Source organism: Paraburkholderia saeva (assembly GCF_907164555.1).
Lineage (GTDB): Bacteria > Pseudomonadota > Gammaproteobacteria > Burkholderiales > Burkholderiaceae > Paraburkholderia > Paraburkholderia saeva.
The window spans coordinates 687,623-745,142 of sequence record NZ_CAJQZC010000001.1 but is presented as its reverse complement, the minus strand read 5'-3'; the positions used below and the strand labels follow the sequence as shown (position 1 = coordinate 745,142).

The 57,520-nt window shown below is 64.4% G+C and carries 49 protein-coding genes, 1 other RNA gene and 1 riboswitch (2 of these 51 cut by a window edge); of the genes, 26 read left to right on the top strand and 24 right to left on the bottom strand.

Going from position 1 to position 57,520, the window contains the following annotated elements:
* Positions 1-880, top strand: partial view of a porin gene (locus LPA36_RS03325; RefSeq protein ID WP_228874710.1) — the 3' portion only. 272 nt of this gene lie to the left of the window's left edge; the window shows 880 of its 1,152 coding nt (coding positions 273-1,152); its start codon lies beyond the left edge, outside the window; it ends in the stop codon at positions 878-880.
* A 181-nt stretch (positions 881-1,061) separates the two neighbouring features.
* Here LPA36_RS03325 and glnK read toward each other — a convergent pair whose 3' ends face one another.
* Complete coding sequence (gene glnK / locus LPA36_RS03320; RefSeq protein WP_007587958.1) at positions 1,062-1,400, bottom strand: P-II family nitrogen regulator; 339 nt, start codon at positions 1,398-1,400, stop codon at positions 1,062-1,064.
* Between the two features lie 111 nt (positions 1,401-1,511).
* A complete protein-coding gene (locus LPA36_RS03315; RefSeq protein ID WP_228874709.1) occupies positions 1,512-3,200 on the bottom strand; it encodes an NAD+ synthase in 1,689 nt (562 codons plus the stop codon).
* Positions 3,201-3,408: 208 nt separating this feature from the next.
* Between LPA36_RS03315 and LPA36_RS03310 the strand changes: the two genes are divergently transcribed.
* Together LPA36_RS03310 and LPA36_RS03305 are read left to right on the top strand one after the other, a co-directional pair.
* Positions 3,409-4,578, top strand: coding sequence for a GNAT family N-acetyltransferase (locus LPA36_RS03310; protein ID WP_228874708.1), 1,170 nt, complete (start codon positions 3,409-3,411; stop codon positions 4,576-4,578).
* Positions 4,578-4,916, top strand: coding sequence for a GIY-YIG nuclease family protein (locus tag LPA36_RS03305; RefSeq protein WP_228874707.1), 339 nt, complete (start codon positions 4,578-4,580; stop codon positions 4,914-4,916). Before LPA36_RS03310 ends, LPA36_RS03305 begins: the two co-directional genes overlap by 1 nt.
* A 56-nt stretch (positions 4,917-4,972) precedes the next feature.
* Here LPA36_RS03305 and ppa read toward each other — a convergent pair whose 3' ends face one another.
* Entirely contained in the window at positions 4,973-5,500 is a 528-nt protein-coding gene (gene ppa / locus LPA36_RS03300) for an inorganic diphosphatase (RefSeq protein ID WP_228874706.1), read from the bottom strand.
* A gap of 272 nt (positions 5,501-5,772) precedes the next feature.
* On the opposite strand from ppa, the gene LPA36_RS03295 reads away from it, so the two are divergent.
* The 3 genes from LPA36_RS03295 (at position 5,773) to LPA36_RS03285 (ending at position 9,572) form a co-directional block, all read left to right on the top strand.
* Positions 5,773-7,212 (top strand): aldehyde dehydrogenase family protein, encoded by a 1,440-nt coding sequence (locus LPA36_RS03295; RefSeq protein WP_228874705.1) that lies wholly within the window; start codon positions 5,773-5,775, stop codon positions 7,210-7,212.
* A 37-nt stretch (positions 7,213-7,249) separates the two neighbouring features.
* A complete protein-coding gene (locus LPA36_RS03290; RefSeq protein ID WP_228874704.1) occupies positions 7,250-8,008 on the top strand; it encodes an SDR family oxidoreductase in 759 nt (252 codons plus the stop codon).
* A 244-nt stretch (positions 8,009-8,252) separates the two neighbouring features.
* Entirely contained in the window at positions 8,253-9,572 is a 1,320-nt protein-coding gene (locus tag LPA36_RS03285; RefSeq protein WP_228874703.1) for an MFS transporter, read from the top strand.
* A gap of 106 nt (positions 9,573-9,678) precedes the next feature.
* On the opposite strand, the gene LPA36_RS03280 is transcribed toward LPA36_RS03285, so the two are convergent.
* Genes LPA36_RS03280 through hemC form a run of 3 tightly spaced genes read right to left on the bottom strand, consistent with a single transcriptional unit; the run spans position 9,679 to position 13,879 of the window.
* On the bottom strand, positions 9,679-10,869 hold the full coding sequence (locus tag LPA36_RS03280; protein ID WP_228874702.1) for a heme biosynthesis protein HemY: 1,191 nt from the start codon (positions 10,867-10,869) through the stop codon (positions 9,679-9,681).
* A 2-nt stretch (positions 10,870-10,871) separates the two neighbouring features.
* A complete protein-coding gene (hemDX, locus tag LPA36_RS03275; RefSeq protein ID WP_228874884.1) occupies positions 10,872-12,899 on the bottom strand; it encodes a fused uroporphyrinogen-III synthase HemD/membrane protein HemX in 2,028 nt (675 codons plus the stop codon).
* Positions 12,899-13,879, bottom strand: coding sequence for a hydroxymethylbilane synthase (gene hemC, locus LPA36_RS03270; RefSeq protein ID WP_228874701.1), 981 nt, complete (start codon positions 13,877-13,879; stop codon positions 12,899-12,901). Before hemC ends, hemDX begins: the two co-directional genes overlap by 1 nt.
* A gap of 390 nt (positions 13,880-14,269) precedes the next feature.
* On the opposite strand from hemC, the gene ppc reads away from it, so the two are divergent.
* Positions 14,270-17,440, top strand: coding sequence for a phosphoenolpyruvate carboxylase (gene ppc / locus LPA36_RS03265; protein ID WP_228874700.1), 3,171 nt, complete (start codon positions 14,270-14,272; stop codon positions 17,438-17,440).
* 107 nt (positions 17,441-17,547) lie between these two features.
* On the opposite strand, the gene LPA36_RS03260 is transcribed toward ppc, so the two are convergent.
* Entirely contained in the window at positions 17,548-18,300 is a 753-nt protein-coding gene (locus tag LPA36_RS03260; RefSeq protein WP_228874699.1) for a class I SAM-dependent methyltransferase, read from the bottom strand.
* 181 nt (positions 18,301-18,481) lie between these two features.
* On the opposite strand from LPA36_RS03260, the gene LPA36_RS03255 reads away from it, so the two are divergent.
* From LPA36_RS03255 to LPA36_RS03245, 3 genes are all read left to right on the top strand, one after another.
* The gene (locus LPA36_RS03255; protein ID WP_228874883.1) at positions 18,482-19,297 is read left to right on the top strand and encodes a helix-turn-helix transcriptional regulator; all 816 of its coding nucleotides are present in this window, start codon (positions 18,482-18,484) and stop codon (positions 19,295-19,297) included.
* Positions 19,298-19,447: 150 nt separating this feature from the next.
* Positions 19,448-20,854: an argininosuccinate lyase gene (gene argH, locus LPA36_RS03250; protein ID WP_228874698.1), complete on the top strand. Its 1,407-nt coding sequence runs from the start codon at positions 19,448-19,450 to the stop codon at positions 20,852-20,854.
* 551 nt (positions 20,855-21,405) lie between these two features.
* The gene (locus tag LPA36_RS03245) at positions 21,406-22,329 is read left to right on the top strand and encodes a bestrophin family protein (protein ID WP_228874697.1); all 924 of its coding nucleotides are present in this window, start codon (positions 21,406-21,408) and stop codon (positions 22,327-22,329) included.
* Between the two features lie 45 nt (positions 22,330-22,374).
* On the opposite strand, the gene LPA36_RS03240 is transcribed toward LPA36_RS03245, so the two are convergent.
* From LPA36_RS03240 to apbC, 5 genes are all read right to left on the bottom strand, one after another.
* Positions 22,375-23,028, bottom strand: coding sequence for a lysozyme inhibitor LprI family protein (locus LPA36_RS03240; RefSeq protein WP_228874882.1), 654 nt, complete (start codon positions 23,026-23,028; stop codon positions 22,375-22,377).
* A gap of 62 nt (positions 23,029-23,090) precedes the next feature.
* Positions 23,091-25,379, bottom strand: coding sequence for an arginine/lysine/ornithine decarboxylase (locus LPA36_RS03235; RefSeq protein WP_228874696.1), 2,289 nt, complete (start codon positions 25,377-25,379; stop codon positions 23,091-23,093).
* An 83-nt stretch (positions 25,380-25,462) separates the two neighbouring features.
* On the bottom strand, positions 25,463-26,032 hold the full coding sequence (gene dcd, locus LPA36_RS03230) for a dCTP deaminase (protein ID WP_012432068.1): 570 nt from the start codon (positions 26,030-26,032) through the stop codon (positions 25,463-25,465).
* A 191-nt stretch (positions 26,033-26,223) separates the two neighbouring features.
* Positions 26,224-26,757, bottom strand: a complete 534-nt coding sequence (locus tag LPA36_RS03225; protein ID WP_228874695.1) for a superoxide dismutase family protein — start codon at positions 26,755-26,757, stop codon at positions 26,224-26,226.
* A 161-nt stretch (positions 26,758-26,918) separates the two neighbouring features.
* Complete coding sequence (apbC, locus tag LPA36_RS03220) at positions 26,919-28,007, bottom strand: iron-sulfur cluster carrier protein ApbC (RefSeq protein WP_228874694.1); 1,089 nt, start codon at positions 28,005-28,007, stop codon at positions 26,919-26,921.
* A gap of 276 nt (positions 28,008-28,283) precedes the next feature.
* Here apbC and LPA36_RS03215 point away from each other — a divergent pair, with 276 nt between their 5' ends.
* A complete protein-coding gene (locus LPA36_RS03215; protein WP_228874693.1) occupies positions 28,284-28,943 on the top strand; it encodes an OmpA family protein in 660 nt (219 codons plus the stop codon).
* A gap of 436 nt (positions 28,944-29,379) precedes the next feature.
* Positions 29,380-31,539, top strand: coding sequence for a methionine--tRNA ligase (gene metG / locus LPA36_RS03210; protein ID WP_228874692.1), 2,160 nt, complete (start codon positions 29,380-29,382; stop codon positions 31,537-31,539).
* An 89-nt stretch (positions 31,540-31,628) separates the two neighbouring features.
* On the opposite strand, the gene LPA36_RS03205 is transcribed toward metG, so the two are convergent.
* On the bottom strand, positions 31,629-36,134 hold the full coding sequence (locus tag LPA36_RS03205) for a translocation/assembly module TamB domain-containing protein (RefSeq protein WP_228874691.1): 4,506 nt from the start codon (positions 36,132-36,134) through the stop codon (positions 31,629-31,631).
* Between the two features lie 8 nt (positions 36,135-36,142).
* Complete coding sequence (locus tag LPA36_RS03200) at positions 36,143-37,921, bottom strand: autotransporter assembly complex protein TamA (RefSeq protein WP_456095328.1); 1,779 nt, start codon at positions 37,919-37,921, stop codon at positions 36,143-36,145.
* 384 nt (positions 37,922-38,305) lie between these two features.
* Between LPA36_RS03200 and LPA36_RS03195 the strand changes: the two genes are divergently transcribed.
* The 4 genes from LPA36_RS03195 (at position 38,306) to panD (ending at position 40,840) form a co-directional block, all read left to right on the top strand.
* Positions 38,306-38,491 carry a DUF3460 family protein gene (locus LPA36_RS03195; RefSeq protein WP_228874689.1) on the top strand — a complete coding sequence of 62 codons (186 nt, stop codon included), beginning with the start codon at positions 38,306-38,308 and terminating at the stop codon, positions 38,489-38,491.
* Positions 38,492-38,493: 2 nt separating this feature from the next.
* The gene (locus tag LPA36_RS03190) at positions 38,494-39,366 is read left to right on the top strand and encodes a segregation and condensation protein A (protein ID WP_228874688.1); all 873 of its coding nucleotides are present in this window, start codon (positions 38,494-38,496) and stop codon (positions 39,364-39,366) included.
* 225 nt (positions 39,367-39,591) lie between these two features.
* Positions 39,592-40,425, top strand: a complete 834-nt coding sequence (gene panC / locus LPA36_RS03185) for a pantoate--beta-alanine ligase (RefSeq protein ID WP_228874687.1) — start codon at positions 39,592-39,594, stop codon at positions 40,423-40,425.
* Positions 40,426-40,453: 28 nt separating this feature from the next.
* Positions 40,454-40,840 carry an aspartate 1-decarboxylase gene (gene panD, locus LPA36_RS03180; RefSeq protein WP_228874686.1) on the top strand — a complete coding sequence of 129 codons (387 nt, stop codon included), beginning with the start codon at positions 40,454-40,456 and terminating at the stop codon, positions 40,838-40,840.
* Positions 40,841-40,962: 122 nt separating this feature from the next.
* Here the strand turns inward: panD and LPA36_RS03175 are convergent, their stop codons facing one another.
* Complete coding sequence (locus tag LPA36_RS03175) at positions 40,963-41,382, bottom strand: PaaI family thioesterase (protein ID WP_228874685.1); 420 nt, start codon at positions 41,380-41,382, stop codon at positions 40,963-40,965.
* A 175-nt stretch (positions 41,383-41,557) separates the two neighbouring features.
* Between LPA36_RS03175 and LPA36_RS03170 the strand changes: the two genes are divergently transcribed.
* Positions 41,558-42,187 (top strand): ParA family protein, encoded by a 630-nt coding sequence (locus LPA36_RS03170; protein ID WP_228874881.1) that lies wholly within the window; start codon positions 41,558-41,560, stop codon positions 42,185-42,187.
* A gap of 69 nt (positions 42,188-42,256) precedes the next feature.
* Here the strand turns inward: LPA36_RS03170 and LPA36_RS03165 are convergent, their stop codons facing one another.
* Positions 42,257-42,676, bottom strand: coding sequence for a DoxX family protein (locus tag LPA36_RS03165; RefSeq protein ID WP_228874684.1), 420 nt, complete (start codon positions 42,674-42,676; stop codon positions 42,257-42,259).
* 132 nt (positions 42,677-42,808) lie between these two features.
* Complete coding sequence (locus tag LPA36_RS03160) at positions 42,809-44,284, bottom strand: cobyric acid synthase (RefSeq protein ID WP_228874880.1); 1,476 nt, start codon at positions 44,282-44,284, stop codon at positions 42,809-42,811.
* A 173-nt stretch (positions 44,285-44,457) separates the two neighbouring features.
* Here LPA36_RS03160 and cobU point away from each other — a divergent pair, with 173 nt between their 5' ends.
* From cobU to LPA36_RS03140, 4 genes are read left to right on the top strand one after another with little or no spacing between them, the layout of a single operon-like run.
* Entirely contained in the window at positions 44,458-45,006 is a 549-nt protein-coding gene (gene cobU / locus LPA36_RS03155) for a bifunctional adenosylcobinamide kinase/adenosylcobinamide-phosphate guanylyltransferase (RefSeq protein ID WP_228874683.1), read from the top strand.
* On the top strand, positions 45,003-45,941 hold the full coding sequence (gene cbiB / locus LPA36_RS03150) for an adenosylcobinamide-phosphate synthase CbiB (RefSeq protein WP_228874682.1): 939 nt from the start codon (positions 45,003-45,005) through the stop codon (positions 45,939-45,941). Before cobU ends, cbiB begins: the two co-directional genes overlap by 4 nt.
* Complete coding sequence (gene cobD / locus LPA36_RS03145; RefSeq protein ID WP_228874681.1) at positions 45,934-46,968, top strand: threonine-phosphate decarboxylase CobD; 1,035 nt, start codon at positions 45,934-45,936, stop codon at positions 46,966-46,968. The genes cbiB and cobD overlap by 8 nt, the downstream gene beginning before the upstream one ends.
* Entirely contained in the window at positions 46,965-47,879 is a 915-nt protein-coding gene (locus tag LPA36_RS03140; RefSeq protein WP_228874680.1) for a cobalamin-binding protein, read from the top strand. The genes cobD and LPA36_RS03140 overlap by 4 nt, the downstream gene beginning before the upstream one ends.
* A gap of 32 nt (positions 47,880-47,911) precedes the next feature.
* Here LPA36_RS03140 and cobC read toward each other — a convergent pair whose 3' ends face one another.
* Genes cobC through LPA36_RS03110 form a run of 6 tightly spaced genes read right to left on the bottom strand, consistent with a single transcriptional unit; the run spans position 47,912 to position 54,179 of the window.
* Positions 47,912-48,493 (bottom strand): alpha-ribazole phosphatase, encoded by a 582-nt coding sequence (gene cobC / locus LPA36_RS03135; RefSeq protein ID WP_228874679.1) that lies wholly within the window; start codon positions 48,491-48,493, stop codon positions 47,912-47,914.
* Positions 48,478-49,236: an adenosylcobinamide-GDP ribazoletransferase gene (locus LPA36_RS03130; protein ID WP_228874678.1), complete on the bottom strand. Its 759-nt coding sequence runs from the start codon at positions 49,234-49,236 to the stop codon at positions 48,478-48,480. The genes cobC and LPA36_RS03130 overlap by 16 nt, the downstream gene beginning before the upstream one ends.
* A 25-nt stretch (positions 49,237-49,261) precedes the next feature.
* Positions 49,262-50,317 carry a nicotinate-nucleotide--dimethylbenzimidazole phosphoribosyltransferase gene (gene cobT / locus LPA36_RS03125; RefSeq protein WP_228874677.1) on the bottom strand — a complete coding sequence of 352 codons (1,056 nt, stop codon included), beginning with the start codon at positions 50,315-50,317 and terminating at the stop codon, positions 49,262-49,264.
* Entirely contained in the window at positions 50,314-51,153 is an 840-nt protein-coding gene (locus LPA36_RS03120) for an ABC transporter ATP-binding protein (protein WP_228874676.1), read from the bottom strand. The genes cobT and LPA36_RS03120 overlap by 4 nt, the downstream gene beginning before the upstream one ends.
* Complete coding sequence (locus LPA36_RS03115; protein WP_228874675.1) at positions 51,150-52,223, bottom strand: FecCD family ABC transporter permease; 1,074 nt, start codon at positions 52,221-52,223, stop codon at positions 51,150-51,152. The genes LPA36_RS03120 and LPA36_RS03115 overlap by 4 nt, the downstream gene beginning before the upstream one ends.
* A 36-nt stretch (positions 52,224-52,259) precedes the next feature.
* Positions 52,260-54,179 carry a TonB-dependent receptor plug domain-containing protein gene (locus tag LPA36_RS03110; protein ID WP_228874674.1) on the bottom strand — a complete coding sequence of 640 codons (1,920 nt, stop codon included), beginning with the start codon at positions 54,177-54,179 and terminating at the stop codon, positions 52,260-52,262.
* Positions 54,180-54,285: 106 nt separating this feature from the next.
* Positions 54,286-54,532: riboswitch (cobalamin riboswitch) on the bottom strand.
* Positions 54,533-54,720: 188 nt separating this feature from the next.
* On the opposite strand from LPA36_RS03110, the gene LPA36_RS03105 reads away from it, so the two are divergent.
* From LPA36_RS03105 to LPA36_RS03085, 5 genes are all read left to right on the top strand, one after another.
* A complete protein-coding gene (locus LPA36_RS03105) occupies positions 54,721-55,080 on the top strand; it encodes an ATPase (protein ID WP_228874673.1) in 360 nt (119 codons plus the stop codon).
* Positions 55,077-55,391: a cell division protein ZapA gene (locus LPA36_RS03100; RefSeq protein WP_228874672.1), complete on the top strand. Its 315-nt coding sequence runs from the start codon at positions 55,077-55,079 to the stop codon at positions 55,389-55,391. Before LPA36_RS03105 ends, LPA36_RS03100 begins: the two co-directional genes overlap by 4 nt.
* 94 nt (positions 55,392-55,485) lie before the next feature.
* A non-coding RNA gene (ssrS, locus tag LPA36_RS03095) (6S RNA) lies at positions 55,486-55,667 on the top strand.
* A gap of 83 nt (positions 55,668-55,750) precedes the next feature.
* Positions 55,751-56,209 carry an EVE domain-containing protein gene (locus LPA36_RS03090; protein WP_228874671.1) on the top strand — a complete coding sequence of 153 codons (459 nt, stop codon included), beginning with the start codon at positions 55,751-55,753 and terminating at the stop codon, positions 56,207-56,209.
* Between the two features lie 178 nt (positions 56,210-56,387).
* Positions 56,388-57,110, top strand: coding sequence for an SIMPL domain-containing protein (locus tag LPA36_RS03085; protein ID WP_228874670.1), 723 nt, complete (start codon positions 56,388-56,390; stop codon positions 57,108-57,110).
* Positions 57,111-57,212: 102 nt separating this feature from the next.
* On the opposite strand, the gene lgt is transcribed toward LPA36_RS03085, so the two are convergent.
* Positions 57,213-57,520: the 3' end of a prolipoprotein diacylglyceryl transferase gene (gene lgt, locus LPA36_RS03080; protein ID WP_228874669.1), read on the bottom strand. It continues 598 nt past the right edge of the window; 308 of the gene's 906 nt are visible here — the last part of the coding sequence; its start codon lies off the right edge, out of view — the gene reads right to left on this strand; its stop codon occupies positions 57,213-57,215.

Sequence of the window (57,520 nt, the reverse complement as noted above, 5' to 3'; positions counted from 1 at the left end):
CACGATGACGGGCGCAGGCCCTGGCGGTGGCGGTCTCTTCAATCGCTGGGCGACGGTCGGTATGTCGAACGACGGTTTCGGTACGCTGCTGTTGGGTCGTGAACTCTTCATCTCGAACGGCGTGTGGGACTTTGACCCGTTCGGTCAGTCGAACTGGTCGTCGGCATCGCTGGTGCGTGGCCGCAACTGGCCGGCGTCGAGCAACAACATTTCGTACCAGTCGCCGAAGTTCGCAGGCCTTGACTTCTACGGTCAGTACTCGCTGTCGAACGCAACGAACTGGAACGGCAATGGCACGACCCCGCAAGGTCGCGAAGCTGGCGCACAGATCACCTACACGAACGCACTGTTCCAGGTTCGCGGTATCTATGACGAAATTCGCAACCCGGCAAACGGCGCGCTGTACGGCCCGAACCTGACCAACGTCAACACCCTCAACACGGGCAACGGCGTGTTCGCAGCATCGCGTGAATACTCGGCTCTCTTGAACGTGTTCCTCGGCCAGTTCAAGGTCCAGGCTGCATACCAGGCTATCCGCTCGTCGGGTGCTGAAGGTGTTCTGCCGGGTCAACCGACGACGCTCGATCACGAATGGGGCGGTGTAACGTGGCAAGCAACACCGGCAGCTGCGCTGATCGCAGCGGTCTACCACGTGAACGGCAACAACGGCGCAGGCAACGCGACGATCTACACGATCGGCGGCTCGTACAACCTGTCGAAGCGCACGCTGCTGGACATCCAGATCGCCACGACGCAAAACAGCAAGACGGCTAACTACGGCCTGAATGCGAACAACGCCGGTACGGCAACCAGCACGGACAATCCGCTGCCGGGTCACAGCCAGTCGGGCGTGTACGCAGGTATTCAACACTCGTTCTAATCGAACGGTGTAACAAGAACAGTTAAAGAGAAGTTTTCACGCTGCTGCGAGAGGCGCGTATCGGTGCGGTGCCCGAAAGGGTATCGCACCGTTTTTTATTTCTGGCACACCCAAACAAAAAGAGCACCGGCGTGGTGCAACGCCAGTGCTCTCTTCCAGCCGTCGGTCTTCTGGATCTACATCACACGGCTGCTTCGTTTTCCTCGCCGGTACGGATCCGGATCACACGCTCCACGTCCGCGACGAAGATCTTGCCGTCGCCGATCTTGCCCGTGCGCGCCGCGCCGATGATCGCGTCGATCACCTGGTCGCACTGATCGTTCGCCACCACCACTTCGATCTTCACTTTCGGCAGGAAATCGACCACGTATTCCGCGCCGCGATACAGCTCGGTGTGGCCCTTCTGACGGCCGAAGCCTTTGACTTCCGTGACGGTCAGCCCGGTCAGCCCGACTTCGGCCAGCGCTTCGCGTACTTCGTCGAGCTTGAACGGTTTGATGACTGCGGTGATGCGTTTCATGGCGTCCCTCATCCAGGTCGAAAGATTGAAAAAATTGAAAACGGAATGAATGCTTTTGATTCTACGCCGCGCCAGAGCGCTTGCGAGTAGTGCGGCTTCGCGCGCGCGTTCTCATTCCACGGGTTCCGTATAGCGCGACGTGATCGGATAACGCCAGTCGCGACCGAACGCGCGATGCGTGACGCGGATGCCGATCGGCGCCTGACGCCGCTTGTATTCGTTGATCTTGATGAGCCGCGTGACACGCCTGACGTCATCCACCGCGTAGCCCGCCGCGATGATTTCGGCGAGTGAGCGGTCCTCTTCCATGTACATGCGCATGATGGCGTCGAGCACGTCGTATTCGGGCAGGCTGTCCTGGTCGGTCTGGTTCTCGCGCAGTTCCGCCGAAGGCGCGCGCGTCAGAATCCGCTCGGGGATGATGTCCTGTTTCGCGAACGTCGTCGCGGCATTACGGTAGTGGCACAGGCGATAGACGAGCGTCTTCGCGATGTCCTTGATGACCGCGAAGCCGCCAGCCATGTCGCCATACAACGTGCAGTAGCCCACCGCCATCTCGCTCTTGTTGCCGGTTGTGAGCACGATCGAGCCGAACTTGTTTGAGAGCGCCATCAGCAGCGTGCCGCGAATGCGGGCCTGGATGTTTTCCTCGGTGGCGTCTTCGGCGCGGCCGGCGAATTCATCGGCGAGCGACGTGCGAAACGCGTCGAACATCGGCGCAATCGCGATCTCGTCATAGCGCACGCCGACGCGTCGGGCCATCTCGGCGGCGTCGGTCGTGGAGATGTCGGCGGTATAGCGCGACGGCATCATCACCGCGCGCACGCGATCGGCGCCGAGCGCATCGCAGGCAACCGCGAGCACCAGCGCCGAATCCACGCCGCCCGACAGGCCGATGAGCACGCCCGGAAAGCCGTTCTTGTCGATGTAGTCGCGCACGCCCATCACGAGCGCCGCGTACACCTGCGCTTCGACGGAGCGCTCGGGCGCGATCGTCGAGGGCACCGGCACCGCGCCGTCGAATTCGATGATCGGGCACGTCTCCTCGAACTGCGCGAACTTCGCGACCAGTTCGCCGTTCCCGTCGAGCACGAACGAGCCGCCGTCGAACACGAGTTCGTCCTGCGCGCCGACCATGTTCACGTAGACCATCGGCAGGCCGGTTTCGCGAATCCGCGCACGCAGGATGTCGACGCGCACCGCTTCCTTGTTGAGGTGATAGGGCGAGCCGTTCGGAATCAGCAGCACCTGCGCGCCCGCCGCCTTCGCAATCTGCGCCGCCGACGCATGCCACACGTCCTCGCAGATCACCACGCCGTATTTCACGCCGTCGAGTTCGAAGACGAACGGCTGCGGGTCGGTGGCGAAATAGCGCTTTTCGTCGAAAACTTCCGTGTTCGGCAGATCCTGCTTGCGATACGTGCCGACGATCTCGCCGTCGACGATGAGCGATGCCGCGTTGAACGTATCGACCGGCGGCACGCCGCGCTCGATCGGCGCGTTTGCATTACCATGGCCGTTCGCCGTGTCGCGATACGGATGTCCGACCACCACGTGAAGGCCCTTGAAAGGCTTCAACTGCGCGGCGAGACCGGCAAGCGCCGCGGCGCTCGCGGTATAGAACGCGGGACGCAGCAGCAGGTCTTCAGGCGGATAGCCGGAAAGTGCAAGTTCCGGCGCGACCAGCAGCTTCGCACCATCGTTGTGCGCCGCGCGGGCCGCGTCGACGATCTTCGCGACGTTGCCGGCGAAGTCGCCGACGGTGACATTGAGTTGGGCTAGAGCGATTCGGGTCTTCATGGCAGTGCGTGAAAAGCGGGCCCGCGGCCTGGCGGCGACGGCATCAACAGTGGTTCGGTGTAACGGACGAAACCGCGATAAAAACGCGGATAAAACAGCGGACGAAGCAACGGGCAAAACGAAGGCCGGCATCAAACCCGGCGCCAATACGGACGACGCGGCGCACATCGTGCATTCGACGTCGAACAGAGTGGAACGGTTACACAGATTGAATCAGGAACGCTTCGATTATCGCACGGGCATTCTGGCGTCGCCGCTCGAGGTGGACGCCGCCGAATGGAACGCACTCCTCGCACGGCAGTCGCAATCGACGCCGTTTCTGCGCCACGAATTCCTGAGCGCCTTGCACACGACACGTTGCGCGGTGCCCGACACCGGCTGGGCGACGCAGTTCGTCACGCTGACGAACGCGCGCACCGGCGCGCTGGAAGCGGCCGCGCCGGTGTACCTGAAAGGTCACTCGTACGGCGAATACGTGTTCGACTGGGCATGGGCCGACGCCTACAAGCGCAACGGCGTGCCCTACTATCCGAAGCTGCTGTGCGCAGTGCCGTTCACGCCCGTGCAGGGCAACCGGCTGCTCGCGACCGGTGAACCCGCGCTGCGTCATCTCGCGGCAACCGTCATGGCGTTTGCCGAACAGGCCGACGTATCGTCGCTGCACGTGCTCTTCCCGACCGAAACCGAAGCCCGTGCGCTGACCGATCTCGGCATGATGCAGCGCGAAGGCGTGCAGTTTCACTGGCTGAACGACGGCTACCAGACCTTCGACGATTTCCTGTCGACGCTCGAACAGAAGAAGCGCAAGAACATCCGCGCGGAGCGGCGCAAGGTTCAGGATGCGGGCGTCACGTTCCGCCGCGTGCGCGGCGAGGACGCCACCGATGCCGACTGGCGTTTCTTCAGCAAATGCTACCGGCAGACGTACCGCGAGCATTTTTCGACGCCGTATCTGAACCTCGACTTCTTCCGCCTGATCGGCGAGACGATGCCGGAGAACCTGCTGCTCGTGATCGCGGAGTTCGAGGGCAAGCCGATCGCGAGTTCGCTCGTCGTCTACCAGCGCGACGACAAAACCGGCGGCACGCTGTACGGACGCTACTGGGGCGCGCTCGAACACGTGCCATGCCTGCACTTCGAAACGGCGTACTACCAGCCGCTCGAATTCTGCATCGAGGAAAAGCTCGCCGCGTTCGAAGGCGGCGCACAGGGCGAGCACAAGATGGCCCGCGGCTTTCTGCCGACCGTCACGCGTTCCGCGCACTGGCTGGCGCACCCGGCGTTTTCGGATGCTGTCGGACGGTTTCTCGAAGGCGAAACGAACAACATCCACGCGTATGTCGATGAACTGCGCGAACACAATCCGTTCAGGACGTGATGGCCTGGTTTCTCTACCTCATCGAATGTGAAGACGGCAGCGTCTACACCGGCATTGCGGTCGACGTGCAGGCGCGTTTCGACAAACACGTGAGCGGCATGGGCGCGCGCTACACGCGCTCGCGCAAACCGCGACAACTGCTCGCTTCGTTTGAACTCGCCGACCGCTCGAGCGCTTCGCGCGCCGAATACTGGGTCAAACGGCTCACCGCCACGGAAAAACGGGCGCTGGCTGCCGGCGTGCGCACGCTCGAATCGGTGTTGCCCGTGGTCGAAGTCGAAATCGAGACCGGGACTGAACCCGAGGCCGAAGCCGAGGCATCCCGGCGTACGACATAAAAAAACCGCGCGGCCCCGAAAGGCCCGCGCGGTTTTTTCCATCTGGCGGCGACTGCTTACTTCTTGTGGTTCGCAACGCCTTCGGTGATTTCCTTGTGTGCGGCTTCGATGCCCGCCCAGCCGTCCACCTTCACCCACTTACCCTTCTCCAGCGCCTTGTATTGCTCGAAGAAGTGCTTGATCTGGTCTTTCAGGTAGGCGGGGACGTCGTCGATCGACTTCAGGTCTGCCGTCATCGGGCAGATCTTGTCGTGCGGCACGGCGATCAGCTTCGCGTCGACGCCCGATTCGTCCGTCATCTGCAGCATGCCGAGCGCGCGGGCGCGCACCACGGAACCCGCGAGCAGCGGGAACGGCGTGATCACGAGCACGTCGACCGGGTCGCCGTCGCCCGACAGCGTCTGCGGAATGAAGCCGTAGTTGGCCGGATAGCGCATGCCCGTGCCGATGAAACGGTCGACGACGAGCAGGCCCAGATCCTTGTCGGCTTCGTACTTCACCGGATCGCTTTGCGCCGGGATTTCGATGATGACGTTGAAATCTTGCGGGAGATCTTTGCCTGCGGGCACGTGATTGAAGCTCATGAGCGTTCTCTGGTCAGGATGAAATCGGAGCACGGCGAGCGGCAGCGGCGCCCTGAGCGGCGCTCGCGGCCACGCGGCCGGCCAGTGCGGAATGCGCCATTATAGCCAATCGGCCGATGGCAGCCGGCGCGGGATCGGCGCGATAATCGTTCTGGGGGTTGCCGGTTGCACGGCTGTCGCGATTTGTCCGCGCAGCATCGTGTGCAACCTGGGCACGATTTCCGTTCCGGTCCGCGGGCGCGGGCGTTTCCGGTTTTCAACCAGGAGCATGCATGGAAGAAGCGAAACACTTCATCGGCAGCGAATGGAGCAGTTCCAGCGGCGGCGAGACGATCGAAGTCATCGATCCGTCCGACGGCCAGCCGTTCACGCGCCTCGCACGCGGCACGGCGGCGGATATCGATCGCGCGGTTCAGGCTGCCCGGCGCGCATACGAGGGCGCATGGGGCGCCGCGAACGCGGCCGATCGCGGCCGCGTGCTGTACCGGCTGTCGATGCTCGTTACCGCATGTCACGAAGAACTGGCAAAGCTCGAGGCGCGCGATACCGGCAAGCCGCTGCGGCAGGCCCGCGCGGATGCATCGGCGCTCGCGCGCTACTTCGAGTTCTACGCCGGTGCCGCCGACAAGCTGCACGGCGAAACACTGCCCTATCAATCCGGCTATACGGTCTTTACGATCCGTGAGCCGCACGGTGTCACGGGCCATATCGTGCCGTGGAACTATCCGATGCAGATTTTCGGGCGCAGCGTCGGGGCGGCGCTGGCGGCCGGCAACGCATGCGTCGTTAAACCGGCCGAGGACGCGTGCCTGACCGTGCTGCGCGTGGCCGAACTGGCTGCCGAGGCTGGCCTGCCCGCGGGCGCGCTGAACGTCGTTACAGGCTACGGACACGAAGCCGGCGCGGCGCTCGCGCGTCACCCGGGCATCAATCACATTTCGTTCACGGGCTCACCGGCAACAGGCAGGCTCGTCGCGCAGATGGCCGCCGACAACCACGTGCCGGTCACGCTGGAACTCGGCGGCAAGTCGCCGCAAATCGTGTTCGCCGACGCCGATCTCGAAGCCGCGCTGCCCGTACTGGTGTCGGCGATCGTCCAGAACGCGGGCCAGACGTGTTCGGCCGGCAGCCGCGTGCTGATTGCCCGCGAGATCTACGAGCCGCTGCTCGACCGGCTCGGCACGGCGTTTCATGCGCTGCGCGTCGGGCCTTCCGTCGCCGACCTCGATTGCGGGCCACTCATCAGCGCGAAGCAACAACAACGCGTGTGGGACTTTCTCTCCGATGCGCAGCACGACGGCGTCGCCATGGCGGCGCATGGCGAAGTCATCGCGGAGGCGCCCGAAACCGGCTTTTATCAGGCGCCCACGCTGTTGCGCGACGTGCCGCCCACGCACCGGCTCGCGCGTGAAGAAGTGTTCGGCCCGGTGCTCGCCGCCATGCCGTTCAGCGACGAAGACGACGCGGTAGCGCTCGCCAATGGCACGCCTTACGGGCTTGTTGCGGGCATCTGGACACGCGACGGTGCGCGTCAGCTGCGTCTTGCACGGCGCGTGCGCTCGGGGCAGGTGTTCATCAACAACTACGGCGCGGGCGGCGGCGTCGAACTGCCGTTCGGCGGCGTGGGGCATTCGGGCCACGGCCGCGAGAAAGGCTTCGAAGCGCTTTACGGATTCACTGTGCTGAAAACGGTCGCGATCCGGCACGGCTAGTTGCCGGTTTGACGTTCACGAAAAACAAGGAGACATCATGCGGTTGACAGGCAAGACGGCCATCGTCACAGGTGGAGGCTCGGGTTTCGGTGAAGGCATCGCGAAAACGTATGCGCGTGAAGGTGCGAACGTCGTCGTCAACGATCTGAACGGCCCGGCCGCCGAACGCGTCGCGAGCGAAATTGCGCTCGCGGGCGGCAAGGCGATCGCGGTCGCGGGCGACGTCACGCGCAGCGAAGACTGGACCACGTTACGCGAGGCCGCGCTCGAAGACTTCGGCAGCGTGCAGATCGTGGTCAACAATGCAGGCACCACCCATCGCAACAAACCGGTGCTCGACGTCACCGAGGCCGAGTTCGATCGCGTCTACGCGGTCAACGTGAAAAGCATCTACTGGAGCGTGCAGCAGTTCGTGCCTTACTTCCGCGAGCAGGGTGGCGGCGTGTTCGTCAACATCGCGTCGACGGCTGGTGTGCGGCCACGGCCCGGACTCGTCTGGTACAACGGCAGCAAGGGTGCCGTGATTATCGCGAGCAAGGCGCTCGCGGCCGAACTCGGTCCCGACCGCATCCGCGTGAACTGCGTGAATCCGGTGATCGGCGAAACCGCCCTGCTCTCCGAGTTCATGGGCGTCGAAGATACGCCAGAGAACCGCAAACGCTTCCTCGCGGGTATCCCGCTCGGCCGGTTTTCGACGCCTCAGGACATTGCTAACGCATGCCTGTACCTCGCTTCGGACGAAGCGGAATTCATCACCGGCGTGTGTCTCGAAGTAGACGGCGGGCGCTGCGTCTAGCGCGTAGCGGGACGCATTGCAGCGATCAGGGATATGAGGTAACCGCGAGATAGCCACGAGGCGATCCGGATTGCCTCGCGGCTACACGCGGCAAGGCGCGCAGAACCCGTAACCCCGCAGGGTTCGCGCCGCGGGATCTCGGTGTTTTCCCCGCCCCTGGCGGTCCGGATTTCGCTCGAACCCCGTATAGAATGCGCGAAACGCGGCACTTCTTTCTACGTACAACGAACGAGGAGACACCCCTATGGCCAGTCCCGCGAATCCGCTGCACGCGCCCGGCGCCGGCGCACCGCCTTCCACCTTCGAAGAGGCGACGTACCGCAAGGTGGCCTGGCGGCTCACGCCGCTCGTGATGCTGTGTTACGTCGTGGCCTACCTCGATCGCGTCAATGTGGGTTTCGCGAAGCTGCAGATGACGGCCGATCTCAACCTGAGCGATGCGGTGTACGGCTTTGGCGCCGGCATCTTCTTCCTCGGCTACTTTATCTTCGAAATTCCGAGCAACATCATCCTGCACAAGGTCGGCGCGCGTGTCTGGATCGCGCGGATCATGGCGACGTGGGGCATCGTTTCGATGCTGACGATGTTCGTCACCACGCCAACCATGTTCTACGTGATGCGCTTCCTGCTCGGTCTTGCTGAAGCGGGCTTCTTCCCCGGCATCATCCTGTATCTCACTTACTGGTATCCGGCCCACCGGCGCGGTCGCATGACGACGTGGTTCATGACGGCCATCGCGCTTTCCGGCGTGATCGGCGGCCCGGTGTCGGGCTACATCCTGAAGAACCTCAATGGTGTGAACGGCTGGCAAGGCTGGCAGTGGCTGTTTCTGCTCGAAGGCATTCCTTCGGTGCTCGTCGGCGTCTGGGTGTTCCTCAAACTCGATGACCGCATCAGCAAGGCTAAATGGCTGACACGCGAAGAACAGGAACTGCTCGAACGCAACATTGCCGCCGAGGAATCGGCCAAGCACGACATGCCGGTCCGCAAGGTGCTGTCGAGCCCGCGCGTGTGGCTTATGAGCCTGATCTACTTCTCGTTCGTGATGGGCCTCTACGGCGTGAGCTTCTGGCTGCCGACGATCATCAAGGCAACCGGCGTCACCGACGCCTGGACGATCGGTCTCCTGTCGGCGATTCCGTTCGCCGCCGCCGTTGTCGCGATGCTGCTGGTTGCGAGAAGCGCCGATCGCATGCGCGAGCGTCGCTGGCACGTCGCGATACCGGCGTTTGCGGGCGCGCTGGGACTGGTGCTGTCGGTCGTATGGGCGCACAACACGTTGCTCGCCATGACTGGCCTCACGCTCGCGACGATGGGCATTCTGACCACGCTGCCGCTTTTCTGGAGCCTGCCGACCGCGTTTCTCGCCGGCACAGGCGCGGCGGCCGGCATTGCGATGATCAACTCCCTCGGCAACCTTGCGGGCTTTCTGAGCCCGTACGCCGTAGGCTGGCTCAAGCAGGTCACCGCCGCCAACGATTCCGGTATGTACATGCTGGCCGGCTGCATGATTGCCGGCGGGCTGCTCGCGATCAGCGTGCCGGCGCGACTGGTGAACAGGTAGCGCTGGTTATTCGCTACCTGCGAAAGCACGTTAAAAAGCCTCCGTGGGCGTTACCCACGGAGGCTTTTTTATCGACTGCGGCTCGCGGATTCGACGAAGCGCGACGTCAAACCACGTTCATCGCCAGCGCGCTTTCCCGATAGTGTTCGCTCGCCTTGCCGGCATCGCCAAGCTGTTCGTGCAGCCGCGCGAGTGCACGATGCGAACGGATCTTGAGCGGTTCGTTATCGGCGAGCTTCAGCGCCTGTTCAAGGAACGACTGTGCCTTGCCCCACAGCTTCTGATGCAGGCACAGACGGCCGAGCGCAAACAGCAGATCGGCGTCGTCGGGGCGATCGTTCTTCCACGCTTCCGCCTTCTGGATCAGCGGCAGCGCGTCGCCGCCCGCGGTTTCCGGATAACGGCGCAGCAAGCGCGCGTCCCAGTTCTGCGCGAGCGCTTCTTCGACGATCCTGCGCGCTTCGTTCGGGCGGTTCAGCCCGATCAGCAACTCGGCGGCGAGATCGGCGAGACGCGGTGAATGGCGCTCCGTCGGCGTAAGCGAATGCCACAGTTCCAGCAGTGCGTCCGCGTTATGGCGACGGTCGCGCAACAGGTTCTCCGCCGCCAGTTGACGCAGGCGCACCGCGACAGCCGGATGGATGGCCTCGCGCTTTTCCAGCGTCTTGACGAGCTTCAGCACTTCGCTCCAGTTCTTCAGCTGCTGCTGCGCGCGCAGCGTGATCTGCTGCGCATGAATACGCCGGCCGCCTTGCGTCTGCATCTGTTTCAACGCTTCCAGCGCGCCGTCGGCGTCGCGACCGTCGGCGCGCATGTCGGCGGTTGCCATCAGGCGGGCGTCCTGCCAGTCGGCTTCGTCGATCTGCGCGAGCCACTCGTCGCGACGCGCATATTCGTGCATGCGATGCGCCGCGTTCGCCGCGATCAGGCCTGCCGCACCCTTGTTGTCCGGATTCGTCAGCGCCTCGCGGGCTGCTTTTTCAGCGCGCGAGAAACGGCCTGCATAGAGGTTGCCGATCGCGTCGCGCAGTGCTGCCTGCGCCTTCGCCACGCGCGAACGCGCACGGTAGGCGGCAACACGTTGCGGCATGCGCCAGATGTTGCGGATCGCGCGCATCAGCGTGTAGAGCACGATGAACGTCACGAGCAGGCCGACGACGAACAGGTTCAGCGAAATATCGATGCGATACGGCGGGTAGACGAGCAGAACCTGGCCGGTATCGAACCGGCCGGCCGTCGCCAGCACGACCGCGATCGCGAACAGGAAGGCCAGCCAGAGAAGTCCGCGGATAGCCATGATTAACCCCGGCTCCGGTATTGATGGACAGCCTGAAGGCTCGTGTTCAGGTTCGGCAGCTCAACGGCAGCCGAACCGGTATCCACGTCCTTGACCAGCTCGCGCACCGTCTGTACGCGCTTCGACGAACTGTCGAAGTAGCGGCCCAGTGCGGCATCGGCGGCATGCAGGTCGGACTTGAGCGTCGTCTGGTTGCGCGACAGGAGCGCGAGCCGTGCCGACAGCAGGCGCAGCTTGAGGTTCTCGCGCACGAAATAGCCTTCGTCGGGCGCGATGAGCATCGCGTCGGCGTTGTCGATGCGGCGCACCTGGACAAGGCTGGCAAGCTGCTGGCCAATGCCCATGGTGAACTCACGCCACAACACCTTCCAGCGCGGCTCGCCGGTCGCCGCCGACACCTTCGCCGAATCAGGCGGCGTTGCCGCATGTGCGGCGGCATGGCCGATCGGGGCTTCGCCGGAAAGCGGCAGCGCGTCGACCTGATCGATTGCGTTGTCGAGCTTGATTGCAAGGCCCGTGAGGTCGGTAGACGGCGCCGACTTCAGCTTGTCGATGTCCTGCGCGATCGCCTTGCGCACCGTGATGACCTGCGGGCTGTCCGACGCGGCGAGGCGCGTGTCGGCACTTTGCAGCGCGAAGAGCGCAAGCTGGGTGTTGCCGGTGAGCTGCAGTTGCTGGCTCGCCGCCGACAGCATCTGGCCGACTTCCGCGAGCGTCCAGTCGTCGCGATTGCGCGCGAGATCCGAATATTGCTGCTGCAGCGCCTGCTGGCCGGCCTGCGCGTCGGCGAGCTTGCCTTCGAGTTGCGAGACCTGCGAATCGGACTGGTGAACCGTTGCGAGCGCCTGTTCGGTCTTGACGTTGAGCGCGGCGGTCAGCGCGTCGTTCGCCTGCTGACGCTGCACCAGCTGCTGCTCCATCCGGTCGACCTTGCGGTTCAGCGCGAACGCGCCGACGCCCGCCGCGCAGATCAGCACGACGATCACAAACCACAGCAGGGGTCCGCTCGCGTTGCGCGGCTTCTGCTGCGCTTCGTAAGGCGTGAAAGGCGGGTTCGGCGGCAACGGAGGCGTGGCAGCCGGCGGGATGGAGGCGGTTCTGGTGTCGTTCGAATCTGTCATGCGTGAGTGAGCCGGGTTGGACGGTACCGGTTTAACAACGGAAGCAACGGAAGCTGCAGAGGCGAGCAACGCGCGGGCAATACGCTCGTCGCCCGCGCCAGACACCGTAATCCTATCAAAACCCACTCCCCGCGCGGTCTGCGCAATGCGTGGATGGGGTGTGACGAGCATCGCGCGCTTCAACTGCACGATCTCATCGGCGGTCAGATGCTCGCGGGCCAGCTCGTCGAGATTGCGCACGCCCTCGGAACTCGTGAGGAGCCACGCGTGCGGCACGCCCGACAGCAGCGCATGCACCCGCGACCACCCGCTGATCGACGGCTCCGGCATGATGCGCCGGTAAGCCGCCACGGTCTCGACCTGGGCGCCCGCCTCACGCAGGCGGTCGGCCAGCCACTCGCGCCCGCCGTCGCCGCGCACGATCAGCACGCGCCGGCCCTCGAAGCCCCCCGCGCCGAGCGTTGCCTCGAGCGCCGTGAAGAGCGCCTCGGAATCGAAACGACCGCTGTCGTCGTCAGCGGCGACGCTCGGGCTGATCACCCGGTACGCGGGCGCTTCGACACCATGACGCGCGAGCGCCGCGACACTGCCCGGCCCGACGACACCCACCGGCAGCGCATGCGGCCAGATTGCGTCGTGATGCGCGAACGCGCGATCGACGGCGTTCGGCGACACGAAGACCACCAGCGCATAGTGTTCGAGCGATGCCAGCGCGGCACGCAGCGGCGCGGCATCCGCGACTTCGCCGATGTCGATCAACGGGAATTCGAGCGCCTCGACGCCCGCAACGGACAGTTGCGCCATCAAGGCCGCCGACTGCCCGGCAGGCCGCGTAATGACGACGGTGAACCCGGGCGGCACTGCCGTGCCGGTGGCTGCTGGCGAATCGATGTGCGCGCCGGTCGACATCACGCGCCGGTCACGTTGCCGCTCGCGGTGCTCAGCGACCGGACAATATCGAGCGCGCCCTGAGCCTCGAGCGACGCCGCCACTTCGCGACCCAGTTCGATCGCGGCACCCGCCGTGGGCGCGGGCGACGACGCCTGCGCGGTCAGCACACGCTGGCCGTCGGGTGTGGCAACCATGCCACGCAGATGCAGCGCGCCGTCGTGCCACGTCGCAAACGCGGCAAGCGGCACTTCGCAGCTGCCGCCCAGCATGCGCGACACCATGCGTTCGGCTTCGACCGCCGCAGCGGTATGTTCGTGATGGAGCGGCGCGAGCCATGCAGCGAGCTCGGCGCGATCTTCACGGATCTCGATGCCAAGCGCGCCCTGCCCGGCTGCGGGCAGGCTGTCGTCCGGATCGAGCAGCGCACGGATTCGCTCTGCAAGACCGAGCCGCTTCAGCCCCGCCGCAGCGAGAATGATCGCCGCGTAGTCGCCGCGATCCAGCTTCGAGAGCCGCGTATCGAGGTTGCCGCGTAGCGGCTGCACGACGAGTTGCGGATAACGCACACGCAGCATCGCTTCGCGGCGCAGGCTCGATGTGCCGACCACGCTGCCCGCAGGCAGCGCCGCCAGCGACTCATACGTGTTCGATACGAACGCATCGCGCGGGTCCTCGCGCTCCATGATGGTGGACAGCGCAAAGCCCGCCGGCAGTTCCATCGGCACGTCCTTGAGCGAATGCACCGCCAGATCGGCGCGGCCGTCGGCCAGCGCGCTTTCCAGTTCCTTGACGAAAAGACCCTTGCCACCGACCTTCGAAAGCGTGCGATCGAGAATCTGATCGCCACGTGTTGTCATTCCGAGGATTTTTACGTCACAAGATGGATATAATTTGTGCAGCGCACACCGCACGTGTTCAGCCTGCCACATGGCAAGGCGGCTTTCTCGCGAAGCGATCACCAGCGTGCGGGGTAGCGCTGAATGGGTCTCGGAATTCATTGCAAGGTCAGTGGAGGACGGGGTTCAATAACAATCAATGTTAGCACGCACGCCAGTGCATCTTTATCGGCCGGATGGCCGACTGGCGCGGCATCGACAGAGGAGACACGCCCTTTCCGGGTGCTGCCGCCGTATCTTCCCCACTTCCCGTACGGTCGTTCGCGCGCCGTGCGGCAGCATGCGGGATGATGCATTGCGGCGCATCGTGCGGCAACCGGCGGTTCCCCCTCCCCGTATGCCTCTTTTCGCGTGCATGCCGTTCCTGCAGTGCCGCGTCGCTGCTCGCCCGTGTTGAACCGGTGCGTGGCGGCGCCTGCGCAGTTCGTGCGCATGTGTTTTTGAAACCGCTGTTCACATCAACAGACCCTGGCTTCCCCGAGGAAACCCATCGTGACGTCTTCCGGATCGGCGCGCCCTGCCCGCCGCAATACTGCATCGCCCACCGCCTCCAAAGCCGCGAGCGCCGCTGCTGCTCCCGTCAAAGCGACGCGAACAACGAAAGCCGCTCAGCCCGCCGCCAAAGGCGTGAAGACCAGCAAAGCCGCCAAACCCGTCGCGCCCGCCAAACCAGCCAAAGCGCCGAAAACGCCGAAGGCCGGCGCTGCGCGCCCGGCGCTCGATGGCGCCCAGACAACGCTCATACCGAAGTCCGTCGCGAAAGCGGCGAACGGAGTCGCCAACGGTGCAGCAAAGAGCCGCGCACAATCACCGCTCGACATCTCGCCCGAGGCTGTCGCGACAGCGTCCGCACCGGCGAAGTCCGGCGGACGCACACGTGAAGACAAGGATCAGCCGCTCTTCCAGGACATCCGCTATCTGGGCCGTCTGCTTGGCGACGTCGTGCGTGAGCAGGAAGGCGACGCGGTCTACGAGGTCGTCGAAACGATCCGCCAGACGGCTGTGCGCTTTCGCCGCGAAGACGACAACGTCGCCGCGCAGGCGCTCGAAAAGAAGCTGCGCTCGCTGAGTCCGGAGCAGACCGTGAGCGTCGTGCGCGCGTTCAGCTACTTCTCGCACCTCGCGAATATCGCCGAAGACCGTCACCGCAATCGCCGCCACCGCATTCATGCGCTCGCGAACGCGGCGCCGCGTCCGGGCACGATGGCCTACGCGCTCGAGCGTCTGATGGAAGCCGAAGCGGCGCCGACGCCTGTCTTGCAGCAGTTCTTCAACGACGCGCTGATCGTCCCCGTGCTGACCGCGCACCCGACCGAGGTGCAGCGCAAGAGCATTCTCGACGCGGAGCACGACGTCGCGCGCCTGCTCGCCGAGCGCGACCAGCAGCTGACCGAGCGTGAGCGCGCACACAACGAAACGATGCTGCGCGCACGCGTCACGTCGCTCTGGCAGACGCGGATGCTGCGCGACGCACGTCTGACCGTCGCCGACGAAATCGAGAACGCGCTGTCGTATTACCGCGCGACGTTCCTCGAGGAAATCCCGGCGCTCTACGCCGACATCGAAGCCGCGCTGGCCGAACACGGCCTGCCCGCGCGCCTGCCGCCGTTCTTCCAGATGGGCAGCTGGATCGGCGGCGACCGCGACGGCAATCCGAACGTGAGCGCCGCGACGCTCGAACACGCGATCACGCGTCAGGCCGCGGTGATCTTCGAACACTACCTCGATCAGGTGCACAGGCTCGGCGCGGAACTGTCCGTGTCGAACCTGCTGGCCGGTTCGAGCGAAGCGCTGCAGGCGCTGACCGCCGCTTCGCCCGACGCGTCGCCGCATCGCACCGACGAGCCGTATCGCCGCGCGCTGATCGGCGTGTATGCGCGCCTCGCGGAAAGCGCGCGTGCGCGTCTGGGCGCGGGCGTCGTCGCCGCGCGCAATCACGGCAGCGCCGAGCCTTACGCCGACGCCGCCGAGTTCGCCACCGACCTGCACGTGCTGATCGATTCGCTCGCGGAGCATCACGGCGCGTCGCTTGCCGCGCCGCGTCTGTCGCCGCTCGCGCGGGCCGCCGAAGTCTTCGGCTTCCACCTCGCCAGCATCGACCTGCGTCAAAGCTCGGATGTGCACGAAGCCGTCATCGCCGAACTGCTGAAGCGCGCGGGCGTCGAGGACGACTACGCCGCGTTGTCCGAAGCCGACAAGCTGACGGTGCTGCTGAAGGAACTCGGTCAGCCGCGTCCGCTGCGCCTGCCGTACGTCGAGTATTCCGATCTCGCGAAAAGCGAACTCGGCGTGCTCGAAATGGCCCGCGTGACACGCGAGAAGTTTGGTGCGCGTGCGGTGCGCAACTACATCATTTCGCACACGGAAACCGTGAGCGATCTGGTCGAGGTCATGCTGCTGCAGAAAGAAACCGGCCTGCTGAAAGGCCTGCTCGGCAACACCGAACAGCCGGCGCACGGCGGCATCATGGTGATTCCGCTCTTCGAGACGATTCCCGATCTGCGTAACGCGCCGCACATCATGCGCGACCTGATCGCGCTGCCGGGCGTCGATTCGCTGATCGAGCATCAGGGCGGCGAGCAGGAAGTCATGCTCGGCTATTCGGACAGCAACAAGGACGGCGGCTTCCTCACGTCGAACTGGGAGCTGTATCGCGCGGAACTCGCGCTCGTGTCGCTCTTCAACGAACGCGGCGTGACGCTGCGGCTCTTCCATGGCCGCGGCGGTACAGTTGGACGCGGGGGCGGCCCGACGTATCAGGCCATCCTGTCGCAGCCGCCGGGCACGGTCGACGGCCAGATCCGTCTCACCGAACAGGGTGAAGTGATCGCGAGCAAGTTCGGCAACCCGGACATCGGCCGGCGCAATCTGGAAACGGTCGTCGCCGCGACGCTCGAAGCGTCGCTGCTGCCGCACGGCAATGCGCCCGACCAGTTGCCCGCGTTCGAAGAAACGATGCAGCAGCTGTCCGATACGGCGATGGCGTCGTATCGCGCGCTTGTCTACGAAACGCCGGGCTTCAAGGAGTATTTCTTCGAGTCGACGCCGATTTCGGAGATCGCCGAGCTGAACATCGGCAGCCGCCCGGCTTCGCGCAAGCTGCAGGATCCGAAGCAGCGCAAAATTGAAGATCTGCGCGCGATTCCGTGGGGCTTTTCGTGGGGTCAGTGCCGACTGCTCCTGACCGGCTGGTATGGCTTCGGCAGCGCGGTGGCCGCGCATCTGGACAGCGCGCCGACCGATGCCGAACGTGCACGCCGTCTGTCGCTGCTGAAGAAGATGCACAAGACGTGGCCGTTCTTCTCGAACCTGCTGTCGAACATGGACATGGTGCTGGCAAAGACCGACCTCGCGGTCGCGTCGCGCTACGCCCAGCTTGTGACCGACAAGAAACTGCGCAAGCATGTGTTCGAGCGCATCGTCGGGGAGTGGGAACGGACGTCGAAGGTGCTGTCGGAGATTACCGGCAAGACCGAACGGCTCGCCGATAACCCGCTGCTCGCACGTTCGATCAAGAACCGCTTCCCGTACCTCGATCCGCTGAACCACCTGCAGGTGGAGTTGCTGAAGCGCCACCGCGCGGGTGACCGCAACGCGCGGCTGCGACGCGGTATCCATCTGACGATCAACGGTATCGCGGCGGGCTTGCGCAATACCGGCTGATTTCACAGACCGGCTTTAAAAGCAATGTAGTTCGAAGGGCACGCTTTCCGTTTTTACCGGATCGCGTGCCCTTTCTGTTTATACGGCCTGCGTTTCGACGTAACGCCTCAGTGCGCCTCGATCATCAACGCATCGAGTTCGAACGAGCCGTCCGCCTGCACGTTGAAATACGCCCGCACTTCGTCCGGTGCGTTCGCCCAGATCGACTGGATCGCGACGATGCGCGGCTCGGGCGTACGCATCCGTTTTACCCACGCGTCGAAACCGATCGGCAGACGCCAGCGCTCGCGGATCGATGCCTTGAGGCCCGCCGCTTCGAAGAGCGCAATCCATTCGTCGCCGCGATAGTCGCGAATGTGCGAGCCATCGCGCAGCAGTTCGACTGCCTGGATGTGCGTGTCGAGCAGCGGATGATCGCTGCCCGCGATATCGATGAACAGCACGCGGCCGCCCGGCTTCAGCACACGACGCACTTCCTTCAACGCCTGCGGGACGTCGTGCCAGTGATGCGCGCTCATGCGGCTGATGACCCAGTCGAACGAGGCGTCGGCGAACGGCAGCGTTTCGGCGGCGCCCTGCTGCGTGCGGATCGTGTCGAGCCCGCGTTCGCGCGCGGCGGCAGCCACCGTTTCGAGCATCTGCGGGGCGATGTCGTACGCGACAACCGACTTCGCGTGCGGCGCCACCGCAAAGCTCGCGTGACCGGCGCCGCAACCCATGTCGAGCACCGTCGCGCCCGGCGTCGCCTGGATGGAGTCGGCCAGCGTCTGCAGATCGGCGCCCGTCGCATGCACGTGGCTTGTGAGGTAAGCGGCGGCGGTTGAGCCGAACGCGTCGGCGACCTGGTCGTGATGCTTCATGGAATGCTCCTCTGCCCGGATAAACGCGGGTCGCATACGGTTGATCGTGGGTGGAACGGCGCCTTCGCGATACACGCCGGTTCGAAAAGCGCCGTTCCAGCCGCTACAATAGAGCCCGCTCTGTACCAGTACAAGTTAAGCAATTATTCTGGTATCAACACCACCCGCCTCCACAGACATGATGAACCGGCCCCCCTCTCCCGAGCTTGTTGCGCCTCCGCTCGACGCCACGCCTGCGCGCGCGCTCGGCGACTTCATCCGCGCACATCGCGAACGGCTGTCGCCCCAGGCCGTCGGCCTGCCGCCCGGCCCGCGACGCAGAACGCCGGGGTTACGGCGCGAGGAAGTCGCGCAACTATGCGGCGTCAGCCCGACCTGGTACACGTGGATCGAACAGGGACGTCCCGTATCGGCCTCCGCCGATGCTCTCGCGCGCATTGCAGTGGCGCTGCAACTGTCGCGCGCAGAACGCGCGTATCTGTTCGAACTCGCCGCCCAGCGCGATCCCGCCGAGCCCGACCCGGCCGCCGCCGATGCGCCCGCGCGGCTTCTCGAGACCGTCCAGCTGATCGACGCGCCAGCCTACGTGCTCGACCGGCAGTGGAACGCGCTCGCCTGGAACGCGCGGGCGGCCGACCTCTTTGTCGGCTGGCTCGATGACGACCATGACCGCAACCTGCTGCGCTTCACGTTCACCGAACCCGGCGCGCGCGAGCTGATCGCCGACTGGGAGCCGCGCGCGCGGCGGCTTGCCGCCGAGTTTCGCGCCGACTCGATCCGTCACCTGAACGAAGCGCCGACGCGCACGCTGATCGATTCGCTGAGTGCCGCAAGCGACGCGTTCGCGCGTTTCTGGGCCTCGCAGGACGTGGGTGGCCGCGAAGGCGGCCGGCGGGAGTTCAACCACCCGCGCCACGGGCGCATCGTCTACGACCAGATGACGTTCAAGCCCGCGCATCGCGAAGATCTGAAGCTCGTCGTGCTCGTGCGGATGTAGGCTGTCTGGCTCGACCGTCCGCCATAACCAGTTGGTGCGCGGGTTGGCACCCTCGCCGGATGCTAAAATCGCTATCCCGATGAAATCTTTTGTACCGGCGACGTTGCTACAGGTCGCCCGCCTTTCACCGTCTCTCCACTGCCAAACATCATGACGTCCCAACTGCACAAAAAAGGCGAAGCCTGGTCGGCACGCTTCTCGGAGCCGATGTCGGAACTCGTCAAACGCTATACGTCGTCGGTTTTCTTCGACAAGCGTCTGGCGCTCGTCGACATCGAAGGCTCGCTCGCGCACGCCTCGATGCTGGCGGCGCAGAAGATCATCGCCGCCGACGACCTCGCTGCCATCCAGCGCGGCATGGCGCAGATCAAGGGTGAGATCGAGCGTGGCGAGTTCGAGTGGCAACTCGATCTGGAAGACGTCCATCTGAATATCGAAGCGCGCCTGACCGCGCTGATCGGCGACGCGGGCAAGCGCCTGCATACCGGCCGCTCGCGTAACGACCAGGTCGCGACCGATATCCGTCTGTGGCTGCGGGGCGAAATCGACCGTATCGGTGGCTTGCTGAAGGATCTGCGTGGCGCGCTCATCGATCTGGCGGAACAGAACGCGTCGACGATCATGCCGGGCTTCACGCACCTTCAGGTAGCGCAGCCGGTGACGTTCGGGCATCACCTGCTCGCTTACGTCGAAATGTTCACGCGCGATGCCGAGCGCATGCGCGACTGCCGCACGCGTGTGAACCGTCTGCCCCTAGGCGCCGCGGCGCTCGCCGGAACGAGCTATCCGATCGATCGTCATGCTGTCGCGAAGACGCTGGGCTTCGACGGCATCTGCGCGAATTCACTCGACGCAGTTTCCGACCGCGACTTCGCGATCGAATTCACGGCTGCTTCGGCGCTCGTGATGACGCACGTGTCGCGTTTTTCCGAAGAGCTCGTTTTGTGGATGAGCCCACGGGTCGGTTTTATCGATCTTGCGGATCGCTTCTGCACTGGCTCGTCGATCATGCCGCAGAAGAAGAATCCCGATGTGCCGGAACTTGCACGTGGCAAGACCGGGCGGGTGAACGGCCATTTGATGGCGCTCCTCACGCTGATGAAAGGTCAGCCGCTCGCGTACAACAAGGACAATCAGGAAGATAAAGAGCCGTTGTTCGATACTGTCGATACGGTGGCGGATACGTTGCGGATTTTTGCAGAAATGGTCGCGGGTATTTCTGTCAAGCCGGCAGCTATGCGGGCTGCTGCTCTTCAGGGATTTTCTACTGCTACCGATCTGGCTGACTATCTGGTGAAGCGTGGGTTGCCGTTTCGGGATGCTCACGAAGCTGTCGCGCTCGCCGTTCGCGTTTGCGTCGACCGGGAATGCGATCTGGCTGATCTTTCGCTCGATCAGATGCGTCACGAGTTGCCTAATGTCGCTCATCTCATCGGTGAAGACGTTTTTGAATACCTCACGCTGGAAGGCTCCGTCGCAAGCCGGAATCATCCCGGTGGAACTGCGCCTGAACAGGTTTTGAACGCTGTTCGCGTTGCTCGTGAGGGGTTGAAGTAAAGGCTTTTTTGTTTTTCTGATTCTGGGCGGGGCTGGGGTTTTCTCGGTCCGCTCTTTTTCTTTTGGCCTTTCCTTGTTGTCGTGTCGGTCTATTGGCGTTGCCCCTGTGCGGGGCAGCACCTACTTTTCTTTGTCCTTGCCAAAGAAAAGTAGGCAAAAGAAAGGCGCTTCGAGAACTCGTCTTTTCCCAGTGTGTCATCTTTGGGGAATGGCAACCCACGAAGTGTCGCCCTTGCGCTTCACGCCGGATGGGTCCCCGCGCGATTTCGTCCCCCGCGCAGTTCCGCCCGTGACACAGCATTCATCCACGCGCCTCCGCACTTCGTGCGTCAACGTTTCGTATCTCGGTCCGTCGTCTGTCGTTTGTCGCTTGTGCGGATATACGCGTTGCCCCGCTTCTCGCTTTTGCGCTCACCGTCCCTTCGCATCACCCCTGCGCCTGCGTGCCTCCCCTGCTCTGCGGCCGTTCGTCGCCTTTGGACCCGGTGACTCGCGTTTTCGGGAGTTTTCGGGATAATGGCGAATCCCCGCCCCCAGTCGTTGCCCCCGACATGATCGTTCGACCGCGCCTTCACTGGTTTCGCATGCTCCTCGCGTGGAAAGGCTCGGTTCTGCCTGAGTTGTTGCCGAGACTCTTTCTGATCTTCTGTATCTCTGTCGTCGCCGTCGCATCCCACGATCACGTCCTCAAGGTCACCGTCGATCTCAGCCCCACGCCGTTTTCCCTCGTCGGAATCGCGCTCGCCGTGTTTCTCGGCTTCCGGAACAACGCCAGCTACGACCGGTATTGGGAAGCCCGCAAGCTCTGGGGGCAGCTGCTCAACGAATCCCGCTCGCTCACCAGGCAGGCGCTCACGCTGCCGCGTGACGCAATCAATATCGAGGAGGTCCGCCTCTTCGTTCGCGTGCTCGGCGCATTCCCCCACGCGCTGCGTCATCAGTTGCGACAGACCAACCCCCAACAGGATCTCGCCGCCCGTCTGCCTGCACCCATTCTCGAAACCGTTCTGGCCGCGCGTTATCGGCCCGCCGCCATCATGCTCTGGCTCGGTCAATGGGTACAGGCGCGCTCGCGTGAAAATGCCATCGACGCGTGGGCTTCCCTCGCGTTCGATCGCAATCTGAATGGCCTGTCGGATGTTGTCGGCGGATGTGAGCGAATCGCGTCCACGCCGCTGCCGTTCGCGTACTCGGTGATGATCCACCGGACGGTCTATTTCTTCTGCGCAGCGCTGCCGTTCGGACTGGTGGACAGCATCGGTATCTTCACGCCAGTCTTCTCGGTGTTCGTCGCCTACACGTTCATGGCGCTCGAAGCCATCGCGTCGCAAATCGAAGAACCATTCGGCACCGAAGAAAATGACCTCGCCCTCGACGCAATGTCAGCGTTCATCGAAGACGCCACACGCGACCTCATCGGCGATCCGGCGCTCAAGTCCGCCACGCCTTCGCACGATCCGTTCACGTTCACCTGATGTAGCGGCGTGCCGGCGCGCATCACCGGCAGCCGGACACTGCGGTCAATCGTTGCCCACCGTCTCCGACAGCCGCTTTAGCGTCGCAACCCGCGCGCCAATGACGTCGATGCGCCCGCGTGCGTCACCCAGCGGCGTGGTCGCATCGCGAAAGCCGAGCCACGCGCGTTGCGCGCGGGCCAGCGTCGGTCGCGCCCGCGAAGGCATCTCCTTGCGCAGGCGCTGGTAGTAACGGTTCATGTCCCGGTCCGCATGCGCGCAGTCGGCATCCTGCGAACAGGCACGCAAGCGCGCCACCGGTTTATTGCCGGCATCGCCGGCATTTCCCGTGTTCGCGGCAGCGCTGCGAAGCGCCAGCGCGCGGTCACGCACAGGCTGCAGTTGCATGTCGGCTGCGAACAGCACGTACATCGTGCCCTGCGTCGTTTCGAAGACGGCCTTCAGCATCGGCGCTTCGGCCTCGCGCCACGCCTTCCAGCTTCGCTGGCTGCGTTCCCAGCCCAGCCGCCGCGATGCCGGCGCCTTCGCCAGCAGCTGCTGGTACGCGTGATCGGACGCGGACTGCCACGCGGCCCGCGCCGTTTCCATGCATTGCACCTGCCCCGCCGTCGACGACATGTCGCTTCGCGCAAGGCACGTGCGCATCGATGCATCGATCGGATCGGCCGCGGCGACTTCGGCGCGCACGGCGCCGGACATCGCCGCCAGTGTCACGACGGCGGCACACCACCCCGCGCGCGCCGCCGTCCTCAGACGCCCCTTCACCCGGCCCGCACGCAATCGACGAAATACTCGATGCGTCCGTTGATCGTTTCGCCCACCAGCCCGTGAATATCCGTGTGGAAACCCGGGAAGCGTTCGTTGAACTCGCGCGCGAACCGCAGATAGTTGACGATCGTCTTGTTGAAACGCTCGCCCGGAATCAGAAGCGGAATACCCGGCGGATACGGCGTCAACAGGATCGACGTCACGCGGCCTTCGAGCTCGTCGATCGGTACCCGGTCGATCTCGCGATGCGCCAGCTTTGCGAACGCATCGGACGGCTTCATCGCCGGCTCCATGCTCGACAGATACATCTCGGTCGTCAGACGCGCGATGTCGTTCGCACGGTAGACGCTGTGGATCTGCTCGCACAGATCGCGCAGGCCGGTGCGCTCGTACATCGGATGATGTGAGACGAATTCCGGCAACACGCGCCATAGCGGCTGGTTATTGTCGTAGTCGTCCTTGAACTGCTGGAGTTCGGTGACCATCGAGTTCCAGCGGCCCTTCGTGATGCCGATCGTGAACATGATGAAGAACGAATACAGCCCGGTCTTCTCGACGATGATGCCGTGCTCGGCCAGATACTTCGTCACGATCGCAGCCGGAATGCCCGACTCGCCGAAATCGCCATCCACGTCCAGACCCGGTGTGACGATCGTCGCCTTGATCGGGTCGAGCATGTTGAAACCCTCGGCGAGTGGGCCGAAGCCGTGCCAGCGGTCGTTCGGACGCAGCATCCAGTCTTCGCGCGAGCCGATGCCTTCTTCCGCGAACTGGTCGGGGCCCCACACCTTGAAGAACCAGTCCTCGCCGTACTCGGCGTCGACCTTGCTCATCGCCCGACGGAAATCGAGCGCCTCGGCAATCGATTCCTCGACAAGCGCGGTGCCGCCCGGCGCTTCCATCATCGCCGCCGCCACATCGCACGACGCGATGATCGCGTACTGCGGGCTCGTCGACGTATGCATCAGATACGCCTCGTTGAAACGGTGCTTGTCGAAGCGGCTGTTCTTCGAGTCCTGCACGACGATCTGCGAAGCCTGCGAAATGCCGGCCAGCAGCTTGTGCGTGGAGTGCGTCGCGAACACCATCGCGCCGATCCGCGGACGGCCGGCGCCGATCGCGTGCATGTCCTGATAGAACGCGTGGAACTCGGCGTGCGGCAGCCACGCTTCGTCGAAATGCAGCGTGTCGAGCCAGTCGCCCAGCATTTCCTTGATCATCTCGACGTTGTAGATCACGCCGTCGTACGTGCTCTGCGTGATGGTCAGAATGCGCGGCTTCAGGTTCGGATTCTTCGCGAGCGCCTCGCGCGCGAACGGATTCGCCTCGATCTTCCTGCGAATGTTTTCCGGCTCGAACTCGCTGCGCGGAATCGGGCCGATGATGCCGAAGTTATTGCGCGTCGGCGTGAGGAACACCGGAATCGAGCCCGTCATCGTGATCGCGTGCAGGATCGACTTGTGGCAGTTGCGGTCCACCAGCACGATGTCGCCGGGCGCGACCGTGCCGTGCCAGACGATCTTGTTCGACGTCGACGTGCCGTTCGTCACGAAAAACACGTGATCGGCGCTGAAAATGCGCGCGGCGTTACGTTCGGACGCGGCCACCGGACCGGTGTGGTCGAGCAGCTGGCCGAGTTCGTCGACGGCATTGCAGACGTCCGCGCGCAGCATGTTCTCGCCGAAGAACTGGTGGAACATCTGGCCGAGCGGGCTCTTCAGGAACGCGACGCCACCCGAGTGGCCCGGGCAGTGCCACGAATACGAGCCTTCTTCCGCGTACTGCACCAGCTCCTTGAAGAACGGCGGCGCGAGCGAGTCCAGATACACCTTGGTCTCACGGATGATGTGGCGCGCGACGAACTCCGGCGTGTCCTCGAACATGTGGATGAAGCCGTGCAGTTCGCGCAGGATGTCGTTCGGCAGATGGCGCGACGTGCGCGTTTCGCCGTACAGGAAAATCGGGATATCGGCGTTGCGGCGGCGCACTTCGGTCACGAACGCGCGCAGCGCGACGATCGCGGCGGCAAGCTCAGGCGTCTCGCCCTCGACCACGACGTTGTCGACATATGGCAGCAGTTCATCGTCGTCGATCGACAGGATGAAGCACGACGCACGACTCGACTGCTGGGCAAACGAGGTCAGGTCGCCATAGCTCGTGAGCCCGAGCACTTCCGCGCCTTCTTTCTCGATGGCTTCGGCCAGTGCCCGGATGCCGGAACCCGAGATATTCTCGGAGCGGAAATCTTCGTCGATGATGACGACGGGAAAACGAAACTTCATGGGCGATTCTCCAAAAAGAACGACCGCTGCTTCTGATGCGCAGCGGTCACCCGAAATGCCGGTGAGTCAATGCGCGTGGCGCGTTACGTTTTAGGCAACGTGACGCCGTGCTGACCTTGATATTTGCCGCCGCGATCCGCGTACGACGTCTCACAAATCTCGTCGCTTTCGAAAAACAGCACCTGCGCGACGCCTTCGTTCGCGTAGATTTTGGCAGGCAAAGGTGTCGTATTCGAGAATTCGAGCGTGACGTGCCCTTCCCATTCCGGTTCGAACGGCGTCACGTTCACGATGATGCCGCAGCGCGCATACGTGGACTTGCCGAGGCAGACGGTCAGGACGCTGCGCGGAATACGGAAGTATTCGACGGTGCGCGCGAGCGCGAACGAATTCGGCGGGATGATGCAGACGTCGCCCTTGAAGTCGACGAACGATTTTTCGTCGAAGTTCTTCGGGTCGACGATCGTCGAATTGATGTTCGTGAAGATCTTGAATTCGTCGGCGCAGCGGATGTCGTAGCCGTAGCTCGAGGTGCCGTAGCTGACGATCTTCCGGCCGTCTTCGGAGACGCGGACCTGATCGGGCGCAAACGGCTCGATCATGTTGTGCGACGCGGCCATGCGCCGGATCCACTTGTCGGATTTGATGGTCATAGTTGAACGCTGCCTGACGGATAAAAGCCGGATTAAAGCCCGACGTAAGCAAGTGAAAGCCCGATAAGGCCGGACCACTGGCCAGACCGGAAGCCGGCTGGCAGGCGGTGATCCACGCGCTGCCCGGCTGGCGGCCGACGAAAGGCGCTTATTTTACGCGATCGAACGAAGGCTGCCGGTTGTGGCGAATTTCACTGCCGGATCAGCCCGCACGCGAGTGGGACACCCGCGCCATGCTGCGGATACGCATACGGGTCGCTCGCGTCGCGATGCAGCAGCACCGAGCGCTGTACGACCGAGCGCACGCCGTCGAGCGAGACCTCCGGCGCCACGATAAAGCCGCTCGCCACGCCATTCGAATCCGCATGAATGTTGCCGAGATCGCCTTCGACGCGTGCACCGGCCTTGAGCCGCTCCGCACCTGGCGAGAAAATCGCGCCGGCGCTCGAACCGTCGGAGGCGTTGCAGTCGCCGCGCTCGTGGATCTGCAGTGCGTGATCGCTGTTCGGCGGCAGGCCCGCCAGGTTATACGTCACCTGCACGCCGTCCGAACGCTCGATGAACGTCACGGTGCCGCGCGCCAGATTGCCTGCGGTGGGCTGCAACTGCGCGTCGGCGCGCTTTTCCTGTGGTCTCAGGAATGAAGTGCAGCCGCACAGAAGCAGGCTGCTGGCAGCCAGGACGATGAACGCATGCATCGCCTGTCCGTCGATTCGTAGTCTCATGCGATCCTCTTGTCGGCCGGCGACCGCCCCTGCGGCCGCCCTGCCCGACCTCGAAGCCGACATGATACCGCGCCGGCCTCACGCGTTGACGCATGTCTCATACCTGCCGGACGGCTAACGCAAGCCGGTGCCCGGACCGACCCGCGCCGGGTGCGAAATGCTCAGGTGTTCTGCACGACGATATTGGGGAATTTCGACGTCATGTCGCGCGCGCGTTCGGCGATATGGATCGCCACCTTGCGCGCAATCGAGCGGTAGATATCGGCGATTCGGCCATCTGGATCGGCCACCACCGTCGGCTGGCCGGAGTCGGCCTGCTCCCGGATCGCGATATCGAGCGGCAGGCTGCCGAGCACATCGACGCCGTACTCCTTGCCCATGCGCTCGCCACCGCCGGCACCGAAAATATGCTCTTCGTGACCGCAGTTCGAACAGATATGCATCCCCATGTTCTCGACGATGCCAAGAATCGGAATGCCCACCTTCTCGAACATCTTGAGTCCCTTCTTCGCGTCGAGGAGCGCGATGTCCTGCGGCGTCGTGACGATCACCGCGCCCGTCACGGGCACGCGCTGCGACAGCGTCAGCTGGATGTCGCCCGTACCCGGCGGCATGTCGACGATCAGATAGTCGAGATCCTGCCAGTTCGTCTGCCGCAGCAGCTGTTCGAGCGCCGACGTCGCCATCGGGCCGCGCCACACCATCGGATTGTCCTGGTCGACCAGAAAGCCGATCGAATTGGCCTGCACGCCGTGACCGGTCATCGGGTTCATCGACTGCCCGTCCGGCGATTCCGGCCGGCCCTCGATGCCCAGCATCATCGGCAGCGACGGGCCGTAAATGTCGGCGTCCAGAATGCCGACCGAGGCGCCATCGCTTGCGAGCGCGAGCGCGAGATTGACGGCGGTCGTGCTCTTGCCGACGCCGCCCTTGCCCGATGCCACGGCCACGATGTTCTTCACGTTCGGCAACAGTTTGACGCCACGTTGCACGGTATGCGCGGCGATCTGCTGCGACACCTGCACGCGCACATCCGCGACGCCCGGCACCGCGCGCAGCGCGCCGGCGACCACTGCTTCGATCGCTGCGAACTGACGTTTGGCCGGATAGCCGAGTACCACATCGACGCTGACCGTTGCATCATCGACGGAAACGTTCTTGAAGTTCTTCGCTGCCGCGAACGGGCGGCCGGTGTTAGGGTCAGCGACAGCCGCGAGTGCAGCGTCGACCAATGCCCGATCGATACTCATTGAAACTCCGGGAACACAAGTGGCACGCTCGGATCGAACCGTCGCCGGCCACAGGAAATTGAAAGAAATTGTTGCATGGCATTGCGAAAACCAGGCTCGCCGGGCACGCTTCGGCGGCTATTGTCTGCAGGGCCAAATCACCACGCCATCACCCGCCATTGTAGTGGCTGGGGCGCGGCCTTGCCTGAAGTCCCTTTTCCGCTGTCGGCGCAGGCGTCCTGCCCCGGCATCCTGACAGAATCATCGACGTCCGGTTTTTTGAAGAGAGGAACCAAAATGAACACGAAAATCATCAGCCGTCTTACGGTGTTTGCGCTTGCAGGCGCACTGCTCGCGGGCTGCGCGACCGAACAGGGTACCAACACGGCTGTCGGCACGGGTGTAGGCGCGGCAACGGGTGCGGGACTTGGCGCAATCTTCGGCGGCGGCAAGGGTGCTGCGATCGGCGCGGGCGTCGGCGCTGCGGTTGGCGGCATCACCGGCTACAACTGGCAGGCGATTCACAACAAGCTCTCGGGCGCCACGAAGGGCACCGGCACGCAGATCACCGAGCAGCCCGACGGCTCGCTCAAGCTGAACATTCCGAGCTCGGTCACGTTCGACACCAACAGCTACGCGATCAAGCCTTCGTTTGCGCCGGTGCTGGACCAGGTCGCCCAGACGCTCGCCCAGAGCCCGGAAGTGATCGCGCAGGTGGTCGGCCATACGGACAGCACGGGCCAGCCGGCGTACAACCAGACGCTTTCGGTGAACCGCGCGCAAAGCGTGGTGAACTATCTGTCGACGCATGGCGTCGCGCCGCAACGTCTGTCGGCGCAGGGCATGGGCTCGACGCAGCCGGTCGCGGATAACAGCACGGAAGCGGGCCGCGCCCAGAACCGTCGCGTCGAAATCTATCTGCGCGCAACGGCGCAGCCGGGTCAGGCGCCGAAGTAACCCCATCCCGATGAGGGGAAAGGCTGGCCGGGCAGCCCGCACGGCTGCCCGGGCATCGATCTGAAATGCCGGCCAGCGGATAACACCCGCAAATCGAAAAATATTTCGAACTCTGCTGAAAATCCGCTGTCTCTCTTTACGGTACGTGGCTGGCGATGCCGCCGCGTCACCATTCTCCTCTTGTCGTTGTTGCTCCGGGGCCCATTTGCCCCGGTTTTTTTTGGGCGTCTGCTTTTCAGCTAATCGCCCGAACAGAACGCTGCAAGCGCGCCGTTGCGCCGATGCTGCCGGCCCTCTTCGCCGTCCCTCGTCCAGATGTGCCGCCGCCTCTGCCGCAGCGCATTCTCCGTTTCTCTGGCCATCCGGCCAGGGCCGCGCTGGCAGGCCCGCCCTGCTAGAATCGAAGTTTCGTCCTTCCGCAAGCCCCAGAATCCCTATGTCAGCACCCGCTACCGATCTCACTGCAGGCACGCCGCCGGGCCGTCGCCAGATTCTCGTCACGTCCGCGCTTCCGTACGCGAACGGGCAGATTCATATTGGCCACCTCGTCGAATACATCCAGACGGACATCTGGGTCCGCTCGATGCGCATGCACGGACACGAGATCTACTACGTGGGCGCCGACGACACACATGGCACGCCGGTCATGCTGCGCGCGGAAAAGGAAGGCATCACGCCGAAGCAGCTGATCGACCGCGTCTGGACGGAACACAAGCGCGATTTCGACAGCTTCGGCATTTCCTTCGACAACTACTATTCGACGGACTCGGAAGAGAACCGCGTCCTGAGCGAATCGGTCTACGTCGCACTGCGCGAGGCCGGTCTGATCGAGGCGCGCGATATCGAACAGGCGTATGACCCGGTCAAGGAAATGTTCCTGCCGGACCGCTTCATCAAGGGCGAGTGCCCGAAATGCGGCGCGAAGGACCAGTACGGCGACAGTTGCGAAGTGTGCGGCTCGACCTATTTGCCGACCGATCTGGTCAACCCGTATTCGGTCGTCTCGGGCGCTACACCGGTCCGCAAGACGTCGACACATTATTTCTTCCGGCTTTCCGACCCGCGCTGCGAAAACTTCCTGCGCGGCTGGGTAGGCGGTCTGGCGCAGCCGGAAGCCACCAACAAGATGCGCGAATGGCTTGGCGATTCGGGCGAAGCGAAGCTCGCCGACTGGGACATCTCACGCGACGCGCCCTACTTCGGTTTCGAGATTCCGGGCGCGCCCGGCAAGTACTTCTACGTGTGGCTCGATGCGCCGGTCGGTTACTACGCGAGCTTCAAGAATCTCGCGGAAAAGCGCGGCATCGATTTCGACGCGTGGACGCGCAAGGGGTCGACGGCCGAGCAGTATCACTTCATCGGCAAGGACATCCTGTACTTCCACACGCTGTTCTGGCCGGCGATGCTCGAATTCTCGGGCCATCGCACGCCGACCAACGTGTTCGCGCACGGCTTCCTGACGGTGGACGGCGCGAAGATGTCGAAGTCGCGCGGCACGTTCATCACAGCGCAAAGCGTGATCGACACAGGCCTGAATCCGGAGTGGCTGCGTTACTACTTCGCGGCCAAGCTCAACAGCACGATGGAAGACCTCGACCTGAACCTCGATGACTTCCAGGCGCGCGTGAACAGCGACCTCGTCGGCAAGTACGTGAATATCGCGAGCCGCGCGGCAGGATTCCTGATCAAGCGCTTCGACGGCCGCATCCAGGACAGCGCGATGCAGCATCCGCTGCTCGCAACGTTGCGCGCCGCCATCCCGCAGATCGCCGCGAACTACGAGGCACGCGAGTACAACCGCGCGCTGCGTCAAACGATGGAGCTCGCCGACGCCGTCAACGGCTACGTCGATACAGCCAAGCCGTGGGACCAGGCCAAAGACCCGGCGAACGCCGTCGCGCTGCACGAAACCTGCTCGGTGAGCATCGAGGCGTTCCGGTTGCTGTCGCTGGCGCTGAAGCCGGTTTTGCCGAAGCTGGTCGAAGGCGTCGAGGCGTTCCTCGCCATCGAGCCGCTCAAGTGGTCGGATGCCTCGGTGCCGCTCAGCTCGGCACGCGCGATCAACGCGTACAAACACCTGATGACACGCGTCGATCCGAAGCAGATCGAGGCGCTGCTGGAGGCGAATCGCGACTCGCTGCAAGCCACGGAATCCGCCGCGCCCACCGCCGACGAAAAGGCCAAAGCCAAAGCTAAAGCCAAGGCTGCGGCGTCGAACGGCAAGTCGGAGAACCAGGCCAACGCGGAAGAATCGCCGTTCATCTCGATCGACGATTTCGCGAAAATCGATTTGCGGATTGCGAAGATCGTCGAATGTCGCGCGGTCGAAGGGTCGGACAAGCTGCTGCAACTGACGCTCGACGTCGGCGAAGAAAAGACCCGCAACGTCTTTTCGGGCATCAAGTCGGCGTATCAGCCGGAACAGCTCGTCGGCAAGCTGACCGTAATGGTCGCCAATCTGGCGCCGCGCAAGATGAAGTTCGGTCTGTCGGAAGGCATGGTGCTCGCGGCATCGGCGGCTGACGAGAAAGCCGAACCGGGCATCTACGTGCTCGAACCGGACAGTGGTGCAAAGCCCGGCATGCGCGTGAAGTAACGTTCGAATCAGTACACATTGAAGGCGCGCCGGCCAGGCGCCTTCGGCTCAGAAAAAAGCACGTCCGCGGACGTGCTTTTTTTGCGCACTCACCAGTTGATCCGGTCGAAGCGCCGCGTGTACAAAAGCTCGACGCCCTGGAACGTGCCGCCGTACGCGGCAACCGACCAGTAGCGCGTCAGGTTCACGGTTGCCTTGATCGCGTTGCTCGCGGTCTGCAATCCCTGCTCGTAGCCGATCACGAGCCATTCGTTGATCGCCTTCGACACCATCACCACTTCGGGGTCCGTCAGGCCGACTTCGCTGCGCCCGATCGAGAATTCGTCGAGTCCGAACGTATTGGCGATCTTCTTGCCGCTCGCGCTGCCAAGCAGCGCGAGCGCGGTCGTCATCGTGCTCTGTTGCCCGAGGTTGTTGCCCTGATCGGTGCCGTGGCCGAACAGCAGCCACGAGAGCTTTTCGTTGTCCGCGACGTTCGGCTCGGACACGAGCTTCGCAACCGGCGACTGCACCGTGCCGGTCACCTGCACGCCTGCTTCGACCTGCTGGTTGCGGCGCATCGCGAGAATGTTGATGCCCGGGTTCGCCACCGGCCCGTTGAACGTGAAGAAGCCGTTCTCGATGCCGAGCTTGCGGCCAAACGCGGTGTAGGTCGACCCTTCGGTGACACGCACGTTGCCCACCGCGCGCAGCGGCAGGTCCGGCGCGCTCATCGCGGTAATTGTTCCGCGCAGGCCGAGATCGGCGCCCTGCCCGCGGAACCGGAAATCGTTGCCAAGGTTGATGTCGATATTCGCGCGTGGCGCGAACGGCCCGATCGGCTTCTCGCTGCCTTCCACCGTCGGCTGCTTCTCGCCACGGACCGTGCCGTCCGGGCGCACGATCACGACGTCGTCGCCGAGCGACGGTGCCGACTTTTCCGGCATGTCGAAGAGCGCGTGGTCGACGTTGAACTTGCCGTTGATCGCAAGCCCGCCGAGCGGCCCGGCACTCGCGACACTCGCGCTCCCCGAAAGCGACAGCTCACGATCCGGCGAAGCGAAGAGTTCGAGCTTGTCCGCGACGATGCTCGCCTTGACGTCGGGGTCCGGGCCGCCGAGCCTGACCTGGCCCGTGGCGCGCAGTGTGCCGCTCGCGCCGTGAAACTCGACCTTCTGGAAGTCGACGAGATTTTCGGACAGGGCAATATGGATCGCGCCGTCCTTCAGCTGCACGCCCTGATCGACGAGCGTCGCGGAAAGGCCGTCGCCGATCAGCGAGCCCGACAGGTTCGGCTTCGCGACGGTGCCCGCGAGCGCGAGCTTCAGCGCGAGGTGTCCGTCGAGCAGATAACCCGGCCCGAAGAGACCGCCCGTCGTTTTCAGCGACGGCACGTTCGCGATCACGTTGCCTGAAAGCGGCGCTTCTTCGCCGATGGCAAGCATGCCGTCCTGCACGACGAGCGTCGTATGCGCGTCGGCGTCGATCACACCGAGCCGGTTCGCCTGCGCGTGCACCGTCGCGTTCAGACGGTTGCCGCCGCTGAAATCGGCGCGCGCCGCGATGTCCGTAATGCCGAGCGAAGCCAGCCCGCGCCCGACCTCGACCGTGATATCGCCCGTGCGACGCTTCAGCTGGATATGGCCCGTGGCCGTCTCGCCAAGCGAAAAGTCCCAGTCGCCGTCAAAGATGAGATCGGTCTTGACGACGGGCGGCGTGCCGGTGACTTCCTGCCGCAGTTCCTGCAGGCGCGGCACCGAAATATTGGTGATCGCGCCGGCCGAGAGGATCCGGCCGTGATCGAGCGCGAAGGATTTCAGGTCGAGCACCGCGGTTTCGAGCGTGAGACGCGTCGGGCCCAGCGTCACACGGCTCGGGGCGACGCTCACGGTCAGCGGCGAATCGAGGTTGAGCGACGGCGTGCCGCGGTTCTGGAAGCGCGTCACCGTGCCATCCCAGTGCGTGCCGTCGCGCGCGTCCGTCAGATGACCGTTCGCGGCGAGCGTCAGGTCGACCGTGCGCTCGCGGACCTTGCCGGTCGCTTCGGCGTCGAGCGTGTGGTTGCCACGCGTGCCGCGCAGATGCGCGTTGAGGTTCGCCAGTTCGACACCTTCCGTCGAGAGGTTGCGCGCGTCCGTCGTGAAGACGAGCGCGCCGCTCGCGCCGTCGCGCAGTTCGGCGTGGCCTTCCGCGTGACCGAGCCGGTTCGCGCCGAACGCGACGTTGTCGGCCTTGTAGTTCAATACGACGTCCGGATGCGCGAACGAGCCGGTGAGGTCGCCGTCCGCCGCGACAAAGCCCGCAACGCCGAAGCCGAGCCGGTCCAGCTGCGGCGCCTCGATCCGGAATCGCAGACGGTCGCCGCGCGCGCCGAAGCTGCCTTGAAGGTCGACGTCGTTGCCCGCAATCGAGAGATTCGCCTTGCTCGGCAGGATGCGCGAACCGGCAAGCTGGATCGTGCCGCTGCCGGTCAGCGGCAGGTCGTCATAGACGCTCGGGCCGAGCCGGAATTCGGCCTTGGTGGTGAACGTCGGACCCAGCACGCCTGCCGCCGTGATCGCGCCGTTCACGCGCGCCTCGATCCGGCGTTTCGCGGGCTCGGGATGCTTCGCGGCCGGCTTGCGAGGGGCTGCGGCGTTCGCCGGCGAATTGCCGGCGGCCTCTGTGGCGTTGGCTTCGTCAATTGCTCTCGCGGCGTCGGCGGCGTTTGTAGCCCTGGCTATGTTGCCGGCGTTCATCGTACTTCGACCCTTCGCCGGGGTCGCAGCCTTCGCGGCCTTCGCGGCCTTCGCGGCCTTCGGAGCCGGCGTGCGGGCCGGCATCTGCGAGGTCAGCAACAGCGGATCGAAGTCGGTCAGCGTGGCCTTCAGGTTGTACGTGGAATTCGCGTCGTGCTTGATGGCGCCCGCCAGATCGATGCGGCCCGTGCCGGCCGTCAGCCGGACGTCGCTCAGGCTCATGCGCGCCGGATCGAACGTGACCTTGCCCTGCGCGCGGAGCGCCGCCTTCGGATCGTTGAGGTCGAGGGTGATGCTCTGGATGTCGTCGTTCAGGCGGATGCCGATCGGTCCGGACAATTGCGTCGGCATGACGCTCGCCTCAATCGCATTCAGGTCGAGACCCGCGACCTGCAGATCGAACTGGCCGCGCTTGCCGATGAGCGCGCCGCCGCCCGTCACCGTCGCCTTTTTCACGAGATGCACGTTCAGGTTCGAGATGCGCTGCGCCTGCGCGTCCAGACGGACGTCGGCGCGGGCGTCGATGAGCGGCAGCAGTTGCTGGTCGATGCCGCCCGGTTTCGCATTCACGATGGAGATCGACCCGGCGACGGCAAAGCCAGGCTTTTTCGCGGCCTGCACGGTGCCGCTCGCGGCTTCCGGTGCGGAAGCCGGTGCAGCTCCGCTTGCCACCGCTGCGTCGCTTGCGGCACGCGTTGAACGACCCGCGACGGCCGACCCCGGCACGCCTGCACTGCTCGACCCACGCGTCGCCGAAGTCTTGCCAGCCGCCGTGCTTGCCGCTTGCGCAACCTGTGCACTGCTTGCGCCCTTCGCCTCCTTCACACCACTCGCCGCGCCAATCGCCGACGCAACCGAAGCCGGTGCCCCCTCAGGCGCAAGCACCACCGTCGAGCCATCCCCAGTCTCGACTGGCTCCAGTTCGGCACGCACGGCCAGATCGGCAAACGGTGCACCTGGCGCAAACGCCTGCGGATTCACGTGATCGAACGTCAGCGTCGCGCGCTGGACCGGCACGGCGGCAAACGGCGTCGCCTCGACGCGCGCGTGGCCAGCGAGCTTCATGCCGCTGGCGTCGAGTTCAGCGACGAGCGTCTCCAGCGAGCCTGTCAGATGGCCGCCGACCTGAACCGCTTCGTCGTTGACCTTGCCGGCATAACCAGCGTCGCCGGTCAGCGGAAACGGCCTGACGCCGTCCAGCCTGGCCGAAGCAGTCACTGCGCCGAACGGCGTCTCGAGACGATCGATCGCGGCTTCGTGGTGCCGGCCGTCGCTGCGCCCATGAAAGACGAAGCGCGAGAATTCGGTCGTCGACCCGCCCTGTCGCAGCAGCAGTCTGTCCACCCGCAAATCGCGCACGTCGAGCTGCAACGGCAGACGCAGATCGTCAGGCAACGTCAGCGGACCCGAACTGGACGCCGAAGGTGCAACGCGCGCGTCGATCGTGCCGATGTGCAGATAATCGATCGAAAAGCGCCACGGCTTGTCGGTCAGCGCCCAGCAGCCGGCGATGTGATCGACCTTGATATCGGTGCCGCTGCCGTCCAGGCTGCGCCATTCCACCTGATGCAGCCGCAGGCCGGAGGCGATCGTGCCGCCTTCGAGCGTGCCGGTGAGCCGGCCGTCCAGCACCCTGACCGCGAGCCGCCATGCCCAGGCCGTGCCGCGCTCGGTCGTGAGCGTGCCGTACAGCGCGCCCGCGACCAGCGCGACGAGCACCACCGGCACCGTGGCCGCCCACACGAGCGCAATCCACAGCCGGCGCCGCCGGCGCGGACGCGCCGGTGGCGGCGCGGCGCCATCGGGACCGTCGGGACCGCCAGGCGTGGTGTCGCCGGGCTGGTTGGGTGGCGGGTTGGCGGGCGTATCCGTCGTCATGAATAGAATCAGAAAGCGATGCCGAGCGTCAGATACGGACGCACGCTGTGATTGCGAATGCCGTACGCGAGATCGACGTTGACCGGGCCGACCGGGCTGCGCCAGCGCGCGCCCACGCCGACACCCGGATAGAACACGCGCTCAGCCCACGTGTCGGTGGCCGTGCCGATATCGAAGAACGCCGCGGCGCCCCAGTCGCGATTGAACCAGTGCTGATACTCGCTCGACGCGGTGACGAGGTATTTGGTCGGCAGCGTCGAGCCGCCAACGTTGTTACCGATGCTCTGGAAGCTGTAGCCACGCACCGAATTCGAGCCGCCCGCGCGGAACAGCAGCGACGCCGGAATGCCGTTCGACGAGCCGCTCGTGAACACGCCGCCCAGTTCCGCGCGAAACAGCACGAGGTCGCGCTTGCCGACCGGCACATACTGCTGCCCACGCGCATAGCCGCGCACGAAAGTCTGGTCGGTCAGCACGTGCTTGACCGCGAAACCGGCCTCGACGTGAACCAGGTTGCCCGAACGCGGAAATATCGGGTCGTCGGTATGGCGGCGCGTCCATGACCAGGCGGGCAAGAGCGCGTTGCTCGTCGTGGACGGCCCGACGTTCTGCTCCAGCCGGTCCTGGTAGTAGAGGATCGAGTAGGTGTAGTCGATGAACTGCGAGGTTCTCGAACGCTGTACGCCCGCGCGGGCACTGAAGATCTGTGTATCCGATACGTCGGTATTGGTGTAGGACGCGAGCACGCTGTTCACCCAGCCACGCTTGCCGGGCGGCATCGCCAGCTGGACCTGGCCGTACCGCTGGATCTGGTCGATCCGGCCGTCGATGGTGAAGGGATACGCACGGCCGAACGTGTCGAGATACGAATACGCACCCTGGATCTGCGGGCCGTTGTCGGTCGAATAGCCGACGCCGCCGCGAATGCTGTTGTACGGATATTCGCTGACCTTGACGTGCACAGGCGTCTCGTCGGGCTTCGCCGGATCGCTGTCGGTATCGATTGCGACGCTCGCGTAATACGGCGTGTTCTGCAACTGGCGCTGGAGTTCGATGATGCGCTGCTCGTCGTAGATATCACCCACCGTGATCGGGTTCACGTTCTCCACGATCTGCTGGGGATAACGGCGCGTGCCGGAAACATCGAGCTTGCCCATCGTGAACGTCGGGCCACTTTCGAAGGTGACGCTCAGTGTCGCGTCGTGCGTGCGCGGATCGACGCGCGCCTCGGAGTGGTAAATTTTCGCGCCCAGATAACGGCGCGAGCGCAGCGCCTTCAGCGCGGCGTTCTTCGCGTCGTCCCACGCATCCTGCGCAAACGGGTCGCCCTTATGCAGCGAAAACGCGAAGCGCGCCGCATTCGCCTGCGCCGGGTCTTCCGTCAGCACGGGCCCGCGGAACGACAGATCAATCGACGAAATCGTGGTCATGGGGCCGGGATCGACGCTCACCGTAACCTCGCGCTTGCCCTCGACTGTACGGACGTCGGTGCGCACAACGGGCGAGAAATAGCCCTGCGTCGCCGTGAGATCGCGCACCTGCTGCGGCGTTGCGGTGATAAGAAACTGGAACTGGTCGTCGCTGACGTCCTCGCGTTTCGCGAAGCGCGCGATGTCGAGGTGGTCTTCCAGCAGCTTGCGCAGCGCGCGCGGCGAGGTTTCGATGTCGACCTTGTAGGCGGGCGCCGTGCGCGCCTCTGCGTTATCCGACAGGACAAAGACGAGCGCGAGGAAGCTGAAAACGAGCCATACGCCGAGCGTGCGCGCCTTCAGGCGCGCGGCGTCCATACGCCCCGCACCGGGTGCTTCACGCGATACGCGCGACGGTTCGATCACACACCCCGCCAAACAGGACCTCCGGCCGTTATGGGTTGTTTCTGCCCGGCGCCGCGCATGCGGACCGAAGCTTGCTATTTGACCACATTGGACGTCGCGGTAATCTCAAATCACACCTTTGCGCGGAACCGCCAGAAATGCCCTGCCCATCCACCTTGCCGGGTAAAAGAGCCATCGTACAGCCCCGGTACAGCCCGGAGCGCCCGCGCTTCGACGCCGCGGCGGCAGGAATGTTCCGTGACTTTTCGACCGGGCCGGGCGCTTGCGGTAAAATTGCCGTCGACAATGGCTGGCGCCCCGGCGGCGGCTGCATTCTTCTCTCACGGACGTCGAACCATGTATCAATCGGATATCACGCAATTCCTGAATCAGCTGAAGCAGCAAAAGCCTACTCTGGAAGCGGAACAGCGTCGCGGCCGTTCGCTCCTGTGGGACAAGCAGCCGGTCGATCTCGACGAGCGCGCCAAGCAGCAGGCGTCGCGCGTTGAACAGACGCCTTACGTCTATTACCAGAACTTCTGAGCGTGACGACTGCCGACGAGGCCCGCGCCGCATCGGGACGTCCCGACGCAGCGCTCGCCGCGCCCGCGACCGATTCGACGCCTGATATCGTCGACGGTATCGCTTTCGCGCGCCTGTACGGCGAGCCGCTCTTCAAGCTGCCGACGGATCTGTACATCCCGCCGGACGCCCTCGAAGTCTTTCTCGAAACGTTCGAAGGCCCGCTGGATCTGCTGCTGTATCTCATCCGCAAGCAGAACTTCAACGTGCTCGACATTCCGATGGCCGACGTGACCACCCAGTACCTGGGCTACGTCGACCAGTTGCGCAAGACGAATCTCGAACTCGCCGCCGAATATCTGCTGATGGCCGCGATGTTGATCGAGATCAAGTCGCGCATGCTGCTGCCGGTGAGGAAAGCCGACACGGGCGAGGAAGCCGAAGATCCGCGTGCCGAACTCGTGCGCCGTCTGCTGGAATACGAGCAGATGAAGCTCGCCGCGCAGCGCCTCGACCAGCTGCCGCAGCTCGGGCGCGATTTTCTGCGTGCCGAGGTGTACATCGAGCAGAGCATCACGCCGCGCTTTCCCGACGTGAATTCCGACGACCTGCGCGCCGCGTGGGCCGACGTGATCAAGCGGGCGAAGCTCGTGCAGCATCACCGTATTTCGCGCGAGGAACTCTCGGTGCGTGAGCATATGAGCGTGATCCTGCGGCGTCTGCAGAACGCGCGCTTCATGGAGTTTTCCGATCTGTTCGACACGACGCGCGGCGTGCCGGTCGTCGTGGTGAACTTCATCGCGATGCTTGAGCTCTCGCGCGAATCGCTGATCGAGATCACCCAGGCCGAGCCGTTCGCACCGATTTACGTGCGTCTCGCCTACCTGCCAGCATGAGGCTCGCGTCGCTGAACAGCCGGCGCCTTTCGCCGGCAGTGTCCGCGCGCACCGGAGAACGGGCAAAATGCCTCGTTTTGGTGCGACTGGACCGCAATTCCCCTACAATCCCCCGCTCCAGGTCCGTCTTTTCGGGCCGGGAACGCCTGTTGCGAAACACCCGGCGATTTGCCGTCGGGGCACCTTCGCCCGCTTGAGAAATCCGCAAGGAACCCGCGACCGATCATGAAAGTCATCAGCTCGATCCACGAATTGCGCGACCAGTTGCGCGGCCAGAACCGTACAGCCTTCGTACCGACGATGGGCAACCTGCACGAAGGCCATCTTTCGCTGATGCGCCTCGCGCGACAGCACGGCGATCCGGTGGTCGCGAGCATCTTCGTGAACCGCCTGCAGTTCGGCCCGAACGAGGATTTCGACAAATATCCCCGCACGCTCGAAGCCGACATCGAAAAGCTGCAGAAGGAAAACGTCTACGTGCTGTTCGCGCCGACGGAACAGGATCTGTATCCGCAGCCGCAGGAATATCGCGTGCATCCGCCGCACGATCTCGGCGACATTCTCGAAGGCGAGTTCCGCCCGGGCTTCTTCCAGGGCGTGTGTACCGTCGTGATGAAGCTGATGTCGTGCGTACAGCCGCGCGTCGCGGTGTTCGGCAAGAAGGATTATCAGCAGCTGATGATCGTCCGTCAGATGTGCAACCAGTTCGCGCTGCCGACCGATATCATCGCCGCCGAAACCGTACGCGATACCGACGGCCTCGCGCTCAGTTCGCGCAACCGCTACCTGCAGGCCGCCGAGCGCGCCGAGGCGCCCGTGCTGGCTGCAACGCTCAACCGCGTGCGCGACCAGGTGCTGGCGGGCAGCCGCGATTTCGCGCAGATCGAGGCGGCCGCCATGGCGTCGCTCGCCGCGCGCGGCTGGCAGCCGGACTACATCGCGGTGCGCAAGCGCGTGAACCTGCTTCCCCCGACCCCGCAGGATATCGACGCGCCGCTCGTCGTACTCGCGGCCGCAAAACTGGGCGCGACGCGCCTGATCGACAACCTCGAAATCTGACGCCAACGGTTAAAGGAAAGAAACGCTCATGCAACGCCATATGCTGAAGTCGAAGATCCACCGCGCGGCGGTCACGCACTGCGAGCTGCACTACGAAGGCTCGTGCGCGATCGACGAAAACCTGCTCGAAGCGGCGAACATCGTCGAGAACGAGCGGATCGACATCTGGAACATCAACAATGGCGAACGTTTCTCGACCTACGCGATCAAGGGCGAACGCGGCAGCGGCATGATCTCGCTGAACGGGTCGGCGGCACGGCGCGCGCAACTGGGCGACCTCGTCATCATCGCGGCGTTCGCGACCGTCGATGAAGCCGAACTGAAGGCAGGCTGGAAGCCGGATCTCGTCTTCGTCGACGAAAACAACCGCATCAAGGGCAGCCGCGATCACGTGCCGACGCAAAACTGGACCTGAACCGGTTACTGCCTGCCGCGCCGTTCTCCGGCCCGGCAGCAACGGACGCAAAAAAAGCGCAGCGTGTTTATTCACGCTGCGCTTTTTTGTTTCCAGTCAGCGGAAAAGCCGGCCTGGGCCCGTCAGTACAGGACCATCTGCGTGCAACGGAAGAGCGCAATCACCTTGCCGCTGGGTCCCACGACCTTCGCGTCCCAGATCTGCGTGCTGCGGCCCAGATGCACGCCGGTTGCCTCGGCTCTCACGACGCCTTCGGTCGCTGTGCCCAGAAAATTGCTCTTCAATTCGATTGTCGTGAAGTTCACCGCCCTGTCGGGCAGATGCGCGAGGCACGCGTAGCCGCAGGCCGTATCGGCGAGACCGATCACCGAAGCCGCGTGCAGGAAGCCATTCGGCGCGAGCAGATCGCTGCGGACCGTGAATTCGCCGACGAGCGAGCCCTGCTCGAGCGAGACGACGCGAAACCCGAGCAGGTCAGGCAGCGTTCCTTTCTGCCGTTCGGCAAGGCGTTCAATCGAGTATTCCGGGCGAAGCGTGCTCATGATGGTCGAACCTCAGCGGAAAAGTAAAAAGACGACACGGCCGGGGCAAAGACTTCGACGTGGCCGGATTTGCCGATATTATCAACGCCTGAACGCGATCCACGGCAAAACGAACGGCAAACATCCAGGCACGGCAAACCGGCTGGCGCATCCAGCCTTCTTCCCGGGAGAATTCATGACGGTAATCGTAGTGGCGAACCCGAAGGGCGGCGTCGGCAAAAGCACGCTCTCTACCAATCTGGCAGGTTATTTCGCGGCATCCGGCGAGTGGGTTGCACTTGCGGACCTGGACAAACAGCACTCCTCGCACGCCTGGCTCGACCTGCGGGCCGGCACGCTGCCCCCCATCGAAAGGTGGGAAGTCGATCATGACGCCCCGGCAAAGCCGCCGAAAGGCCTCGAACACGCGATCGTCGATACCCCGGCCGGCCTGCACGGCAACCGCATGAACGCCGCGCTGGAACTCGCCGACAAGATCATCGTGCCGCTGCAGCCGTCCATCTTCGATATTCTCGCGACGCAGGAATTTCTGGAGCGGCTCGCGAAAGAAAAGGCGGTCCGCAAGGGCAACATCGAGATCGGTGTCGTCGGCATGCGGGTCGACGCACGCACACGCTCGGCGGACCAGCTACATCGCTTCGTCGAAACCCTGAAGCTGCCGGTCTTGGGCTATCTGCGCGATACACAGAACTACGTCCAGCTGGCCGCGCACGGTCTGACGCTGTGGGACGTCGCCAAAAGCCGCGTCGAGAAAGATCTCGAGCAGTGGCAACCCATCATTGAATGGACCAACGGCAAAGCCTGACCGGAACACCGCGGTCACGGGCTGGCTCGCGGCCAGCCCGTCTTTCCGCCCTGATGTCAGGCGCTGAAATCAGGCGCTAACCGCCTGCCGCGGCGAGCGCGCCGCGCCGACTGCGTAGAGCCCGCCGCCCAGCAACCCTTGCACGACGAGCGCGATCGCCCAGAACGCCGGGTATTCCCAGCCGCCGTTCGGCGATGTGAAGCTCCACCCGTTGTGCAGATGAACCGACATCGCGCCCAGCATGAACGGCAGCAGCACGAGCGCGACCCACCGCACCTGGAAGCCCAGCAAAAGCGCGATGCCGCCGGCGAGTTCAATGAACGTCGTCACATAGGCGAGCCAGCCGGGCAGGCCGACAGAGACGAAAAACCCGGCCGCGCCGGGCAACGTAAAGACGAAAATCTTCTGCAGGCTGTGTGCGAGATACAGCACGCCGAGGGTGAGCCGCAGGATCGTGGCGGCTGCATCGGCATTACGGGTCGAATTCATGTCCGGCTCCTCAAAGGTTTGAACAGACAGCGCGAGGCGCGCCATCGATGGAGCAGACTGTATTCGAACCCATGAGGACGAAAAACCGCCGGAAAGGCTTAGATTATTTCCTTTCAGGCGTTAATCCGTATTTCAGCTGATCGCGCCGAACAGCTTCGGCAAATCGAGATGTGTCGCAAGCGTATCGGCGAGGCGTTCGAGCGACGCCTCGCGCAGCGCGGGATAGTCGAGCGGCTGGGCGTTTGCCAGCCCGGCCCACGCAAGCATCGCGCTGCACGCTTGCGGCGTATCGAAGAGCCCGTGCAGATAGGTAGCGAAAATCTGCCCGTCGGGGGAAATCGCGCCGTCGGGACGTGTCGCCGCCGATTCATCCACGGCCAGTTGCACCGCGGGCCGCGCGAGCGCCGGCCCTTCTGTCTCGCCCATGTGGATTTCGTATCCCTTCACCGTGGCCGGCTCGGCGAGCGCGAGGCGACCCGTCGCATTTTTCAACGTCTTGGCCTGCGTGAGCGTGGTCGAGAAATCGAGCCAGCCGAAGCCGGCGACGCTGCCCGGCGCGCCTTCGACGCCATGCGGGTCCGCCACTTCGCGCCCGAGCATCTGCATGCCGCCGCAGATGCCGATCACACGCCCGCCGTAGCGCAGATGCCGACGCAGCGCGTCCTCCCAGCCCTGGCCGCGCAGCCATGCGAGATCGGCCTGCACGTTCTTCGAGCCAGGCAGGATCACGAGGTCTGCCGGCGGCGGCGGCGTGCCGGTCCGCACATAGCTGAATTCCACTTGCGGATGCGCGCGCAGCGCATCGAAATCGGTGTGGTTGCTGATGTGCGGCAACGCCGGCACGACGACGCGCAATACCGGCGCGCCATCGGCCGGGTTTGTCGCACTGGCGGCGTGCGGATCGCGCGGCAGCATGTCCTCGGCATCGAGCGTGAGGCCGTGCAGATACGGCACGACGCCGAGCACTGGCTTGCCGGTCTTCGCTTCGAGCCAGTCGAGCCCGGGCTTCAGGAGCCCGATGTCGCCGCGAAACCGGTTGATGATGAAGCCACGCACGCGCGCCTGCTCGCCCGCTGAAAGACACGCGAGCGTCCCCGTCAGATGCGCGAACACGCCGCCGCGATCGATATCCGCGACCAGCACGACCGGGCAGTCCACTGCTTCCGCGAAACCCATGTTCGCGATGTCGCGATCGCGCAGGTTCACTTCCGCCGGGCTGCCCGCGCCTTCGACGAAGATCGTGTCGTACGCGGCCTGCAGTCGCGCATACGATGCCAGCACGGCTTCGAACGCGACTGGCTTGTAATCGTGATAGGCGCGTGCGTCGAGGTTCATGCGCGCCTTGCCGTGGATGATGACCTGCGCGCCGCGGTCGCTCGTCGGCTTCAGGAGCACGGGGTTCAGGTCGGTATGCGCGTCGATGCCGGCGGCTACCGCCTGCAACGCCTGCGCGCGTCCGATCTCGCCGCCATCGACGGTCACGGCGCTGTTGAGCGCCATGTTTTGCGGCTTGAACGGCGCGACCTTCACGCCCGCACGTCGCGCAAGCCGGCACAGTCCGGCGACGAGCGTGCTCTTGCCGGCGTCGGATGTCGTGCCCTGGATCATCAGCGTGCCGCGCGGCACGCGTACGTTCACGTTCACGTCCTGTTCCGGTGACGAGGCAAAAGTCGGCGCAGCAAACGGCGGCAATGAAGAAGTCGTCACGGAAAAATCGCAGGGCGGCGGCAGGAGGAGCCCGCATTATCGCCCGCGCGGGAACACGCCGGTACAATCACACGATGATTCCACGCGACCTCACCTTCGTTCTTGGCGGCGCCCGCTCGGGCAAGAGCCTGTATGCCGAAACGCTCGCCAGCGAAAGCGGCTTGCCGGTCACCTATATCGCCACCGCGCGCATCGCGGACGACGAATTCGCCGAACGCGTCGCGCATCATCGCGAACGGCGACCGGCGCACTGGAAGTTGCGTGAGACACCGGTCGATCTCGCGGGCACGGTCGCCGCAATCGATGCGCCGGGCCGCTGCATCCTGATCGACTGCCTGACGCTGTGGCTCGCCAATCTCCTCTGCCCGCCCGATAACACGCCGCCGACCGACGCTCCGCAAACGCTGCTGCTCGCGTTCGAAGCCGCCCTGGTTTCGGCGCGCGGCAAGATCATCGTCGTCAGTAATGAAATCGGGCTTGGAGTCGTGCCGCTTGGCGCGGCAACACGTCTTTACGTCGACGAACTCGGTCGCCTGAACCAACGCATCGCCGCATTGAGCACGCAGGTCACGATGATGGTCGCGGGCCTGCCGCTCGCACTCAAGACACCGGCCGCCGCATGATACTCACGATGCCGCTCGTCGCAACGCTCGCGACCGCCTCGGTGATCGTCGACCGCTGGGTTGGCGAGCCGCGTACCGCGCATCCGCTCGTCGCGTTCGGCAAGCTCGCCGCCGCCATCGAAACGCGTCTGAACACCGGCGTGCGCGCACGGCTGATGGGCATCGTCGCGTGGCTCCTCGCGGTCGTGCCGCCGGTTGCGATTGCCGCGTGGCTCGTCGCCGTGCTGCCGTTCGTATATGCGTGCGCACTGCACGTCGCGCTGCTGTGGTTCGCGCTCGGCGCGCGCAGCCTGCACGATCACATCGCGCCGATCGCGCGCGCGCTCGTCAGGCGCGATCTCGCGCAGGCGCGCGTGCTGACTTCGCGCATCGTGTCGCGCGAAACGGCCCACGCCGATGAAGCCGCCCTGTCGCGCGCGGCCGTCGAATCGGCGCTCGAGAACGGCAACGATGCGATCTTCGGCGCGCTCTTCTGGTTCGCGCTGCTAGGCGGACCGGGCGCACTCGCGTTTCGTCTCGCCAACACGCTCGACGCGATGTGGGGTTACCGCACGCCGCGCTATCTGCGTTTCGGCTGGGCCGCCGCCCGGTTCGACGATGTACTCAACTGGATTCCCGCGCGTCTCACCGCCGCGAGCTACGCGCTGCTCGGCGATACGCGCAACGCGCTGCGCTGCTGGCGTGAACAGGCGCCACGCTGGGACAGTCCGAACGCCGGGCCCGTCATGGCATCCGGTGCGGGCAGCCTGAACGTGCAACTGGGCGGTCCGGCGGTGTATCACGGCGCGATCGAGCAACGTCCGGCACTCGGCATGGGTCGCGTGGCATCCGCGCAGCATGTAATGGCCGCGCTGACGCTCGTCGAGCGCAGCGTGTTCCTGTGGCTTGCCGTGATGCTTGCGCTGGCGCTTCTGAGTGTGCCGTTCAATGTCTGACACGATCGTTCACGGCGGCAACCTGCATGAAGCGGCGCGCCGCTATGGCATCCCGTACGAAGACTGGCTCGATCTGTCGACGGGCATCAATCCACACGGCTATCCGGTGCCGCCGGTGCCCGCCGATGCATGGCGGCGCCTGCCCGACGACGGCGACGGATTCGCCGCCTGCGCCGCGCGCTATTACGGCGCGCCAGACGCCGCGCACGTGCTGCCGGTTGCGGGCAGCCAGGCCGCGATCCGCGCGCTGCCTGTGCTGTTACCGCCGGGCACAGTCGGCATCGCGCCGCTGACGTATGGCGAATATGCACCGGCGTTCACGCGTGCCGATCATCGCGTGCTGCCGCTCGACGTCACCGCCGAAACGCTCCCCGACGCGATGACGCATGCGGTCATCGTCAATCCGAACAACCCGACCGCGCAACACGTGAGGGCGGAGACGCTGCATCGGTGGCATGCACAACTGTCGGCGCGCGGCGGCACGTTGATCGTCGACGAAGCGTTCGCCGACACGATGCCGTCCGCGTCGCTCGCGGGGTCGACGGATCGAGCGGGACTTGTCGTGTTCCGCTCGCCAGGCAAGTTCTTCGGACTTGCCGGTGTGCGCGCGGGCTTCGTGCTGGCCGTGCCCGCGTTGCTCGCGCCGCTGCGCGAAGCGCTGGGCGCGTGGACCGTGAGCGGCCCTGCCCGCCACGCCGTGACAGCAGCATTCAACGACACCGCATGGCAACGCGCGATGCGCGCGCAACTCGACGAGGACAGCGCGCGCCTCGCCGCACTTCTCGATGCGCACCGCCTGCCCTTGCATCGCACGCCGCTTTTCGCCTGGACACCGGATGCACGTGCCGCTGCGCTGCATCACGCACTCGCGCAACACGGAATCTGGACGCGCTTTTTTCCGGCACCGGCGAGCGTGCGCTTCGGTCTGCCTGCAACGGACGCGCAGTGGTTACGTCTCGAACACGCGCTGAAGGACAGCATTCCGGCGATCGATAACGCGCCACTTTCCACCACGCACGACCGATGAAGCAGCGTCTCGCCCGTGTTGTCCTTTCTTGCCTGACGGCCTGCGCGTTTTCAACGGGCGCGTTCGCGATCACCGTCATCGACGATTCCGGTGCCGCCGTCACGCTGGCCGCACCGGCGCAACGCGTGATCAGTCTTGCGCCGCATGTCACCGAAATGCTTTATGCGGCGGGCGGTGGCGCGAAAATCGTCGGTGCCGTGACGTACAGCGACTTTCCGCCCGAAGCGAAACAGCTGCCGCGCGTCGGCGACAACAAGGCGCTCGATCTCGAACGTATTGTCGCGCTGAAGCCGGATCTGATCGTCGTGTGGCGTCACGGCAATGCCGGGCGTCAGCTTGATCGACTGCGCGATCTGCACATTCCGCTCTACTTCAGCGAGCCGCGTCATCTCGACGACATCGGCGTCACGTTGACGAAGCTCGGCACACTGCTCGGCACGTCGCCGGTCGCGGACGCCGCGGCGAACACGTATCGCAGCAACATCGCGCAACTGCGCGCGCGATACGCAGCGAGGCCGCCAGTGAGCGTGTTCTATCAGGTATGGGATCAGCCGTTGATGACGTTGAACGGCACGCATCTGATCAGCGAAGTGATCGCGCTATGCGGCGGGCGCAACGTGTTTGCGAAACTCGAACCGCTCGTGCCGACCGTTTCGACCGAAGCCGTCCTCGCCGCCAATCCCGAAGCGATCGTGACCGCTGCGCCTGGCGCGACGGCGCCCGACCGGCCTTTACCTCAACTCGACACGTGGCGCGCGTGGCCGTCGCTCGATGCCGTCGCGCACGGCAACCTCTTTGCCATCGACGGCGATCTGATCAACCGCCCTGCTCCGCGCATCGCACAGGGCGCGGCCCTGCTCTGCCAGGATCTGGAGACAGCGCGCTCGCGTCGAACGGGCGCTGCACGCTGACCCACGCTTTCTGCCTTTTTGCGCGGCTGCGTTCAGGCGTTCCAGCGCACGAGTGTCCACGCGGCGCCGGGTTCGCGCCGCCGCAGCCACACCACGCCGGCAAAATCGATCGACCATGAAAGCGTCTGTTCGAGCGATACGCGAAGCGCGAGCGCAACCAGCACACGAATCACGCCTGCATGCGTGACGACGTGCGCGCACGCGTCGCCCGCTTCGGCCTGCCGCTCACCGAACCACGTCTCAACGCGCGCGCTGAACTGCGCGACGCTCTCGCCGCCATGCGCGCGCGCGTGATGCAGATCGGCGGCCCAGTCGTCGAGCAACGCGCGATCGATGTCGTCCCAACGCTGCACTTCCCATGTACCGAAGTCCATCTCCTGCAAACGCGGGTCGACGGAAACCTTGCGGGCCCACTGCGCAGCCCACGGTTCTGCAACGGATCGGCAGCGCGTGAGCGGGCTCGACCATACGAGATCCGGCACGGGCAGTTCGAGCCTCGCCTTGAGCGCAGTCACGCTCGCGTGAGGCACGTCGGCGAGTGCAATGTCGCTGCGCCCGTAACAGATGCCTGCATCGATCGCGACCGCGGGATGGCGGATCAGGATGAGATCCATGCAAGCCCCGTCAGATAGATCGCGATTTCAAAGACCTGCTGCGCGAACCCGAGGCAATCGCCGGTATACCCGCCGATACGTCGCACGAAGTAACGACCCAGCGCAAAGCGCAGCACGAGCAGCACGGCCACCACGACACAGCCCGCGCGCCAGTCCGGCCAGAAAAGCCACGGTACGCCGAACACGCAGGCCAGCATCAATGCGAACGCGCTCATGCGCTGCGCGACCGGCTTCGCCTTGCCTTCGGCGCGCACATAGTCGAGCGTCGCGAGATAGCTGATCGCGCAGGCACGGCTTGCCGCGTGCGCCGCGATCATCAGCCACGCGGCACGTAGCGGCGGCAGCGCAGCGAGTGTCTGCCATTTGAGCGCAAGCGCAATCGCCAGCGCTATCGCGCCGAACGCCCCGATGCGCGAGTCGCGCATGATCCGCAGCACGTCGTCGCGTGTATAGCCGCCGCCGAATGCGTCGACGCAATCGGCCAGACCGTCTTCATGAAACGCACCGGTGACGAAGAGCGTCGCGACCATCGAAAGCAGCACGGCCACGCCTGCTGGAAACACGCGCAGCGCCGCCAGATACACCACCGCGCCGAGCGCGCCGACGAGCGCGCCCACCAGCGGAAAATAGCGGGCCGCCGCGTTCAGATAGTGCGGCTCGTAGCCGACCCAGCGCGGCACCGGCACGCGCGTGAAATAGCCGAGCGCGGTAAAAAAGTAGCGCAGTTCAGCAAGCGGATTCATGTTGGCGCGGTCTGGTGTGACGGGTTCACGCGCCGCGGTTCGCGACGCCTGCCGATTCGAAGCTCGCCATCTCGTTGACGAACGCAACGGCGGCACGCAACAAAGGCAATGCAAGCGCGGCGCCCGTGCCTTCGCCGAGGCGCAGATCCAGCGTGAGCAGCGGCTCTGCTTCGAACTGCTCGAGCATGCGCCGATGCCCGGCTTCGTTCGATGCATGCGCGAACACGCAGTAGTCGACGACCGCCGGCGCGAGTGCTCGCGCCACCAGCAGCGCCGAGGTCGCGATGAAACCATCGACGAGGATCGTCATGCGCGCCTCTGCCGCGGCCATGAACGCGCCGGCCATCATCGCGATTTCGAAGCCGCCGAAAGTCGCGAGCACATCGATTGCCGTTCCGGTATCGGGATGGGCCGCAAGCGCCGCCGCCAGGATGTCACGCTTTTTCGCGAGACCGGTGTCGTCGAGGCCCGTGCCGCGTCCGACGCAATCCGCGATCGGCACGCCGCCAAGGCGGCTCATGATGCACGCTGCCGCCGACGTGTTCGCGATCCCCATCTCGCCGAAACCGATCACGTTCGTGCCGAGTGCCGCATGCACGCGCACGCGTTCCGCGCCCGCATGCAGCGCGGCCCACGCTTCTTCATGCGTCATCGCCGGTTCGTGCGCGAAGTTGCGCGTGCCTCGCGCCACCGGAATATCGACGAGCAGGTCGGACGGCGGCATCGGCGTCGCCACGCCCGCGTTGACGATTTCGAGCGTGAGCCCCGCGACACGGCTCAACGCGTTGATCGCCGCGCCGCCCGCCAGGAAATTCGCCACCATCTGCGCTGTTACCGCCTGCGGATACGGGCTCACGCCTTCATGCGCGATACCGTGGTCGCCCGCGAAGACGATCATCACCGGGCGTTCGATCGAAGGGCGCGTCGTACGCTGGATCATGCCCATTTGACGCGCGAGCCCTTCGAGGCGCCCGAGGCTGCCAGGCGGCTTCGTCTTCGTGTCGATGATGCGTTGCAGTTCGGCACGCAACGTCTGTTCGAGCGGTTCGACAACAGGTAGCGCGGGCGTGGGTGAAGTCATGGTTGTCTGCTTGAAGAAGGAGAGGTGTCGCGTTGCGTCGACGGGATCAGCGCTTCGTGCTCCCCATCGCGGATCAGGATAAGCGGATAGCCAAATGCGCGGCTCGCGAGCGCCGGCGTGAATACGTCGCGTACCGGGCCTGCGTGCGCGTCGCCGTTACCGTCGAGCAGCAACGCATGCGTCGCGAAGCGGCGCGCAAGGTTCAGATCGTGACACGAGAAAATCACGCTGCGTGGCGAATGCTGTGATTGACGTGCCCACGCGGTCAACGCTTCGAGGCAGTCGATCTGATGATGCAGATCGAGATGCGAAAGCGGTTCGTCGAGCAGGAGCAGCGGCGCGTCCTGGCACAGCGCCGCTGCGAGCGCCACGCGCTGACGCTCGCCGCCCGAGAGCGACAGCACGTCGCGCGTCTTGAGCGATGTGAGCCCGAGCGTGTCGAGCGCGGCATGCGCCGCTGCGCGATCTTCGGCACGCTCCCAGCCCCAGCCGTCGAGATGCGGAAAACGGTTGAGCATCACCATCTCGAAGACGCTCGCGCTGAATGCGTCGCGCTCGCCTTGCGGCATCAGCGCACGGCGTTGCGCGAGTCGCGCGGGCGACCATGCCGTGACACGCGTGCCATCGAGTTCGACGTGACCACCTGCGGGTTCAAGCAGGCCGGCAAGCGCGGAAATCAGCGTGGTCTTGCCGGCGCCATTCGGGCCAGCGATGCACCAGACCTCGCCTGGGTGAAACGTGTGCGTAAAATCGTCGAGTAACGTGCGTGCGCCTGCGCGCAGCGTGACGCGTTGCGCAGACAGTGTCGACGATGCGAAAACGTGTGCGTTCATCATCGCCGCCTGCGCAACAGCATCCAGAGGAACACGGGCACGCCGGCGAGCGCGGTGATCACGCCGACCGGCAACTGCGCGGGCGCGATGACCGTACGCGCGACGAGATCGGCGGCCATCACGGTCAGCCCGCCGCCAAGTGCGGCGGCAGGCAGCAGCATGCGCTGGTCATTGCCGAACGCGAGCCGCAGCATGTGCGGCACCACAAGGCCGACGAAGCCAATCGTGCCGCCCGTCGTCACCGCAGCCGCCGCCGCGAGCGATGCAACGAGATACACACGCAGCCGCAGGCGCATGACCGGCACGCCGAGCGCCTGCGCGGCCGTATCGCCGCGCAGCAGCACGTTGAGTTGCGCGGCAGCCGGCACAATCATGACGAGCGCGACGACGAGTGCAATGAGCGCGACCCACGGCATGCCGCCGCCGTTCAGGTCGCCGGTCAGCCAGAACAGCATGCCGCGCAGACGGCTCTCGGGCGCGACGCTCAGGAGCAGCGTGATCACCGCGCCCCAACCGGCCGCAATCACCGCGCCCGTCAGCAGAAGACGCGGCGAAGCATCCTGCGGCTCGCCGCGCCACAACTCGCGTCGCGCAAGACCGAGCACCAGCAGGATCGACGCGAACGCGCCGGCAAACGCGCTGGCATCGACGATCCACCACGCGCATCCGGCGATCATCGCGACGAGCGCGAAGCTTGCGGCACCGCCCGATACGCCGAGCACATACGGCTCGGCGAGCGGATTGCGCAGCAACACCTGAAGCAGCGAGCCCGCGACTGCGAGCAACGCGCCGCATGCGAAGCCAGCCAGCGCACGCGGCAGGCGCAGTGTGCGCACGATCTCGATGGCCAGATCCGATGAGGACGAAGACGAAGCCATGTCCGCATGCCACGGCAGCAATGCGCTAACAACGCGCAAAGGCCCGAGCGCGACACTGCCCAGCGCGAGCGACGCCACGAACACGATCAACGCAAGCACGGCCAGCCCGCACCAGATTGCGAGCGCGCGCTGCGCGCTCACGCCGGTCGTCAGGCGCAGCGCGGCGCGGTTCATCGCGGCGCGCTCAGAAGACATGTTGGCTCAACCCGCGAACCGGCGATGCAACGCACCTCACTGCTGCTGCCAGCCGAGTGTGAGATACGCACCGCGTCGCGGCGTGTTGTACGTGTAGGCCAGTTCATAGTCCTTGTCGAAGAGATTCTGGATCTGCGCGGCCACGTACCACGACTTCGTGATCGCATAACGCGCCGAGAGATTCACGACACCGTAACCCGCGAGCGTCGTGCCGCTGTCGTTACGCTCGCCGCTCACGAGCCACTCGCCGCCCACGCGCCAGCCGCCGATGCTGCGATTCGCGGAGAACGAAGCGAAATGACGCGCGCGCCGGTTCAGGTCCGTATTCGTATCTTCGTCGACGGGATTCTGGAACGTGAGCGCCGCGCGTACATCCGTTTTTCCGACATGGCCGCTCCATGATCCCTCGACGCCCTGCACTTTCGCGCGTCCCACGTTCTGCGCGACGAACTCGCCCGGGCTCACCTGCTGATACTCGATCAGGTTCGTATAACGCGTCTCGTACGCCGTGAGCTTCATCACGCCCAGTGCGTCCGACGCATACTGCAGCGCGGCCTCGACCGAATGACTGCGCTCCGGCTGGATCGACGGATTGCCGCTAAATGGAAAGTACAGATCGTTGAAGGTCGGCGCACGAAACGAATCCGACCAGCTTGCCGTCACCTTCCAGTGTTCCGTGACATCGTATCCGTAGCCGAGATAGTAACTGTTCGCGCCGCCGAAATCGGAGTACTGGTCGTGCCGCACGTTCGCCTGGAACTGGCTGCCGCCAACGCGTCCCGTGTAGCCTGCAAAGACCGAATTCACATGACGGTCCGGCGCGCCATAGTCGTTCGAGTCGAGGCGCTGGTCGAGATGCTCGTAGCCCAGCTGGAGCTTTTGTTGCGGCGCGAACGTGAAATCGTTCTGCCACGTGTACTGACGGTTGTCCGTATCGAAGTGATCCGTATAGACGCCGTTCAACGCGGTGTTGCTGCGGTCGTTGCCGGCGGCGACGATCACGTGCGTCGTCCACCAGTCCGTCACACGCCCGTTGGCGAACGCCGAGGCGAGCTGGACCTTGCTGTACAGATTGTTCAGATCGGTTGGCGCACCATACGGATTGTCGAAGCTGTCGTTGCCGTTCGACTGGAAGTAGCGCACGCCCGCGTCCCACCTGTCGTTGAAACGGTGGCGCAGCGACGCCGAGACGCTCTCGTTCAGATAGCCATTCGCGTTCGGATTGACGGGCGCGAGCGCGGGATTGATCGACGAGAAACCGTCGTCCTTCGCGCGCGCAACCGTAACGCTGAAGGTCGTCTTGCCGTCGCTATCGAGCCTGCCATCGACGCCCGCCTGCTGCTGTTGCGTGTGATAGCTGCCGTATTCGACGGAAAAATTGAAGCGCGGCGGATGGTTGCCGCCATCCTTCGTGAACACCTGCACGACGCCACCGACCGCGCCCGATCCATACAGCGCCGATACATTGCCGTTCACCACTTCGACGTGATCGATCTGGTCGAGCGGAAGCTGCTCGATCTGCGCGTTGCCAAGGCTCACGGAATCGACCCGCACGCCGTCGATCAGCACGAGCGACTGCTGCGCCGAAGCACCTCGCAAAAAGAGGGCCGACGACGAACCCGGGCCGCCGTTGCGCACGACCTGCGCGCCTGGCGCGAGTTGCAGGAGACCCGGCAGATCACGGGCCGTCGTATCGGCAATGTCCTGCTGGTCGAAACGCGTGGTCTGCGGGATGGCATCCGCGAGCGACTGTGGTCCGCGGGCGGCGGTCACCACAACGGGCGCGAGGGTCGTCGTCGCGGGCACGGAGGCTGGCGCGGATATGGAATCCGTGGCGTCCTGCGCGAGCCTGCGCGCGGGCGGGATCGTATCGTCCGTCTGCGCGGACTGGGCCAGTGCGGCGAGCGGCAGGCCGGTCAGGGCGAGCAGCGCCGCGCGGGCGATGGGCGTGTACATCGGGTGAATTCCTGTGGCTGACGTGCCCGGCCTGCTTCCCCGCGGGCCGTTGCGTGACAGGACGTCCATTTGTCGCGAGACAGCCAGAGACAACTGCCGCGCGCAAACGATGTCCTTCCCTCTGGCCGGTATCCGGGCTGGCGACGCATCGACCCACCTTCCCACGCATGCATGCGCAGTGGCATTGCGCGCTTTTTGAGGGCGCGTATCGGATCGACTTGCAGGAAATAACGCGGTCGCTTACCGTTGCGGGGGCAGCACAGGTTGGCGCGATCGCAATGCCGCGCGCCCTGTTTCCCGTTTAACTGCGCGACATGAAAATGCGCGCGGGCACCAAAGTGCCGCAAGTGTAGGAGCGGCCTACCCTGGCGTCAAGAAAGCGGCGCGCACTGCAATTCGCGTGCGCGGCAATCTGGTCGATTTCCGTGTTTTGCAGGCATAAAACTCGCATAAAGCGAGGATGTTACGTCTCGAAACGAGACAATTGTCGGAACCTGCGACATTCCGCGCTAGAATGCCGTGTCTTTAGAGGACGCAGCACATGCTCAACGAACTCGAAACACTCTCACAAAACATTGGCCGGCTGATCGAAATCAGTCAGCGTCATCACGAGGCGCGCCGCGCGCTCGAAGATCAACTCGCCGGGGCGCGCGCAGAATGCGAAGCAACGCGCGTTGAACTCGAGCAGATGCGCGAAGAGCGCAACGCGCTGCAGGCAGAGCGCGACACGCTCTCATCGAAGATCGACGACGCACAGGTGCGCCTGAACGCCATCCTCGAAAAACTCCCGCGCGCGCGATCGCATGCCGAGCCGGACAACCAGCTCGACCTGCTTGCAACCTCGCAAAATGATCACGAGGAAGCAGGCCGCGAAGTCACCCGTCACGGAGAAAACGCATGACCACGAAGCAGATCGAAGTCTCGATTCTCGGCCAGCCATATCGTCTTGCCTGTTCGCCGGAAACCGAAGCCGCACTGCTCGAAGCCGTGGCGCGCGTCGATGCCGAAATGTCGAAGATCCGTTCGGGCAGCAACGTGCGCGGCCAGGATCGTATTGCAGTGATGGCTGCGCTGTCGCTGGCATCGGAACTGCTTAAGCTTCAGGCCAGCGTGCGACACGGAGAATCTTTTCCCGCCGAAGAAATCCGGCGTACAATGCACTCAATGAACGAACAGCTGGGCGCAGTCATCCAGCAGTACGGTGTGCAGTAAAAGTTTTTAAAGGTGGGTCACGTGACCGGCCTTCGAGTTCGGCGCAATGTACTTCATGAGGTCGTGGCGCGTCTGGATTCACCCAGTTTTATCAGCTTCCCTGCCTGGTTCGCCAAGGTCATATATTCCTTGAACCAATGCCATGTGCACGGTTGTGGAAATTTGCAGCACGGGTGTGCGCGTCACTCTGTCTGATGTACCCGAAGTGCGGCTAACTGCGACCAATTCTGAACTCCCGGTTCAGGATGCCGGCCTAGCGGCTATGGCGGGGACCTATTCGACGGCATCGGACACTCGTCCGGTGCCGTTTTCATTTGTGCCTCCGCTTTTCTCTTTTACATCAACGTTCATATCGACTCATGCGCTACTGGCTAATGAAGTCCGAACCGGACGAAGCAAGCATCGATCATCTCGCGAAGGCGCCGCATCACACGTTACCGTGGACAGGCGTGCGCAACTATCAGGCACGCAACTTCATGCGCGACACGATGCAGGTCGGCGACGGCGTGCTGTTCTATCATTCGAGCTGTCCTGAGCCAGGCATCGCGGGCATCGCCGCGGTCGCATCGACGCCCTATCCCGATCCCACGCAGTTCGACAAAAAGAGCCCGTACTACGATCCGAAATCGGATCGCGAGACGCCGCGCTGGACGCTCGTCGACGTCGTCTTCAAGAAGAAAATCGCGCTGATTCCGCTCGCGACGCTGCGCGAGCACGCCGAGCTCGCGGATATGCGTGTGCTCGCGAAAGGCAACCGGCTGTCGATTACGCCCGTGACGGAAGCCGAATGGCAGTTCATCACGAAGCACCTGGCGTAAGCAGGCTCACTCGATTTGTGTAATCGAATATTGCCTGCGGGAACCGTATCGCCTGACAGACGCCTAACAGTTCCGCAAGCATCGTGCCCGTTCATGGTACGAAGCGGCCGTAAAGGACGGGATGGCGCGCGAGCGCCGGACCCTTCACGTGCACCCGGCTCAAGAAGGAACTCACCCAATGATTCGAAAAACCGCACTCGCTTTTGCTTTCGCGCTGGCGTCCGTCACGCCGCTCGCGCTCTCACTCGCACCCGCCACCGCTTTTGCGCAGACAGTCGTGCAGAATCCGCCGTCGGGCGTGCTGTCGCTCTCGGCGCAGGCGAGCGCTGACGTGCCGCAGGACGTCGTCAACATCACGCTCTTCTATGAGCAGGAAGCGAGCGATCCCGGCTCGCTCACCGGCACGTTGAACCAGCGCGCCGACTCGGCGCTCCAGAAAGCCAAAGGCGTCGCGGGCGTCACGGCGCGCACCGGTGCGTTCTCGATCTATCCGTCCACCGATCGCGACGGGCGTATCTCCGCCTGGCGCGGCCGCACGGAAGTGCAGCTCGAATCGCACGATTTTGCCGCCGCATCGAAGCTCGCGGGGCAGCTTTCTTCCGTGATGCAGGTCGGCAACGTGACGTTCTCGCTGTCGCCGGAAGCACAGCGCGCCGCCGAACAGAAGCTGACGGGCCAGGCAATCGCATCGTTCCGGCAGCAGGCCACAGCGTCGGCTGAAGCGTTCGGCTACAACAGCTATACGATTCGCGAAGTCAACGTCGGGCACAACGGCGTGATGCCGCGTCCGATGATGATGATGAGCGCCCGCGCCGATGCAAAGGCCGCTGCGCCGATGCCGCTCGAAGGCGGTACGTCGACGGTGACCGTCAACGTGTCGGGCTCCGTGCAGATGAAGTAACGCGGCCAGCGCATTTGAAGTTGCGCACACTGCATGTGACAACGCCCCGGCATGCCGGGGCGTTTGCATTGTCAGGCCGAAGCAGCGATGCCGCCGTGTGACTCAGTTCGTGCCCACCACCGGCGCCGGCTGACGGCCGCCGCGACGATACGCCCACAGCAGCATGATGACGCCGGCAATCACCATCGGCAGCGAGAGCCACTGCCCCATCGAGAGTCCGAACGCCAGCAGCCCAAGGAAATCGTCCGGCTCGCGCGCGAATTCGACGGTGAAGCGTGCAAGGCCATATCCGATCAGAAACACCGCGGAAGCTGCGCCTACGGGCCGCGGCTTGCGCGTGAAGAACCACAGCACGAGAAACAGCGCGACGCCTTCCAGCGCGATTTCGTACAGCTGCGACGGGTGGCGCG

Bases quoted from the DNA above. Each gene is read 5' to 3' on its own strand.
- glnK (WP_007587958.1), bottom strand. From the start codon at position 1,400: ATGAAACGCATCACCGCAGTCATCAAACCGTTCAAGCTCGACGAAGTA.
- LPA36_RS03315 (WP_228874709.1), bottom strand. From the start codon at position 3,200: ATGAAGACCCGAATCGCTCTAGCCCAACTCAATGTCACCGTCGGCGAC.
- LPA36_RS03305 (WP_228874707.1), top strand. From the start codon at position 4,578: ATGGCCTGGTTTCTCTACCTCATCGAATGTGAAGACGGCAGCGTCTAC.
- ppa (WP_228874706.1), bottom strand. From the start codon at position 5,500: ATGAGCTTCAATCACGTGCCCGCAGGCAAAGATCTCCCGCAAGATTTC.
- LPA36_RS03295 (WP_228874705.1), top strand. From the start codon at position 5,773: ATGGAAGAAGCGAAACACTTCATCGGCAGCGAATGGAGCAGTTCCAGC.
- LPA36_RS03290 (WP_228874704.1), top strand. From the start codon at position 7,250: ATGCGGTTGACAGGCAAGACGGCCATCGTCACAGGTGGAGGCTCGGGT.
- LPA36_RS03285 (WP_228874703.1), top strand. From the start codon at position 8,253: ATGGCCAGTCCCGCGAATCCGCTGCACGCGCCCGGCGCCGGCGCACCG.
- LPA36_RS03280 (WP_228874702.1), bottom strand. From the start codon at position 10,869: ATGGCTATCCGCGGACTTCTCTGGCTGGCCTTCCTGTTCGCGATCGCG.
- hemDX (WP_228874884.1), bottom strand. From the start codon at position 12,899: ATGTCGACCGGCGCGCACATCGATTCGCCAGCAGCCACCGGCACGGCA.
- hemC (WP_228874701.1), bottom strand. From the start codon at position 13,879: ATGAATTCCGAGACCCATTCAGCGCTACCCCGCACGCTGGTGATCGCT.
- LPA36_RS03260 (WP_228874699.1), bottom strand. From the start codon at position 18,300: ATGAAGCATCACGACCAGGTCGCCGACGCGTTCGGCTCAACCGCCGCC.
- LPA36_RS03255 (WP_228874883.1), top strand. From the start codon at position 18,482: ATGAACCGGCCCCCCTCTCCCGAGCTTGTTGCGCCTCCGCTCGACGCC.
- argH (WP_228874698.1), top strand. From the start codon at position 19,448: ATGACGTCCCAACTGCACAAAAAAGGCGAAGCCTGGTCGGCACGCTTC.
- LPA36_RS03245 (WP_228874697.1), top strand. From the start codon at position 21,406: ATGATCGTTCGACCGCGCCTTCACTGGTTTCGCATGCTCCTCGCGTGG.
- LPA36_RS03240 (WP_228874882.1), bottom strand. From the start codon at position 23,028: ATGTCCGGCGCCGTGCGCGCCGAAGTCGCCGCGGCCGATCCGATCGAT.
- LPA36_RS03235 (WP_228874696.1), bottom strand. From the start codon at position 25,379: ATGAAGTTTCGTTTTCCCGTCGTCATCATCGACGAAGATTTCCGCTCC.
- dcd (WP_012432068.1), bottom strand. From the start codon at position 26,032: ATGACCATCAAATCCGACAAGTGGATCCGGCGCATGGCCGCGTCGCAC.
- LPA36_RS03225 (WP_228874695.1), bottom strand. From the start codon at position 26,757: ATGAGACTACGAATCGACGGACAGGCGATGCATGCGTTCATCGTCCTG.
- apbC (WP_228874694.1), bottom strand. From the start codon at position 28,007: ATGAGTATCGATCGGGCATTGGTCGACGCTGCACTCGCGGCTGTCGCT.
- LPA36_RS03215 (WP_228874693.1), top strand. From the start codon at position 28,284: ATGAACACGAAAATCATCAGCCGTCTTACGGTGTTTGCGCTTGCAGGC.
- metG (WP_228874692.1), top strand. From the start codon at position 29,380: ATGTCAGCACCCGCTACCGATCTCACTGCAGGCACGCCGCCGGGCCGT.
- LPA36_RS03205 (WP_228874691.1), bottom strand. From the start codon at position 36,134: ATGACGACGGATACGCCCGCCAACCCGCCACCCAACCAGCCCGGCGAC.
- LPA36_RS03200 (WP_456095328.1), bottom strand. From the start codon at position 37,921: ATGGACGCCGCGCGCCTGAAGGCGCGCACGCTCGGCGTATGGCTCGTT.
- LPA36_RS03195 (WP_228874689.1), top strand. From the start codon at position 38,306: ATGTATCAATCGGATATCACGCAATTCCTGAATCAGCTGAAGCAGCAA.
- panC (WP_228874687.1), top strand. From the start codon at position 39,592: ATGAAAGTCATCAGCTCGATCCACGAATTGCGCGACCAGTTGCGCGGC.
- panD (WP_228874686.1), top strand. From the start codon at position 40,454: ATGCAACGCCATATGCTGAAGTCGAAGATCCACCGCGCGGCGGTCACG.
- LPA36_RS03175 (WP_228874685.1), bottom strand. From the start codon at position 41,382: ATGAGCACGCTTCGCCCGGAATACTCGATTGAACGCCTTGCCGAACGG.
- LPA36_RS03170 (WP_228874881.1), top strand. From the start codon at position 41,558: ATGACGGTAATCGTAGTGGCGAACCCGAAGGGCGGCGTCGGCAAAAGC.
- LPA36_RS03165 (WP_228874684.1), bottom strand. From the start codon at position 42,676: ATGAATTCGACCCGTAATGCCGATGCAGCCGCCACGATCCTGCGGCTC.
- LPA36_RS03160 (WP_228874880.1), bottom strand. From the start codon at position 44,284: ATGATCCAGGGCACGACATCCGACGCCGGCAAGAGCACGCTCGTCGCC.
- cobU (WP_228874683.1), top strand. From the start codon at position 44,458: ATGATTCCACGCGACCTCACCTTCGTTCTTGGCGGCGCCCGCTCGGGC.
- cbiB (WP_228874682.1), top strand. From the start codon at position 45,003: ATGATACTCACGATGCCGCTCGTCGCAACGCTCGCGACCGCCTCGGTG.
- cobD (WP_228874681.1), top strand. From the start codon at position 45,934: ATGTCTGACACGATCGTTCACGGCGGCAACCTGCATGAAGCGGCGCGC.
- LPA36_RS03140 (WP_228874680.1), top strand. From the start codon at position 46,965: ATGAAGCAGCGTCTCGCCCGTGTTGTCCTTTCTTGCCTGACGGCCTGC.
- cobC (WP_228874679.1), bottom strand. From the start codon at position 48,493: ATGGATCTCATCCTGATCCGCCATCCCGCGGTCGCGATCGATGCAGGC.
- LPA36_RS03130 (WP_228874678.1), bottom strand. From the start codon at position 49,236: ATGAATCCGCTTGCTGAACTGCGCTACTTTTTTACCGCGCTCGGCTAT.
- cobT (WP_228874677.1), bottom strand. From the start codon at position 50,317: ATGACTTCACCCACGCCCGCGCTACCTGTTGTCGAACCGCTCGAACAG.
- LPA36_RS03120 (WP_228874676.1), bottom strand. From the start codon at position 51,153: ATGATGAACGCACACGTTTTCGCATCGTCGACACTGTCTGCGCAACGC.
- LPA36_RS03115 (WP_228874675.1), bottom strand. From the start codon at position 52,223: ATGTCTTCTGAGCGCGCCGCGATGAACCGCGCCGCGCTGCGCCTGACG.
- LPA36_RS03110 (WP_228874674.1), bottom strand. From the start codon at position 54,179: ATGTACACGCCCATCGCCCGCGCGGCGCTGCTCGCCCTGACCGGCCTG.
- LPA36_RS03105 (WP_228874673.1), top strand. From the start codon at position 54,721: ATGCTCAACGAACTCGAAACACTCTCACAAAACATTGGCCGGCTGATC.
- LPA36_RS03100 (WP_228874672.1), top strand. From the start codon at position 55,077: ATGACCACGAAGCAGATCGAAGTCTCGATTCTCGGCCAGCCATATCGT.
- LPA36_RS03090 (WP_228874671.1), top strand. From the start codon at position 55,751: ATGCGCTACTGGCTAATGAAGTCCGAACCGGACGAAGCAAGCATCGAT.
- LPA36_RS03085 (WP_228874670.1), top strand. From the start codon at position 56,388: ATGATTCGAAAAACCGCACTCGCTTTTGCTTTCGCGCTGGCGTCCGTC.